The organism is Companilactobacillus halodurans (genome assembly GCF_009600995.1).
GTDB classification, from domain to species: domain Bacteria; phylum Bacillota; class Bacilli; order Lactobacillales; family Lactobacillaceae; genus Companilactobacillus; species Companilactobacillus halodurans.
On record NZ_VDFO01000013.1, the window covers coordinates 1 to 57671 of the forward strand.

Annotated in this window: 56 protein-coding genes and 1 riboswitch; of the genes, 47 read left to right on the top strand and 9 right to left on the bottom strand. The window is 36.4% G+C overall.

The window, feature by feature from the left end:
- Positions 1-130: 130 nt before the first annotated feature.
- The 3 genes from FHL05_RS04570 to FHL05_RS04580 all read right to left on the bottom strand — a co-directional run bounded on the left by FHL05_RS04570 (position 131) and on the right by FHL05_RS04580 (position 2265).
- Positions 131-604: a universal stress protein gene (locus FHL05_RS04570; protein WP_153384384.1), complete on the bottom strand. Its 474-nt coding sequence runs from the start codon at positions 602-604 to the stop codon at positions 131-133.
- An 88-nt stretch (positions 605-692) separates the two neighbouring features.
- Positions 693-971, bottom strand: coding sequence for a hypothetical protein (locus tag FHL05_RS04575; RefSeq protein ID WP_153384383.1), 279 nt, complete (start codon positions 969-971; stop codon positions 693-695).
- Complete coding sequence (locus FHL05_RS04580; protein WP_153522164.1) at positions 961-2265, bottom strand: replication-associated recombination protein A; 1305 nt, start codon at positions 2263-2265, stop codon at positions 961-963. The genes FHL05_RS04575 and FHL05_RS04580 overlap by 11 nt, the downstream gene beginning before the upstream one ends.
- A 51-nt stretch (positions 2266-2316) precedes the next feature.
- On the opposite strand from FHL05_RS04580, the gene FHL05_RS04585 reads away from it, so the two are divergent.
- A complete protein-coding gene (locus FHL05_RS04585) occupies positions 2317-2919 on the top strand; it encodes a DUF1054 family protein (RefSeq protein WP_153522165.1) in 603 nt (200 codons plus the stop codon).
- A 61-nt stretch (positions 2920-2980) separates the two neighbouring features.
- Here FHL05_RS04585 and rpsD read toward each other — a convergent pair whose 3' ends face one another.
- Positions 2981-3592 (bottom strand): 30S ribosomal protein S4, encoded by a 612-nt coding sequence (gene rpsD / locus FHL05_RS04590; RefSeq protein WP_153384380.1) that lies wholly within the window; start codon positions 3590-3592, stop codon positions 2981-2983.
- A 340-nt stretch (positions 3593-3932) separates the two neighbouring features.
- Between rpsD and FHL05_RS04595 the strand changes: the two genes are divergently transcribed.
- The 12 genes from FHL05_RS04595 to thiT all read left to right on the top strand — a co-directional run bounded on the left by FHL05_RS04595 (position 3933) and on the right by thiT (position 18049).
- Positions 3933-5621, top strand: a complete 1689-nt coding sequence (locus tag FHL05_RS04595) for a septation ring formation regulator EzrA (RefSeq protein WP_162000212.1) — start codon at positions 3933-3935, stop codon at positions 5619-5621.
- Between the two features lie 74 nt (positions 5622-5695).
- Entirely contained in the window at positions 5696-6841 is a 1146-nt protein-coding gene (locus FHL05_RS04600) for a cysteine desulfurase family protein (RefSeq protein WP_153384379.1), read from the top strand.
- Positions 6842-6850: 9 nt separating this feature from the next.
- Entirely contained in the window at positions 6851-8068 is a 1218-nt protein-coding gene (gene thiI / locus FHL05_RS04605) for a tRNA uracil 4-sulfurtransferase ThiI (RefSeq protein WP_153384378.1), read from the top strand.
- Positions 8069-8648: 580 nt separating this feature from the next.
- Positions 8649-11297, top strand: coding sequence for a valine--tRNA ligase (locus FHL05_RS04610; protein ID WP_153384377.1), 2649 nt, complete (start codon positions 8649-8651; stop codon positions 11295-11297).
- A 71-nt stretch (positions 11298-11368) separates the two neighbouring features.
- Positions 11369-12634 carry a bifunctional folylpolyglutamate synthase/dihydrofolate synthase gene (locus FHL05_RS04615; protein WP_153384376.1) on the top strand — a complete coding sequence of 422 codons (1266 nt, stop codon included), beginning with the start codon at positions 11369-11371 and terminating at the stop codon, positions 12632-12634.
- Positions 12635-12642: 8 nt separating this feature from the next.
- The gene (gene radC, locus FHL05_RS04620; protein WP_153522166.1) at positions 12643-13281 is read left to right on the top strand and encodes a RadC family protein; all 639 of its coding nucleotides are present in this window, start codon (positions 12643-12645) and stop codon (positions 13279-13281) included.
- Between the two features lie 92 nt (positions 13282-13373).
- Positions 13374-14375 carry a rod shape-determining protein gene (locus tag FHL05_RS04625; protein WP_153384374.1) on the top strand — a complete coding sequence of 334 codons (1002 nt, stop codon included), beginning with the start codon at positions 13374-13376 and terminating at the stop codon, positions 14373-14375.
- A 45-nt stretch (positions 14376-14420) separates the two neighbouring features.
- The gene (gene mreC / locus FHL05_RS04630) at positions 14421-15284 is read left to right on the top strand and encodes a rod shape-determining protein MreC (protein ID WP_153384373.1); all 864 of its coding nucleotides are present in this window, start codon (positions 14421-14423) and stop codon (positions 15282-15284) included.
- Entirely contained in the window at positions 15284-15826 is a 543-nt protein-coding gene (gene mreD / locus FHL05_RS04635) for a rod shape-determining protein MreD (protein ID WP_153384372.1), read from the top strand. Before mreC ends, mreD begins: the two co-directional genes overlap by 1 nt.
- Positions 15823-16488: a septum site-determining protein MinC gene (locus tag FHL05_RS04640; RefSeq protein ID WP_153384371.1), complete on the top strand. Its 666-nt coding sequence runs from the start codon at positions 15823-15825 to the stop codon at positions 16486-16488. The genes mreD and FHL05_RS04640 overlap by 4 nt, the downstream gene beginning before the upstream one ends.
- A 2-nt stretch (positions 16489-16490) precedes the next feature.
- Positions 16491-17288, top strand: coding sequence for a septum site-determining protein MinD (gene minD / locus FHL05_RS04645; RefSeq protein ID WP_153384370.1), 798 nt, complete (start codon positions 16491-16493; stop codon positions 17286-17288).
- A gap of 32 nt (positions 17289-17320) precedes the next feature.
- A riboswitch (TPP riboswitch) is annotated at positions 17321-17421 on the top strand.
- A 115-nt stretch (positions 17422-17536) separates the two neighbouring features.
- Positions 17537-18049, top strand: coding sequence for an energy-coupled thiamine transporter ThiT (gene thiT, locus FHL05_RS04650; RefSeq protein WP_153384446.1), 513 nt, complete (start codon positions 17537-17539; stop codon positions 18047-18049).
- A 322-nt stretch (positions 18050-18371) separates the two neighbouring features.
- Here the strand turns inward: thiT and FHL05_RS04655 are convergent, their stop codons facing one another.
- Complete coding sequence (locus FHL05_RS04655) at positions 18372-18488, bottom strand: DUF4044 domain-containing protein (protein ID WP_153384369.1); 117 nt, start codon at positions 18486-18488, stop codon at positions 18372-18374.
- Between the two features lie 226 nt (positions 18489-18714).
- On the opposite strand from FHL05_RS04655, the gene mraZ reads away from it, so the two are divergent.
- The 26 genes from mraZ (at position 18715) to recD2 (ending at position 44546) form a co-directional block, all read left to right on the top strand.
- Complete coding sequence (gene mraZ, locus FHL05_RS04660; protein ID WP_153384368.1) at positions 18715-19146, top strand: division/cell wall cluster transcriptional repressor MraZ; 432 nt, start codon at positions 18715-18717, stop codon at positions 19144-19146.
- Positions 19136-20086 carry a 16S rRNA (cytosine(1402)-N(4))-methyltransferase RsmH gene (gene rsmH / locus FHL05_RS04665; protein ID WP_153384367.1) on the top strand — a complete coding sequence of 317 codons (951 nt, stop codon included), beginning with the start codon at positions 19136-19138 and terminating at the stop codon, positions 20084-20086. The genes mraZ and rsmH overlap by 11 nt, the downstream gene beginning before the upstream one ends.
- A gap of 15 nt (positions 20087-20101) precedes the next feature.
- Positions 20102-20467, top strand: coding sequence for a cell division protein FtsL (gene ftsL, locus FHL05_RS04670; RefSeq protein ID WP_153384366.1), 366 nt, complete (start codon positions 20102-20104; stop codon positions 20465-20467).
- On the top strand, positions 20464-22632 hold the full coding sequence (locus FHL05_RS04675) for a penicillin-binding transpeptidase domain-containing protein (protein ID WP_153384365.1): 2169 nt from the start codon (positions 20464-20466) through the stop codon (positions 22630-22632). Before ftsL ends, FHL05_RS04675 begins: the two co-directional genes overlap by 4 nt.
- A gap of 14 nt (positions 22633-22646) precedes the next feature.
- On the top strand, positions 22647-23612 hold the full coding sequence (gene mraY / locus FHL05_RS04680) for a phospho-N-acetylmuramoyl-pentapeptide-transferase (protein WP_153522168.1): 966 nt from the start codon (positions 22647-22649) through the stop codon (positions 23610-23612).
- Positions 23613-23628: 16 nt separating this feature from the next.
- Entirely contained in the window at positions 23629-25005 is a 1377-nt protein-coding gene (murD, locus tag FHL05_RS04685) for a UDP-N-acetylmuramoyl-L-alanine--D-glutamate ligase (RefSeq protein ID WP_153384363.1), read from the top strand.
- A gap of 5 nt (positions 25006-25010) precedes the next feature.
- Positions 25011-26111: an undecaprenyldiphospho-muramoylpentapeptide beta-N-acetylglucosaminyltransferase gene (gene murG / locus FHL05_RS04690; RefSeq protein WP_153384445.1), complete on the top strand. Its 1101-nt coding sequence runs from the start codon at positions 25011-25013 to the stop codon at positions 26109-26111.
- A 20-nt stretch (positions 26112-26131) separates the two neighbouring features.
- The gene (locus FHL05_RS04695; RefSeq protein ID WP_153384362.1) at positions 26132-26830 is read left to right on the top strand and encodes a cell division protein FtsQ/DivIB; all 699 of its coding nucleotides are present in this window, start codon (positions 26132-26134) and stop codon (positions 26828-26830) included.
- A 76-nt stretch (positions 26831-26906) separates the two neighbouring features.
- Complete coding sequence (gene ftsA / locus FHL05_RS04700) at positions 26907-28250, top strand: cell division protein FtsA (protein WP_153522170.1); 1344 nt, start codon at positions 26907-26909, stop codon at positions 28248-28250.
- A gap of 43 nt (positions 28251-28293) precedes the next feature.
- Positions 28294-29529, top strand: coding sequence for a cell division protein FtsZ (ftsZ, locus tag FHL05_RS04705; protein WP_153384360.1), 1236 nt, complete (start codon positions 28294-28296; stop codon positions 29527-29529).
- Positions 29530-29544: 15 nt separating this feature from the next.
- The gene (locus FHL05_RS04710) at positions 29545-29955 is read left to right on the top strand and encodes a cell division protein SepF (protein ID WP_153384359.1); all 411 of its coding nucleotides are present in this window, start codon (positions 29545-29547) and stop codon (positions 29953-29955) included.
- 14 nt (positions 29956-29969) lie between these two features.
- Complete coding sequence (locus FHL05_RS04715; RefSeq protein WP_153384358.1) at positions 29970-30236, top strand: YggT family protein; 267 nt, start codon at positions 29970-29972, stop codon at positions 30234-30236.
- Positions 30237-30238: 2 nt separating this feature from the next.
- On the top strand, positions 30239-31033 hold the full coding sequence (locus FHL05_RS04720) for a YlmH family RNA-binding protein (RefSeq protein ID WP_153384357.1): 795 nt from the start codon (positions 30239-30241) through the stop codon (positions 31031-31033).
- Positions 31034-31048: 15 nt separating this feature from the next.
- The gene (locus FHL05_RS04725) at positions 31049-31786 is read left to right on the top strand and encodes a DivIVA domain-containing protein (protein ID WP_153384356.1); all 738 of its coding nucleotides are present in this window, start codon (positions 31049-31051) and stop codon (positions 31784-31786) included.
- A 176-nt stretch (positions 31787-31962) separates the two neighbouring features.
- Positions 31963-34743 (top strand): isoleucine--tRNA ligase, encoded by a 2781-nt coding sequence (gene ileS, locus FHL05_RS04730; protein ID WP_153384355.1) that lies wholly within the window; start codon positions 31963-31965, stop codon positions 34741-34743.
- Between the two features lie 12 nt (positions 34744-34755).
- Positions 34756-34971: a cold-shock protein gene (locus FHL05_RS04735; RefSeq protein ID WP_153384354.1), complete on the top strand. Its 216-nt coding sequence runs from the start codon at positions 34756-34758 to the stop codon at positions 34969-34971.
- Between the two features lie 39 nt (positions 34972-35010).
- Complete coding sequence (locus tag FHL05_RS04740; RefSeq protein ID WP_153522172.1) at positions 35011-36432, top strand: MFS transporter; 1422 nt, start codon at positions 35011-35013, stop codon at positions 36430-36432.
- A complete protein-coding gene (locus FHL05_RS04745) occupies positions 36425-36994 on the top strand; it encodes an NUDIX hydrolase (protein WP_153384352.1) in 570 nt (189 codons plus the stop codon). The genes FHL05_RS04740 and FHL05_RS04745 overlap by 8 nt, the downstream gene beginning before the upstream one ends.
- Positions 36995-37282: a hypothetical protein gene (locus FHL05_RS04750; RefSeq protein WP_153384351.1), complete on the top strand. Its 288-nt coding sequence runs from the start codon at positions 36995-36997 to the stop codon at positions 37280-37282.
- A 12-nt stretch (positions 37283-37294) separates the two neighbouring features.
- Positions 37295-37984, top strand: a complete 690-nt coding sequence (locus tag FHL05_RS04755) for a 5'-methylthioadenosine/adenosylhomocysteine nucleosidase (RefSeq protein WP_153384350.1) — start codon at positions 37295-37297, stop codon at positions 37982-37984.
- 12 nt (positions 37985-37996) lie between these two features.
- Positions 37997-39145, top strand: a complete 1149-nt coding sequence (locus FHL05_RS04760) for an aminotransferase class V-fold PLP-dependent enzyme (RefSeq protein ID WP_162000213.1) — start codon at positions 37997-37999, stop codon at positions 39143-39145.
- Positions 39146-39201: 56 nt separating this feature from the next.
- Entirely contained in the window at positions 39202-39537 is a 336-nt protein-coding gene (locus FHL05_RS04765; protein WP_153384349.1) for a hypothetical protein, read from the top strand.
- 15 nt (positions 39538-39552) lie between these two features.
- Entirely contained in the window at positions 39553-40671 is a 1119-nt protein-coding gene (gene mnmA, locus FHL05_RS04770) for a tRNA 2-thiouridine(34) synthase MnmA (RefSeq protein WP_153384348.1), read from the top strand.
- A 173-nt stretch (positions 40672-40844) separates the two neighbouring features.
- Positions 40845-41495, top strand: a complete 651-nt coding sequence (locus tag FHL05_RS04775; protein ID WP_153384347.1) for a histidine phosphatase family protein — start codon at positions 40845-40847, stop codon at positions 41493-41495.
- A gap of 8 nt (positions 41496-41503) precedes the next feature.
- Positions 41504-42172 carry a tetratricopeptide repeat protein gene (locus tag FHL05_RS04780; protein WP_153384346.1) on the top strand — a complete coding sequence of 223 codons (669 nt, stop codon included), beginning with the start codon at positions 41504-41506 and terminating at the stop codon, positions 42170-42172.
- The gene (gene recD2, locus FHL05_RS04785; protein WP_153384345.1) at positions 42159-44546 is read left to right on the top strand and encodes an SF1B family DNA helicase RecD2; all 2388 of its coding nucleotides are present in this window, start codon (positions 42159-42161) and stop codon (positions 44544-44546) included. Before FHL05_RS04780 ends, recD2 begins: the two co-directional genes overlap by 14 nt.
- Before the next feature lie 51 nt (positions 44547-44597).
- Here recD2 and FHL05_RS04790 read toward each other — a convergent pair whose 3' ends face one another.
- The 4 genes from FHL05_RS04790 to def all read right to left on the bottom strand — a co-directional run bounded on the left by FHL05_RS04790 (position 44598) and on the right by def (position 48220).
- Complete coding sequence (locus tag FHL05_RS04790; RefSeq protein ID WP_153384344.1) at positions 44598-45542, bottom strand: diacylglycerol/lipid kinase family protein; 945 nt, start codon at positions 45540-45542, stop codon at positions 44598-44600.
- 73 nt (positions 45543-45615) lie between these two features.
- Positions 45616-47307: a ribonuclease J1 gene (gene rnjA / locus FHL05_RS04795; protein ID WP_153384343.1), complete on the bottom strand. Its 1692-nt coding sequence runs from the start codon at positions 47305-47307 to the stop codon at positions 45616-45618.
- A gap of 3 nt (positions 47308-47310) precedes the next feature.
- The gene (locus tag FHL05_RS04800; protein WP_153384342.1) at positions 47311-47523 is read right to left on the bottom strand and encodes a DNA-directed RNA polymerase subunit epsilon; all 213 of its coding nucleotides are present in this window, start codon (positions 47521-47523) and stop codon (positions 47311-47313) included.
- A 136-nt stretch (positions 47524-47659) separates the two neighbouring features.
- Positions 47660-48220, bottom strand: a complete 561-nt coding sequence (gene def / locus FHL05_RS04805; RefSeq protein WP_153384341.1) for a peptide deformylase — start codon at positions 48218-48220, stop codon at positions 47660-47662.
- A gap of 247 nt (positions 48221-48467) precedes the next feature.
- Between def and FHL05_RS04810 the strand changes: the two genes are divergently transcribed.
- From FHL05_RS04810 to typA, 8 genes are all read left to right on the top strand, one after another.
- On the top strand, positions 48468-49466 hold the full coding sequence (locus FHL05_RS04810; RefSeq protein WP_153384443.1) for a D-2-hydroxyacid dehydrogenase: 999 nt from the start codon (positions 48468-48470) through the stop codon (positions 49464-49466).
- A gap of 151 nt (positions 49467-49617) precedes the next feature.
- Positions 49618-50721 carry a thiamine pyrophosphate-dependent dehydrogenase E1 component subunit alpha gene (locus tag FHL05_RS04815; protein ID WP_153384340.1) on the top strand — a complete coding sequence of 368 codons (1104 nt, stop codon included), beginning with the start codon at positions 49618-49620 and terminating at the stop codon, positions 50719-50721.
- A gap of 2 nt (positions 50722-50723) precedes the next feature.
- Positions 50724-51701, top strand: coding sequence for an alpha-ketoacid dehydrogenase subunit beta (locus FHL05_RS04820; protein ID WP_153384339.1), 978 nt, complete (start codon positions 50724-50726; stop codon positions 51699-51701).
- A 28-nt stretch (positions 51702-51729) separates the two neighbouring features.
- Entirely contained in the window at positions 51730-53025 is a 1296-nt protein-coding gene (locus FHL05_RS04825) for a 2-oxo acid dehydrogenase subunit E2 (RefSeq protein ID WP_153384338.1), read from the top strand.
- A gap of 6 nt (positions 53026-53031) precedes the next feature.
- Positions 53032-54459, top strand: a complete 1428-nt coding sequence (gene lpdA / locus FHL05_RS04830; RefSeq protein ID WP_153522174.1) for a dihydrolipoyl dehydrogenase — start codon at positions 53032-53034, stop codon at positions 54457-54459.
- A 126-nt stretch (positions 54460-54585) separates the two neighbouring features.
- Positions 54586-54876, top strand: a complete 291-nt coding sequence (locus FHL05_RS04835; protein WP_153384336.1) for a UPF0223 family protein — start codon at positions 54586-54588, stop codon at positions 54874-54876.
- Positions 54863-55642: an inositol monophosphatase family protein gene (locus FHL05_RS04840; RefSeq protein ID WP_153384335.1), complete on the top strand. Its 780-nt coding sequence runs from the start codon at positions 54863-54865 to the stop codon at positions 55640-55642. Before FHL05_RS04835 ends, FHL05_RS04840 begins: the two co-directional genes overlap by 14 nt.
- Positions 55643-55716: 74 nt before the next feature.
- Positions 55717-57552, top strand: coding sequence for a translational GTPase TypA (typA, locus tag FHL05_RS04845; protein WP_238706873.1), 1836 nt, complete (start codon positions 55717-55719; stop codon positions 57550-57552).
- Positions 57553-57671: the final 119 nt, after the last annotated feature.

Consider the following 57671-nt stretch of genomic DNA (forward strand, 5'->3'; position numbering starts at 1 on the left):
ATTAAGCGTATCAATCTTCAAATTTTTTGGCTCCGAGCAAGCTCGTCAGCCAAATAAAAAACAGCTAGACCAATTATGATCTAACTGCTTATGTAAACTGCCATCAACTTAATTTGACGAACAGCCATTATTATTTCTTTTGTTTCTTAATAGTTTTGTTATCCAAATCAGTTCTAACGACCAAAACATCGCAAGCCGCTGTTCTAGTTACATATTCAGTAACTGATCCAATTAACAATCTTTCCATTGCATTAAGACCAGTGGCCCCAATCATAATCAAATCGACCCCTAATTTCTTAGGAAAGTCAGTAGCAATGATTGCTTTAGGAGCACCATATTCAATGCTGTAGTCAATTTCATCGAGACCATCGTCTTTAGCTGTTTTAACATAACTTTTAACTGTTTCTTTAGCTTTTTCAGTAATTTGTTCGACCATTGTTGAATCGAAACTAGAAACATTTTGGAAAGCTCTAGTATCAATAACGTGAACTAAGTGAATAGCGGCATTATTTCTTTTGGCAACTTCAACCGCTTTCTTGAATGCTAGTTCAGCTTCAAATGAACCATCGATTGGTACGAGAATGTTTTTATATTGTTGTAACATAAGTAATCACCCCGTTAATGTATTATTACTGCTTTTATATCTTTATTTTAGTTTATTTAGGAAAATAAATACAGTCATCAGTTAAGATTTAGCGAATATTTGCTAAATAAATTGAGAATCCGGCAGCAATCAAACTGCCTAAAAGAAGCGTGATAAAGTTCGTTTCCTTAGTCCCGACAAACATGATTACAATACCAAGTATCGCTACAAGCACCAGTAAACCAGCGGTAAATCGCATAACCTTTTTCAAAGTAAGATTTTCATCTGGTGAATAAATTAAGAATTTACCGCTGCTGTGTGACCAAAGCGTGTAAGCTAAGGCTAACAAAAATATTATAAACAATATCATTAAAATTTTAATTATCATAATTATTCCGACTCCGTTTTGAATTCTTTTTCCATTCTTGAATTTGCTGTATCCGTAAATTTAGGGCTTGTTCATATTTACCAGTATTATTTGGTTGATAATATTTTCGATTGACCAAGTTATTTGGTAAATATTGTTGGCTGACCCAAGAGTTAGGATAATCATGTGGATATTTATAACCAACGCCATGGCCGAGTTTCTTTGCGCCTGAGTAGTGAGCATCCTTGAGATCATCAGGGATTGAGTTTGCTTTACCATTTTTGACATCATCTAAAGCTGAATCGATAGCGTTCATACCGGAGTTTGACTTTGGACATAAGCATAAGTCGATTACAGCATCTGCTAGAGGGATGCGAGCTTCTGGGAGTCCCACCATTTGGGCGACTTGAGCAGCTTGAACGGCTCTTGCACATGCTTGAGGATTGGCTAAACCGACATCCTCATAAGCACAGACCATCAGTCGTCTAATGGCAGAAGTTAATTCACCAGCTTCTAAAAGGCGAGCTAAGTACAAGAGGGCAGCATCTGGGTCGCTGCCGCGAATCGATTTTTGAAATGCTGAAATGACATCATAATGACTGTCACCGTTTTTGTCAGCAGAAATGGCCTTTTTTTGAACCGACTCTTCAATCGACTTCAAATCAATGTGAATGACATCATCTGAATTTTTTTCAGTTGAAAGAACTGATAATTCCAGTCCATTTAAAATACTTCTGAGATCACCATTGGTTGAACTGACCAGGAGATCCAAAGCATTGTCGTCTAATTTGACGTTGTATTTGCCCAGTCCATTCTTATCGTCTTTTAAAGCACGTCTAACAGCTTTTTTAAGGTCATCACTGTTGAGTGGCTTCAATTCAAATATTTGGACTCTAGAACGAATAGCAGGGCTTATATTGATATATGGATTTTCAGTAGTTGCACCGATTAAAATAATTGAGCCACTTTCTAGGAGAGGCAATAGAAAATCCTGTTTGGTTTTATCAAGTCGATGGATTTCATCGAGCAATAAAACGACGGTACCACTCATTTTGGCTTCTTCAGCGACGATTTGAAGATCTTTTTTGCTATCAGTCGCAGCATTCAACATTCTGAATGCATACTTGGTACTTCCGGCAATCGCACTAGCAATACTAGTTTTACCGATCCCAGGAGGACCATAAAGTATCATTGAAGATAGCATTTTTGCTTCCACCATTCGACGAATTATTTTGTGAGGACCAACTAAATGCTGTTGACCGACAACTTCATCGATATTAGTAGGGCGCATTCGATATGCTAATGGTTTTTGCATAGTTCCTCCTATATAATTGATATGTATATTCTACAACAAAGGATTGAGAACATGTTTGATAAAAATGATTTTAAAGTTTTTGACGATATGACCCTTAAAGGACGCCTAGATTTAATTAAAACAAATTTAGATCCAAAATTCGAAATTTTCGGTTCCAATTTGCAAAAGCGACTTGAAGAAGAATATCAACAAGAGTTCTTTATGAAAATTGCTAAGCATCAACGACGGACTAAAAATCCACCTCCCGATACTTGGTTAGCCATTAATCAAGATAAGAAGGGTTATAAGAAGACGCCCCATTTAGAATTTGGTCTTTGGCCGGATCGATATTTCATAACATTCAGTTTATTGGCAGATATTCGCCAAAGGCCAAATTATTATCCGATTTTAAGAAAACCCCAGTCCCAAATCACCCAAGAAAATTGGCAAGTATCTAATAATCATACTGCTAGCGAGATGTTTAATGCTACAACTGATTTTGAAAAAGTCATTGCCAGATATGAAAAAGTTAAATCGAGTGATTTAGTAATTGGTTTTGAATTAAAAAAAGATGCCGAAATAGTTCAAAAGGGAAATTATGATCGATTGTTACAGGATAAGTTTCTCCAATTGAGCAAATATCTAGTCTGGTTCAATCAAGAAGTCGCCAAATAGGCGTCTTTTTTTGCGTAAAAAAAATACATCCACCAATAAGTGAATGTATTTTTGACAAATATTAAAGAACTTGGTTGTAGTATTCAACGATTAGAGATTCATCAATATTTGGTTCTAGTTCGTCACGTTCTGGGTTACGTACTAGTGAACCTGTCATTGTGTTTTCGTCGTAGTTAACAAAACCAGGACGACCAACAACGTTTTCAAGGTTATCTTTAACGATTGCAAGATCCTTTGACTTTTCACGAAGGCTGATCTTTTGACCAATTTGAACTTCGTATGAAGGGATATCAACACGTTTGCCATCAACTGTGATGTGACCGTGGTTTACAAGTTGACGAGCTTGTGGACGTGAACTTGCAAGACCTAAACGATAAACCATGTTATCCAATCTTGTTTCAAGAAGGATCATCAAGTTAATACCGTGGATACCATCCATTTTACCGGCACGGTTGAACAAGTTACGGAATTGACGTTCGTTAACATCATACATGAAACGTAACTTTTGCTTTTCAGTTAATTGTTGACCATATTCTGAAACCTTACGACGGCCACCGTTTGGTCCATGTTGACCAGGGGCATAGTTTCTACGGGCAATTTCCTTACCTGTACCTGAAAGTGAGATTCCTAAACGACGTGATAATTTCCAACGTGGTCCTGTATATCTAGACATAAATAAATTCCTCCAAAATGTTTGTCTGGAGTAAAATAATTAACCGGAGTTTAGCATTCGTGCAGTTATCGTTACAATTTTCACCTTGTGCAGCCACGGTTACTAATTGAACTAAATCGTCGAGAACTGTTGACGTTCTTGCCACTCCTTGCTGCATATTTTACACGAAGGCTAGTATACCGTGATTAATGTTCAATGTCAAAACTATTTTCATATACTGACTGTTAAATGATTCAATAGTTTAAAACTTTATTATGAAACGTCAATACTGATAATAAAGACAATAATATTTGGTATAATTTCTTAAAGATAAGACTGAATCGTCATTAGGGGTGTAAAAGTGTTTGCAATTATTATAGGAATAATTTTAGTTATCTTGATCCTTCTATGGTATATGTGGTTTTTGCAGAGAAAAAATGCATCAACTTTGAATGATTATAAGGATCGGACCGATGAATTAAAGAAAGCTCAATTAGATGATAAAATTGAGAAACTAGAGAAAATGAAATTGTCTGGTGCAAGTGATGTTCGATTCAAGCAATTGAAATCCGAATACCAAAAGCAAACTGATGACATTTTTTCCGATATCTTAACTCAGATCAGACGAGCTGAATATAAAAATACTGAATTCAAAGTTTTTGGTGCGGCTAGCGATTTAAAGAAGTTAAACACTGAAATGAATGACTTCGCAAGTAAAATCGGTGAGGTTTCACAAGGCTTTGAAAAGTTGTTGAATAGTAATGAATTGAATGCGACTCACAGTGAGCAGCTACAACAGCAATATCAAGAAATCCGTAAACAAGTCGTGACGCAATCATTTACTTATGGTCCAGCAACTGATCAATTAGAGAACGAATTGACTGAAGTAGCTAATTTGTTAGATCAAGAAAAAGAATTGACGACTAAAGGGGATCACATCGAAGCCAGTCAATGTCTTGATGAAGTTAAAATCAAATTAGGCTTGATCAATGATCAGTTAAAGGTGATTAAGCCTTTGTATCATGATTTGAATGAAGTCTTTCCAAGTCAAATTGATGAAATTAAGTCTGTCTATCAAAAATTGGATAAACAACATTACCAATTTAATGATGATATTGTGCAATTGCTTTCTGATGTTCAGCATGAAATTGATGAATCTAATGACAAATTAAAGGAATTAAATTTTGATGCCGTCAACACTAATAATGAAGATATTAAACAACGAATCGATAATTTATATGAAGTTTTGACACTTGAAATCGATAGCAAACAAGAAGTTCTAAAAAATCAAAAACCAGTTTTAGATTATATCAACCATGCGGTCTTCCAACATAATCGTTTGGATAACCGAATCCAAAAGCTGGAAGAATCATATATTTTAACTGATAATAATTTGAAGACATTTAGGGAAAATTTTGACACTTTAAAAGACGTTCGTCGCGAGTATGATGCTGATGTTCAAAATATGGCTGATAAAAAAGCAATTTATTCTGAAGTTAAGTCCAATTTCAAACAAATCGTTAAAAAGATGGATGAAATTGAGACCAGTGAGAAATCAATCAATGACGATTTGAATCAGATGATATCAAGTGAACAAATTGCTCGAAATAGTGTAGAAGAATATGCTAAACGTCTTGAAATGCAGAAGAAAATGATGGAACAGTTGAATCTGAAAGGATTGCCTGATGACTATCTAGACTACTTCTACATGGTCTACGATGAAATCAATAAGCTCTATGATGAATTAGATGCTGATAAGATTAATATGGAAGATATCAGCAAGCAAGTCATCGTGACTCAAGAAGATTTAGACAATTTAGTAGAAAAAACAACCAAATTGAAATATAATGTCCAATTGGCAGAAAAATTATTACAATATGCGAACCGCTATGCTAATAAGAATCCTGAATTTACCGACGAATTGATTCGTGCAAGAGCATTGTTTGATGATGATTACAATTATGATGAATCAGTTGAAGTGATTTCTAAAGCACTTGAAAATGTAGAAACAGGATCAGTTGATCGAATAAAAGAAACAATTAATTCATGATTCAGTAAAAATGTGTTAAGTTATAATAGATTAAAATTTAGGCCGTGAGGCCTTTTTATTTTGGTGAGGCAGAAATGATATATTTTGATAATAGTGCAACAACTAAGATTAATGATTCAGTTCTAAAAACTTACAACCTTGCTAGTACGGAATATTTCGGTAATCCTTCTAGTTTGCATAAGTTAGGATTGAAAGCATATGAACTACTAGAAACTTCTCGAAAACAGATTGCTAACTTGATGCATGTCAAACAAGACGAGATTGTCTTTACCAGTGGTGGTACCGAGGGGAACAACTGGGTCATCAAGGGCACAGCTTTTAAGAAGCGTGAATTCGGTAAACATATTATCACTACCGAAATTGAACATGCGTCGGTTCTAAATGTGATGCATCAACTTGAAGAATTAGGCTTTGAAGTAACCTATTTACCAGTTGATAAATCAGGACATATCAGTGCTGATGATTTGAAAAAAGCTATTCGTAAGGATACAATTCTAGTTTCAACAATGGCTGTTAATAATGAAATTGGAGCAGTTCAACCAATTCATGAAATTGCTGAAGTTTTAAAGGATTATCCAAGCATCAGTTATCATGTCGATGCAATTCAAGCTATCGGCAAAGGTCTAGAATCACAAATAATCGATCCTCGAGTCGATTTCTATACTTTCTCAGGTCATAAATTCCATGCACCTCGTGGTACTGGCTTTATTTATATGAAGGAAGGCAAACAATTAGAACCTTTGATGGCTGGTGGCGGTCAAGAATCTAATTTGCGTAGTGGAACCGAAAATACTCCTGGAATTGCAGCTATGGCTAAAGCTCTTCGTTTGTTGAAAGATGACGAAGCTGGTAAGGCTAAGAAGATGGAACAATTAAAGGATAAATTGATTAAGCATTTGCAGACTTTAGATAACGTTCACGTCTTTTCAAAAGTGGCAGATAATTTTGCTCCACACATTATTTGTTTTACGATTGATGGCGTTCGTGGTGAAACGATCGTTCACACATTTGAGGAACGTGATATTTATATTTCAACAACTAGCGCTTGTTCATCTAAAAAGGGTCTTGAAGCTGGAACATTAAAGGCAATGAATGTTCAAGAAAATATTGCGACAAGTGCAGTTCGTGTCAGTTTGGATGAAAGCAATACTGAAAAAGAAATGGACGAATTTATCAAAAATCTTGATGAAATCCATGACCATTTCCAAATTTTGAATTAGGAGAATTACATGGAATATACTGAAATTATGGTTCGTTATGGCGAACTATCAACAAAGGGGAAAAATCGTAAGAGCTTTATCGACCGCTTGCATGGCAATGTTGCTAAAGTTTTGAAAGATTATCCAGATTTAAGAATGAAGCCACATCGTGACCGTTTACATATTCAATTAAATGGTACCGATGCTAAGCCCGTTATGGAAAAGCTAAAGAATGTTTTCGGGATTCAAACTTTTTCATTAAGTGTTAAGGTTTCACGTGATTTTGAAGACGTTAAGAAAAAAGCAGTTGAAATGATGCATGAGGCTTATAAACCAGGCATGAGCTTCAAAGTGGGAACTAAACGTGCAGATCACACTTACGAATTAGATACTAATCAAATCAATTTACAACTTGGGGATGCAATTTGCGAAGAGTTCCCAGGAATTGATGTTGAAATGAAAAAACCTGATATTAAAATTTCTGTGGAAGTTAGACAAGATGGAATCTATCTATCATATCTAACTGTTAAAGGATCAGGTGGTTTGCCAGTTGGTACTGCCGGAAAAGCTATGTTGATGCTTTCAGGTGGAATCGATTCACCAGTTGCAGGTTATTTGGCAATGAAGCGTGGAGTGGATATTGAAATGGTTCACTTCTTTAGTCCTCCTTATACATCTGAACAAGCTTTGAATAAAGCCAAGGAATTAACCTCTAAATTGACTGCCTTTGGTGGCAATATCAGATTTATTGAAGTTCCTTTTGCTGAAATTCAAGAAACAATCAAAGCAGGAGTTCCTGAAGAATACTTGATGACGATTCAACGTCGTTTCATGTTGAGATTGACTGATTTGATTCGTGAAAAAGAAAATGGCTTGGCAATCTTTAATGGAGAAGCCGTTGGTCAAGTAGCTTCCCAAACACTAGAAAGCATGGCTGCAATCAACGATGTTACAACGACACCAATCTTGCGTCCAGTTGCAACAATGGATAAAACAGAAATCATTCGCTTGGCTGAAAAAATTGATACCTTCAATTTATCAATCCAACCATTTGAAGACTGTTGTACAGTCTTTGCGCCACCAGCACCAAAAACACGTCCAAGTATCGAAAAGACTAGAAAATTTGAAAGTTCACTCGATATTGATGGCTTGATTCAAAGAGCCATGGACGGAATTAAAATCACAACCATCGAACATGGCGACAAGTTCATGGAAAGTGACCAAGAAAACATCAGTAGTTTACTATAAAATCAATTGACGTTTTTTAATTTATGATTTATTATCAATCTATCAGCTTTGAAGAGGAGGGTTGATTAGTCAGGCTTACAGAGAAGACATGTTGTTGAGAATTGTCAAACCGAGCTAATTAATTGTTACCTGTGAGCTATCATGAGAAAAATGATCGGGCCACCGTTATCTGTTGTTTGAGTGAAGAGTCAATTGGCTCTTAATTTAGGTGGTACCGCGAAGTCTTCGTCCTATTTTTGGGATGAAGGCTTCTTTTTTTACAGTTTCTTAGTGGCGAAGCCACTTAGAAACTGTTATGGGGACGTCTTGGACGTCCGTATACCATGATTTTAAGAGAACGGAGAGTGGCCACCTAGACTTCGAGCATTTGCCTAACTTCACCAATTGCTTGTGTAACAAGTGATTCGTGAAGTGTAGCAAAGCACAGGAGTCTGCCACTCGCAGTTCGTTTTAGCTATAAAGCAGGAAAGAAAAATAACAAAAAGTTTTGAGAATAAGTTATTTAAACTCTTATTCGAAATTCAAAGTAACACCCTAATCTTTAACACAATAAGCACTATTAAATCTGGAGGAAAAACACATGAGAGAAATCGACATGGATACTAAATATAATCCCAAAGAAGTCGAAAATGGCCGTTACCAAACTTGGTTAGACGACGATGACTTCAAACCATCGGGCGACAAGAAAGCAAAACCTTATTCAATCGTTATCCCACCACCAAATGTCACAGGTAAGTTGCACTTGGGTCACGCTTGGGACACTACGATTCAAGATACTTTGATTCGTTATAAGAGAATGCAGGGCTTTGATACGCTTTACCTTCCAGGTATGGATCACGCCGGAATTGCTACTCAAGCTAAAGTTGAAGCCAAACTACGCGAACAAGGCATCAGCCGTTATGATCTTGGCCGTGAAAAGTTCGTCGATGAAGTTTGGAAATGGAAAGATGAATTTGCTTCTATCATCAAATCGCAATGGGGTAAATTAGGTTTATCACTTGATTACTCACGTGAGCGTTTCACCCTCGATGAAGGATTGTCAAAGGCAGTTAGAAAAGTTTTCGTTAAACTATACAATGAGGGCTTGATCTATCGTGGCGAATATATCATCAACTGGGATCCACAACTACAAACAGCTTTGTCAGATATTGAAGTTATCCACAAGGATGACCAAGGTGCTTTCTACCATGTCAAATATCCATATGCTGATGGTTCAGGATATATCGAAATTGCTACGACTCGTCCAGAAACTATGTTTGGTGATGTTGCCGTAGCCGTTGCTCCCGATGATGAACGCTACAAGGATATTGTTGGTAAGGAAGTTATCGTACCTCTAGTAAACCGCAAGATTCCTATTATTACTGACCACTATGTTGATAAAGAATTTGGAACTGGTATGGTTAAAATTACTCCAGCTCATGATCCTAACGACTTTGCTGTCGGTAATCGTCATGATTTGAAGAGAATCAATACCATGAATCCTGATGGAAAAATGAACGAAAATGCTGGCAAGTATAATGGCATGGACCGTTTCGATGCTCGTAAGGCCATGGTCAAAGACTTGCAAGATAACGGCGATATGATAAATATCGAACCATATGTTCACAGCGTTGGACACTCCGAACGTTCCGGCGTTCAAGTTGAACCAAGGCTTTCTACACAATGGTTCGTGAAGATGAAGCCATTAGCAGAAATGGCTTTGAAGAATCAAAAGACTGATAATAAAGTAAACTTCGTTCCTGATCGTTTTGAAGATACCTTTACACGATGGATGGAAAATGTTCATGATTGGGTAATTTCTCGTCAATTATGGTGGGGTCACCAAATTCCAGCTTGGTATAACAAGAAGACTGGTGAAACTTATGTTGGTGAAGAAGCACCAAAGGATATCGAAAACTGGGATCAAGAGTCAGATGTTTTGGATACATGGTTCTCAAGTGCTCTTTGGCCATTTTCAACTATGGGCTGGCCTGATACTGATGCTGATGACTTTAAACGTTATTTCCCAACTAATACCTTAGTTACTGGCTATGATATTATTTTCTTCTGGGTTTCAAGAATGATTTTCCAAAGTTTGAAGTTCACTGGTAAGAAACCATTTGATCACGTTGTTATTCACGGACTTATTCGTGATGAGCAAGGTCGTAAGATGAGCAAGTCATTGGGTAACGGAATTGATCCAATGGATGTTATCAAAAAGTACGGTGCTGATGCTTTACGTTGGTTCTTGATGAATGGATCAACTCCAGGACAAGATACTAGATTTAGTTATGACAAGATGGATTCAGCTTGGAACTTCATCAATAAAATTTGGAATGCTTCGCGTTACGTTATTATGAATCTCGACGATGACACTCCTGCAATGGATGATCTTTCAGCTGTTACAACATACGATTTGTCTGATAAGTGGATTTTAGCCAAATTGAATCATACTATTAAAGAAATTACACGTTTAATGGATAATTTTGAATTTGGTGAAGTTGGAAGAACGCTTTATAACTTTATCTGGAATGACTTCTGTGATTGGTATATTGAAATGAGTAAGGCAACTCTTACAGGGGATGACGAAGCTGCTAAGAAGCAAAAGAAGATGCTTTTGACTTATGTACTTGATCAAACGTTGCGCTTAATGCACCCAATCATGCCATTTGTAACTGAAAAGATTTGGTTGACGATGCCTCATAATGGAAATACCATCATGCATGCTAAGTATCCAGAATATCAAGAATCACTTGATAATGATGATGCAATGAGTCAAATGGATGTCTTGATTGAATTGATCAAGTCACTTAGAAAGATTCGTTTGGAAGTCAATGCACCAATGTCTAAAGCTGTTGATATTATGATTAAGCCTCAAGATGATAAAGTTAAAGCTGTTATTTTGAATAATAAGGAATATATCGACCGTTTCATGCATCCAAAGGATTTGCAAGTGGCAACTGACTTAACGGCACCTGCTTTAGCTATGACATCAGTAACTAATTCAGCTGAGTTGTACGTTCCATTAGCCGAACTAATTGATATTGATGAAGAAATTTCTCGCCAAAATGAAGAAATCGCAAAATTGGATAAAGAAATCACGCGTTTAGATAAGAAATTATCAAATGAAAACTTTGTTAAAAAAGCTCCTGAAAAGGTTGTTAACGAGCAGAAAGAAAAATTAGCTGATTATCAATCACGTCAAGAAAAAGTTCAACAAAGAATTCAACAATTAAAGAACAACAAGTAAATTTGAGTATATAATGATAAGGGTTGGCAAACGTCAGCCCTTTTTGTTTAATAAAAATTGGAGCGTTAAATTTGTTAGAAGATTATCAAGCAGCAATTAAATATATTCATTCGTTGCCAAAATTTCATCGGACTAATAATTTGGACAATATCAAACAAGCGTTGCATCGTTTGGGTGATCCACAAAATAGTTATGAGACGATTCATATTACTGGAACGAATGGTAAAGGAACTACTACTAATTTTTTGGCTAATTTATTGGAGAGCACTGGACAACGTGTTGGAATGTTCACTTCTCCGTTTATAAAAGAATTTAATGAAAGAATTCAAATTAATCATAAATATATTTCTAATGCTGATTTAGTGGATGAGGTCAACCTTATCAAGGAAAAAGTTGGCGATATTCCTCTTGCAGAATTTGAATTTGTAACCATTTTGGGTTATTTTTATTTCCGTGGACGTGTCGATGTTGCTGTAATTGAAGCTGGAATCGGAGCTAAGCATGATAAAACAAATGTGATTGTACCGACTGTTTCAGTTATTACATCAATTGATTTGGATCACGAAAAGTTGATTGGACCGACGATTCAAGATATTGCCAGGGAAAAAGCTGGTATTATTAAAGAAAAAAAGCCTATAGTAACTGGTGATTTGCACAGTAGCGTTTCTAATATTGTCGAAAAAGCAGCTCAACAAAAAGAAAGTCAACTCTTTAGACTAGGAACTGATTTTTTGGTTAAAGATTTTAAAACAAATAACTTTGAATTGAGCTTTACTTATTCCGATAGTGAAATTACTATAACTGATATTCTTTGTCAGGGGTTTGAAAAAACTACAGCAATGAATGCAAGTATTGCTATTAAGGCTTATGAACTTTATCAAAAAGCCCATCACCAAGAAGTTTTGTCACAATCCGTGAAACAAGGATTGGATAGTCATAAACTTCCTGGAAGGGCACAAATTGTACAAAAAAATCCATTGATTTTAATGGATGGTGCACATAATATTTCAGCAATTTACAATTTAATTAATTCTTTATCAAAAACTTATGAAAATAAGGATATAATTGTTTTGTATGCTGGAATGAAAGATAAAGATCGTCATGAGATTCTTGAAGAATTGGCCCCAAAAGCAAAACAGATTTATATTACAAAACTTAATATGATGCGTTCTGCTACGGCAAGCGATTATAACTTGTCTGAGTATAAAAACGTTTCTTTTATTGAAAATTATCATAAGCAATTACAGAAAATTATTAACGATTTAACTGCAGATCAGATTCTTTTGATTACTGGTTCGTTTTATTTGGTTTCAGAATTAGAAAACTACTTTTCGTAATTTCATATATGATGATAAATTTAAGAGAAAAAATAATAGCGTATGGTGTCAGCACCTTAAAAAATGAAGAATTACTAGCCGTAATCATCGGCAGCGGAACAAAAGAATTTCCAGTATCTGATTTGGCCAAGACGATTATTTGCAATTCTGAAAGTTTAAATTTGAGTTTAGAGCAATTAATGTCGTTTAATGGTATAGGAGTGGCGCAAGCTTGTAAAATTTTAGCCGCTATCGAATTAGGAACTAGGAAAATTCAGTCTGATACGTTGTCAGAAAAAGTTGTTTCTGTTGATGATATTGGTCGGCATCTAATAAATAAAATTGGAAGTGCACCACAGGAAAAATTGATAGCCATTTATTTGAATAATAGCTATCACATAATTGACGAAAGAGTTATTTTTATTGGCACAGTTGATCAAGCCACCGTGCATCCACGAGATATTTTAAGAGAAGCTATCAAGATTTCAGCAACACAGATTGTGATTGCTCATAACCATCCTAATGGTTCGTTGATGTTTTCGAAAAATGATCAAGAGTTCACTTTGAGATTGAAAAAGTGTTGCCATTTAATAGGAATAAATTTATTAGATCATTTAATTATTACCAAAAAAACTTATTCTCGGATGAAGAGCTTAAATTTAATTTAGGATATGATTTTGTCCTACTTTAAATCGGCGTTTTCTATGATATAATTTTGTTTAGCGTAAAATGTGGTGTGTACTTAAAGGAGAGAAATAAATTGTTTGGTATTGGATCAAAAAAGCTCGGTATAGACTTGGGAACAGCAAATACTTTAGTTTATGCTGAAGGCAAAGGTATAGTTTTAAATGAACCCTCAGTTGTTGCAAAGAACAACAACACTGGAGAAATAGTTGCAGTCGGTTCAGATGCACGTGAAATGATAGGTCGTACACCGGGTAGTATTTCTGCAATTCGTCCAATGCGTGACGGTGTTATTGCTGACTACGATACGACAGCTGCAATGATGAAATATTTCATTGAAAAATCAGCTAATAATTCAAAACCTTCAGTAATGGTCTGTGTACCAAGCGGCGTTACTGAAGTTGAAAAGAGAGCCGTTATTGAAGCTACTCAACACGCTGGTGCTAGAGAAGCTTATGTAATTGAAGAACCATTTGCCGCAGCTATTGGTGCCGGACTTCCAGTTATGGATCCAACAGGTAACATGGTTGTTGATATTGGTGGTGGAACGACTGATGTTGCAACAATTTCCTTGGGTGGTATTGTTTCATCACGTTCAATTAGAATTGCTGGAGATAAGTTTGATGATTCTATTTCTGCATATATCAAATCAAACTTCAATCTACAAATCGGTGAAAGAACCGCTGAAGATGTAAAAATTCAAGTTGGTTCGGCTTCCATTGAAAAAGCAAAAGAAATTGACCCTATGCAAATTCGTGGTAGAGATTTAGTTACTGGTTTACCAAAGACGGTTCAGTTAACTGGTGAAGATATTGCTACTGCTATTCACGAGAATGTTGAAGAAATAATTGAAACTATTAAGGAAACTCTTGAAGAAACATCTCCAGAAATTGCTGCCGATGTTATCGATCATGGAATTGTCCTTACTGGTGGCGGTGCTTTGTTGCACCATTTACCAGAAGTTATTTCTGAAGCAACTGGCGTTCCCGTATTCATTGCTCAAGACCCATTAGATTGTGTGGCCATCGGTACTGGAGAATCACTTAAAAATATCGATGTAATGCGTCGCCAAAAATAAGCGGGTTAATCCCGTTTTTTTTATTTGATCTACTAGGAGGAAGCAATGAAAAGATTTTTTTCAAATAAAAAATTAATTATTTTAATGATACTCATTATTGTGACTTTTGGTCTTTTGGCGCTTACTGTTAACATTCGTAATAAAAAAAATACGCCACCTGTAGTCCAACAAGTTGGTAATGATGTCGTCAGTTTAGTTGGAGGTGTATTTGCGTACCCAACTAATGCTGTAAAAAATGCTACCTCAGAATTTTCTGATTTGTATAATACGTATTCCGAAAACAAGCGTCTTAAAGCCAAAATCGGTGAATTAGCACAGAATCAGGCTAAATTAGGAGTAGTTCAAGATGAGAATAAGAAATTAAAGCAAGAATTGAAGTTGAATAGTACTTTGACAGACTATTCAACTATCAATGCTTCAGTCTTATCTCGTTCTCCAAGCAGTTGGCAAAATTATTTAACGATTAACCGTGGCCAAACTAGTGGCATTAAAAAGAATATGCCCGTTATGTCAGGTAAAGGTTTGATTGGACGAATCATTGAAGTTGATAAGGTAAGTTCAAAAGTTGAATTGATTTCAACTGATAATGAATTAAATGATAAGTTTGCTGCAGAAATTTCTGGAAGCAATGGTAAGGCCGTTACTGGAGTTGTCAGTCGTTATGACAGTTCGACTGGTGATCTGGTAATGGAGAATGTAAATTCAACTAAGAATATTAAAAAAGGCCAAAGCGTCATCACTTCAGGTTTAGGTGGGTTAACTCCACGTGGGCTCTACATTGGTAAAGTTTATGGAATCAAGAAGGATAATTATGGTATGACGAACTCTGTTTACATCACACCAGCTGCTGAATTACGTAACTTTACTGTTGTTACAGTCATTAAATCATCTGTTAGTGGTGAAAAGTAATGAATATAAAAAATCGCAAAATCTTTGGTCAAGTATTATTCATTTTGATTGCATTTTACCTTGATGGTTTAATGAAATGGGCCTTTTTGAATAATATGAACCATGTGACAGTTAACGTTTTGCCACAATTAATGTTGATGGTAATCATTATGTTGACAATGAGAATTGATAATCGTCGGCAATTGTTGACTTATGGAATTATTTTTGGTTTGATCTATGATTCGTATTATTATGGAATCATTGGATTATATACTGTCTTGTTACCATTGATAATGGTTGGAATTGACCATTTCAAATTTCTATTGATTAAAAATAATATGGGATATGACTTATCAATCTACTTTTTGTCGTTGACATTTTTACAATCAGGGATTTACCTTTTGGAAAGTTTGTTGCAACAAACAAGTACGAGTGTGTTTGATTTCATCACTTATACGCTTGGGCCAACATTGTTATGGAATGTAGTGGTTTTCTTTATTCTGTACGTTCCATTGAACAATTTATCTCAGTGGTTGATGAAATATCGGAGGGATAGTAAATGAATGACATCATTTTAAAGGGTGATAAAAATGGCTTTTCAGTAATTATTGATGCAAAAGCTAATTATATTGATGCGTTTAAGGAACTCAAAGAGCTAATTACGCAACAAAATATAAAATCAACTGAAGATGATGATGTCATTAAATTTACGATTAAGACTGGCAATCGATTACTCGATGAGAAGCAAAAGGGTGAAATTAGAGAGTTCTTTGATAAATTTCCACAGTTAGAATTGAACGATATTGAATCAGATGTCGAATCAAAGACAGTCGTAAAAGAAATCCTTGATAAAAACAAAGTGAATGTTGAATCAGGAATTGTTAGAAGCGGTCAAAAATTAACTTACCAAGGTGATTTAATATTTTTAGGAACTTTGCATCGGGATGCACAAATTTGTGCATCTGGTTCAATTTATGTTTTGGGCGAGGTCAATGGTATCGTTCAAGCGGGATTTCCTGATAATACTAACGCTTATATTTTTGGCAATTTAAAGAATGTCGATCAATTACGGATTGCCGATGTAGTTGAAATTGTGACCGACGATAATCAAGATCAATTTCAAAATAGTCGCTTTGCTTATATTGATGATTTGCACTCAATTAATGTTGATGAGTTAACGAACTATAAAAATCGCTTAAATGATTTAGGAAAAAGGACAGGTTAGCTATGGGAATATCGATAGTCGTAACTTCAGGAAAAGGTGGAGTTGGTAAAACTACTACTACTGCTAATGTTAGTACTGTCTTAGCAAGTCTTGGTAAAAAGGTTTGTATGGTCGATTTAGATATTGGCTTAAGAAATCTGGATGCTGTTATGGGACTAACTAATCGAATCGTTTATGATATTGTGGATGTTGCGCAACATCGAGTAGTTGTTTCACAGGCACTAGTCCGTGATCCAAGGTTTGAAGACAATTTATATTTGCTAGCTGCTTCACAGTTTGCTGATAAATATGTTTTGGATAAAGAATCAGTGGGTTCAATTATCAATGAATTAAAGCAACGTTTTGATTTTGTTATGATTGATTGTCCAGCTGGAATTGAATATGGTTTTCAAAATGCCGTTTCTATCGCAGATGGTGCATTGGTCGTAACGAATCCTGAAGTTGCTTCAGTTAGCGATGCTGATCGAGTGGTAGGTATTTTAGAGAGTATGAAAATGCCGATTACGCCGCATTTGATTATTAATCGAATTCGTAAGAACATGATTAATGATGGAACCTCAATGAGGATTGACGATATTGTTAATCATTTGGGAATTCCGCTTTTAGGAATCGTAATTGATGAAGATAAAGTGATTTCCGCTTCAAATGCCGGTCAAACAGTTGTGTTTGATAAAGAAAGCGATGCTGGTCACAGTTACCGAAATATTGCTCGTCGCATGCTGGGTGAACAGATTCCACTTGATTTATCTACTCATACAAAAAAAGTTGGTTTTTGGGGTAGAGTGTTTGGAAGAAAGTAAGCACTATGGTACAATCTTTTTGTAATTAAATAAGTCAACACAGGGGGAGCCTTCTGGCTGAGAGTGAACTAAGTTCAGACCCTTTAAACCTGTTATGTTAATGCATGCGTAGGGATAGTGTTGTTCAAGCGAATGCTCGAACTCTCTTGTGATGACTAAATCAGAAGGGAGTTCTTTTTTTGACTAATGTAGGAAATAGAAACAACTTGATTGTTTTGACCGAGGGAGCCATAATCACTGCTTTGGCCATGGTCTTGTCATTTATACCACATTCTACTGGTGTTTCATCAATAGAGTTCGTTTATGGGCTGATTCCCATGGCAATCTTCGCTCTAAGAAGAGGTGTAGGTGCTGGTTTAACAGCTGGTTTAGTATGGGGAATCTTGGATCTTTTGTTGAGAGGTTTTAGTACCGGTGGATTTTTGAATCCATTGCAAGGATTTGTTGAGTATCCTTTAGCATTTGGCGTGGTCGGCTTGATTGGTCTAGGTAGCGGTCAAGTGAAACGAGCACTTGAACAAGGGAAAAATGCCGTTGGTTTAATAATTTTTTATTCTGCTATTGGTTTTTTCGCTAAATATTTCTTCCACTTCATTGCTGGTGTCGTTTATTGGGGATCATATGCACCAAAGTCAATGAACCCATGGATCTATTCGTTAGTAATTAACGGTGGTAGCTTTATTGCTAATATGATAATGCTGATTGTCTTATCATTCTTGCTGAGCCGAATCTTCAAGCGATTGATTCTAGTAAATAATTAGTTTTTTATGAAAAGAGTTATTGAATTTTTCAATTAAAGTAAAGTGCTTAATAACTGTTAGATTTCTTGTCAAACAGTTATTAAGCACTTTTTTTATGGTCGAATATAAAACCCGAGTCGTCGGTTAGTACCTTCAAAGTGAAATTAATACCAGTCTTCTTTCACTCATTTAAAACAGAATGTCTTAATGGATTCCCACAAAGATATGGAAGAATTTAAAGAAAATTCAAGGGAAAACAAAAGGCATGGCTCTCTGCGAATACAGAGAGCCATGCCTTAACAGTTTAAAAGTATTCAATTTTGTCTAACTTTTGTGTTTTTATTTAGATAAAGCTCGTTACTGCGGTGAGAGCTACACCAACAAGGGTAACGATAATCATTAACCAAACGAAACCTTGTGTAATTTTAGTTAATGTGCTTTTAGGCTTTTTATCATTCAAAACTTTCACCACCTAATTCATATATATAACAAAATATTACTTCACAAGTCTAATTTATGCAATATTTGAAACCGATTAATCTAAAATTTATTAAAATCCACCACCTCTAGAACCACACAATTAGTAACTGCTTTCACATTTATTAGAAGTTTGTTAAATATCGTGTGGTTAAAAGTGGGGATTTGTGGTAAATTAGGAAGTGTTAAGGAATCGAGGTGGGCTAACCATGTTCATGGGTGAATTTCATCATACGCTTGATAACAAAGGTAGAATGATTATTCCTGCCAAATTTAGAAAGTTGCTTGGTGAAAGTTTTGTTGTCACACGTGGCATGGATGGTTGCCTATTTGGGTATCCGCTCGAACAATGGAACAAGTTAGAGGCACAGCTTGATAAATTGCCTTTGACAAAAAAAGATGCAAGAGCGTTCACTCGATTCTTTTACTCAGCTGCTGCAGAAGTAGAATTTGATAAACAGGGAAGGATTAATCTTTCAACGCCGTTAATAAATTTTGCTAAATTAGATAAGAATTGTGTAGTAGTAGGCGTATCCGACCGAATTGAGATTTGGGATGAGGAACGTTGGAATAAATTTAGCCAAGAGGCTGAAGATAATTTTGAAGAAATATCGGAGAAAATGACAGACTTTGACTTCTAATGTATATAAACATAAAACAGTACTTTTAAAAGAAACCATTGATGAAGTAAATCCCCACGATAATGGCATCTACGTTGATGCAACTTTCGGAAGAGGTGGACACAGCAAAGAATTGCTGAGTCGAGTTCACCACAGTCATCTTTATGTTTTTGATCGTGATGAGGCTGCTATTGAGGTCGGTGAAAGTATTCAAAATAATGCTGATATAATTGGCGATAATTCGCTTACTTTAATTCGTGATAATTTTGAGAATATGCAGGCACGTTTAAATGAACTTGGAGTAGAGAAGGTTGATGGAATCGTTTATGATTTGGGAGTTTCTTCTCCCCAATTTGATGATGCTGTCAGAGGCTTTAGCTATAAGAAACAAGCTCGTCTTGATATGAGGATGGATCAAAGACAAGATCTCGATGCTGAAAAAATTGTTAATGATTGGTCGTACAATGAATTAGTAAGTATTTTTTATAAGTATAGTGATGAAAAATTTGCTAAACAAATTGCTCGTGCAATTGAACGCATCAGAGAAGACCATCGTATTACTTCGACATTGGAATTAGCAGATATTATTAAAAATGCTATTCCAGCTGCTGCTAGAAGAACTGGTGGTCATCCAGCAAAACGAGTATTTCAAGCAATCAGAATTGCAGTTAATGATGAATTGGGTTCTTTAGAAAGATCCCTTGAACAGGCAATTGATTTGCTTGCTCCACATGGCAGAATAAGCGTTATAACTTTTCAATCCAAAGAAGACCGAATTGTCAAACATATTTTTAAAGATAATTCACATGTTGATGTACCAAGAGGGCTACCGGTTATTCCTGATAATTTAAAACCGATTTTAAAACAGGTCACTAGAAAGCCTATTTTACCTAATCCGGAAGAATTGACTGAAAATAATCGAGCTCATAGTGCAAAGTTGCGTGTTGTTGAAAAGATATAATGGAGAATTATAAATATGAGAGAAGAAAATACTGCTAGAAATTTACAAGACTATCAAGTTGCACAAGAACCAGAAGTTCAGGTTCAAGCGACACCCAAAAAACATAGTGTTTCTCTGTCGAAGTTTGAGGCTTTCTCAATTGTAGGTCTCGCTCTTTTAACGTTGGCGCTGATGGTGACTTTAGTAAGTATGAAAGTTTCTATGACTTCTTCTCAAAATAAGTTAGATAGTCTAACGACACAAATTTCAAAAACTAATACAAGTAACGTTAATTTAAGACAAGAAATTTCTGAGTTGACCAGTTTTGATCGTTTTTCTTCTTTTGCGAAGAAACATAATTTAAAAATGAGTGACAACAATGTAAGGAATATTTCAAAATGAGTAAGTTCAGAAAATTATTTAAAAATAAGGCAAGACGCAATCATTATATTGTTGGTATGGTAATTTTGATTGCGACTGCCTTTTCTTTTATCCTTTTTATTCAAAAGTTCGCCTATATTTCTGTTGGGAAACAGTATGATGGCGTTAATTTAGTACAAAGAACCAAACAAAAGTATGAGCACGTTAAGCAAGTTAATGCAAAACGTGGTGATATCCTAGATTCTGATGGCAATATGATTGCTGGAGATTCCACAATTTATAATATTTATGCAATCGTTTCTCATAAATCTAAAACTAGTTCTGGTAAAGCTGATTATGTGACCAATAAAGATAAAACGGCCAGAGTTTTAAGCAAATATTTACCGTTATCTGAAAAGCAAATCCGTAAATACCTAACTCCCAAAAACAAGAAACAGTATCAAGTAGAGTTTGGTCAAGCGGGACGAGGCCTTTCAATTGAAATAAAACGGAAGATCAATGCTAAGAATCTTCCCGGAATTCATTTTGAAGAATTACCTTCACGTGCTTATCCAAATGGTGTTTTTGCAACTAACTTAGTTGGAATAACGAAAGCCGATAATGATAATGACAAAACTAGCAATATTAGTGGCGTTATGGGTATTGAAAAATACTTCAATAAAATTTTGGCTGGCCATAACGGTAAAAAAGTTACCAAAGTGGATAGCAGCGGCAATGAATTGCCAAATTCACAGGTTGTTGAGAAGAACTCGGCTGATGGATCAAATGTTTATCTGACCTTGAACAGTCGAATTCAGCAGTATTCAGAGATTTTGGCTCAAAACGTTCAAGAGAAATATGAGCCTAAAGGGCTGCAAATTTTAGTTATGAATGCTAAAACAGGTGCGATTGAAGCGGCGACACAAAGACCGACATTTAATCCTACAACCGGAAAGGGCCTAAGCGATAGTTGGCGCGATACTTTAGTTGAAGATCAGTTTGAACCCGGTTCCGTTATGAAAATTTTGACTTTATCCGCATCTATTGATTCTGGCAATTACAATCCTGATCAATTGTACAAATCGGGAACGGTTGAAGTTGGCGGACGAACGATAGGTGATTGGAATACGGCCGGATGGGGTTATATTCCTTTGTCCCAAGCCTTCACTAGATCATCTAACGTTGGGATGGTCAAATTGGAAGAAGAAATGGGTTCTAAAACTTGGTTGAAATACTTGCATCGTTTTAATATCGGTGAAAAAACAGGCGTTGATTTGCCGGGTGAAGTCTCTGGAGGTATTTCATTTGAACACGCTAGCGACCGTGCGATGACGTCATTTGGTCAAAGTGTCAACGTTAATACCATGCAGATGTTGCAGGCTTTTTCAGCGATTGCTAATGGTGGGAAAATGATTAAACCACAAATCGTTAAAAAAGTGGTCAACCCTAATACGGGTAAGACTACAAGCAAATTTAAACGACAAGTCGTTAGTCAGCCGATCAAAGCTAGTACAGCTAAGAAAGTTCAAAAAGCGATGCGTCAAGTTGTAACGAAGAGTTATGGTACCGGGGTCGTTTATAACGTTCCTGGAGTTAAGGTTGGTGTTAAAACTGGGACCGCTCAAATTGCTTCACCAAGTGGAGGTTATTTGACGGGCTCAAATAATTACATATTCTCTGTTGCAGGGATGATTCCATATAATAATCCTAAATATATCGTCTATGTAACGCTGAAGCAGCCACAAAAAATGACTGAATCTGCTGAAAAAATTCTTTCAGAAGTTTTCAATCCACTTGTTAAACGATTAGTCAATCAAGGAAGTTCCACAACTGAGACTACCGAGGCTGGTAGTCAATATGTGAAAATCCCAAGTTTCTTAGACAAATCAACTAATGATGCTCTAAAAGAAATTAAGAAGCTTGATTTGCAATCTGGCGTTATCGGAACAGGTGATAAAATCGTTCAGCAATTGCCAGCTAGTGGTCAAAAGGTCATGCCGGGACAAAGAATCGTTTTATTGACTAATGGAGCAATGACGATGCCTGATCTTTCTGGATGGTCGAAAAACGATGTTTTGAAGTTTGCTGAAATTACTGGTAAACAAGTCACGACAAAAGGTGATGGATATGTCACGAAACAGTCTGTTGAGGCTGGTCATGTGATAAATGAGAGTGGTAAAATTATAGTTACATTGAAGAATAAATAATTAAGGGGATTTCCATGGAATTAAGTCATATTGTTTTTGATGTTGTAAGTTCATTTGCAATCGTAGCCATTTTTATGCCATTTTTAATTGGTTATTTAGTTGCACATAAAGAGGGACAATCTATCAGAGAAGAAGGTCCTAAATGGCATGAAAAAAAATCTGGTACGCCCACAATGGGTGGCTTGTTAATAATTATTGCCATGTTAATCACCAACATTTGGGTCGGCGCTTGGCAAGGACAATTAACGCATTCACTTTTGATTACGACTTTTGTAATCGTCTTGTATGGTTGTATCGGATTTATTGATGACTTTATCAAAGTCTTTAAAAAACGTAATTTAGGTTTACGTGCTTATCAAAAAGCACTTTTGCAAATTGTAGTTGGTATTATTTTTCTATACGTCTACAATGGCGATCAATTGCCAATGAATTTTACGATTCCTGGTTTGGTTTCAATTGATTCGGTGATTATCTTCGTGCTTTTCACATTATTCTGGTTAGTTGGCTTTTCTAATGCAACTAACTTAACTGATGGATTAGATGGTTTATTAGGTGGTTTAGGAGCAATTTCTTATGCAACCTATGGAATCATTTCGATAAATGAAAATCGATTCGATTTAGCTATCGTCTGTTTTTCAGTTGTCGGTGCGTTGTTAGCATTTCTAATTTATAATCACAAACCGGCCAAAATTTTTATGGGAGACGTTGGTTCACTGGCACTCGGTGCCGGTTTGGCAGCTATTTCAATCCTACTTGGCCGTTACTGGTCATTATTATTGATTGGTTTGGTTTATGTAATTGAGACATTGAGCGTTATGTTACAAGTATTCTCGTTCAAAGTGTTCCACCGCCGTATCTTCAAAATGACGCCAATTCATCATCATTTTGAAATGATGGGCTGGACTGAATGGAAGATTGATGGCGTCTTTTGGATTGTTGGTCTAATTTGTTCAACAATTTATTTAATTTTATTCGTATAGGAAGTAATTAAGGGCAATGAAAACAAAGAGTAGATATTCAAACAAAAAGATATTAGTTTTAGGCTTAGCCAAAAGTGGTTTTGCAGTAGCTAAGCTATTAAAGGACATGGGATCAACAGTAACTGTCGTCGACTCCAATCCTTTGGAAAAAAATACTGAAGCTAAGGAATTGATTGCTGATGGTTTTAAAGTAATCACGGGAAGCAATGATGCTAGTCTCATCGATGATTCTTATGATTATTTGGTTAAGAACCCTGGAATCTTTTATTCCAATGATTTGGTTCAACAAGCTGAGAAATTAAACATTCCAGTTATTACTGAACCAGAAATAGCTTATAGTTATTCTGATGCTACGATGGTTGGCGTTACCGGAACAAATGGTAAAACAACTGTTACAACTTTAATTCAATTGATGTTGAAGCATTCTCCTGAGTTCAAAAACTCTTATTATGCTGGAAATATTGGAATTCCTATTTCAGACGTTATTAGAAAAGCTACTAAAGATGATGTTGTCGTTACTGAGTTATCTAGTTTTCAACTTCAAGGAACGATTGATCTTCATCCACATGTAGCAGTTTTGAATAATATTTATTCTACTCATTTAGATTTTCATAAGACACGTGCTAACTATATCAAAGCAAAAATGCATATTACGAAGAACCAAACTGCTGATGATTATTTTATCGTCAATTGGAACACGGCTGAATGGCGTGATTTGGCTAAGCAATCAAACGCAACAATCATTCCTTTCTCAGATAACCAAGAATTAAAAAAGGGTGCTTATGTAAAAGATGGCGTCTTGTATTGTAACGACAAGAAAGTTATGGACGCTAAAGATATTCAAATCCCCGGCGAACATAACGTTCAAAACGCTTTAGCAGCAATCTCTGTAGCTAAGCTATATGATGTAAGCGATGAAGATATCATTGAAGTCTTGTCATCATTTAGAGGCGTTAAACATCGAATCCAATACGTTGACACATTTGGTGGTCATAAATTCTACAATGATTCTAAGGCCACTAATGTTGAAGCTACGATTGTTGCTCTAACAGCATTCAAAACTCCAATTACTTTGATTGCCGGTGGCTTGGATCGTGGAAATGGTTTTGATGAATTGATTCCATCGTTAAAGGGTAAAGTTAAAAATTTGGTCGTTTATGGGCAAACAGCTGACAAAGTTATTGAATCAGCTGAAAAAGCTGATGTCGGGAATATTGTGAAAGTCGATAACCTAACAGAGGCTGTACCTGAAGCTTATAAACAAAGCGACCCTGAAGATGTTATCTTATTGTCGCCTGCAGCTGCTAGCTGGGACCAATTCCATACCTTCGAAGAACGTGGCGATCAATTCATTGAAGAGGTTGAAACCTTAAAGGGAGAAGTTAACAAATGACAAAAATGCGCATAATTGTTTCCGGTGGTGGTACCGGTGGACATATCTATCCCGCAATGGCCTTAATTAAGCGTTTAAAGGAACGAGACCTAATTGATGATGTTCTTTATGTGGGAACCGAAAAAGGCTTAGAAAGCAAAATAGTGCAGAATGCAGGGATTGATTTTAAGACGATTGAAATCCGTGGCTTCAAACGAAAACTAACTTTGGAAAATGTCAAAGTAGTTGAAATGTTTCTTTCTAGTATTCGTAAGTCCAAAAAAATCATCAAAGAGTTTCAACCTGATATTGTAGTTGGTACGGGCGGTTATGTTTCTAGTGCGGTCGTCTATGCTGCACACGCAATGCATATTCCGACGGTAATCCACGAACAAAATACTATCGCTGGTATAACTAACAAATTCTTAGCGCATTTTGTCGATAAGATTGCGATTGCTTTTACTGAAGCAACAGATCAATTCAGTGAAAAAAGAAAAATTGTTTTCACTGGTAATCCTCGAGCTCAAGAAGTAGTCAATATTAAAAAGAATGATCGTTTGAAAGAGTTTGATTTGGACCCAGATAAAGATACAGTTATGATTTTTGGCGGTTCTCGTGGAGCTAAGCCAATCAATCTAGCCACAATCAAAACAATGGAAAAATTTGTTGAGGCAGATTACCAAGTTTTGTTTGTAACGGGTCGCGTTCACTATGACAATGTTGTTAAATTGATTGATCAAAAATATTTAAAGAGTGCAAATATTTCAGTATTGCCATATATTGATAATATGCCAGAGATTTTACCTGACATTAAGTTGATTGTTGGACGTAGCGGTGCAACTAGTATTGCAGAAATTACCGCTTTAGGAATCCCGGCAATCTTTATCCCTAGTCCTTATGTGACCCACGATCACCAAACTAAAAATGCTATGTCAGTTTCAAAAGTTGGTGCAGCTGAAATTATTACCGAGTCTCAATTGACTTCAGAATCGTTATTTATGGAAATAAATAATATTATGAATAATCAAGAGCTCCAAGAGAAAATGTCTGCTGAATCGAAAAAAATTGGTGTCGCTGATGCCAGCGATCGATTAATCAAAGTTTTGACTGGTTTAGTAAATAAGTAAATGTATGAGGATTAAAGGCATTGAAAAAAAGAAGGATTAAAGTAAGTAAAAATAGCTTAATTTTTTTGATAGTTTTTATCATAGTGTTAATTGCTTATTTTGGTTCATCCTTGAGTAAAGTTAGGAACATCAACGTTAAAGGCGTTAATGATCTTGGTGCTCAACAGGTTATCGATGCTACTAAAGTTGATGATAATTCGATTTTATTGAACGTTTTGTTGCATCATAAGTCGATTTCACAAACTGCTGAAAAAAAACTACCATCCATCCAATCATTGAGTTTTAAAACTCGCAATCTACGAGATTTGACGATCAGTGTTAAAGAGCACCCAACATTAGGTCTCATCGCTAAAAATGGCGGTTATTATCGGATTATAAAAAATGGTCAGGTGATAAACCAAAAAATGAATGCTCCAATCGGCAATTATCCAATTTATAGTAATTTTTCTGGGAAACGTTTAAATAAAATGTCGAACATTTATTCAAAATTACCGAATAATGTTCAGACAAACATTTCTGAAATTTATAACGCTCCTACGAAATTAAATCCTTATCGAATTAAGATCGATATGAATGATGGAAATAAGGTAGTTGCAGATATGAGAACGGTTAAATCCAAACTAAAATATTATCCAGGAATGGCTGCTCAAATGAAGCAAAAGGGCGTTATAGATTTAGAGATTGGAGCCTACTCTTATCCATTTAATGATAAGAAATAGGTTTATTATAATCATATTTGTGTTAAAATTTTTTAATGAATAGATTTTTTCTAGGTAAGGGAGGCTGCCACGATTAATGGATAATTCTGAATTTTTTGTAGGTCTGGATATTGGCACGAATTCGATCAAAGTAGTGGTTGCTGAATCGTCTGACGATCGTTTAAGTATCGTTGGCGTAGGAAGCGAGAGATCAGAAGGAGTAAGCCGTGGCGTTATAGTAGATATAGATAAAGCATCTAATGCCATCAGGCGAGCCATCAAGAAGGCCGAAACACAAGCGAATATTTCAATTCATGATGTTGTAGTCGGTATATCGGCTAATATGTTACAGATTGAAAAATGTCAAGGTATGATAGCTGTTGGTTCACAATCAAAAGAAATCAACGAAAATGATGTCAGACAAGTTATGTTGGCTGCCATGGTTCAAAACTTACCTAGTGAAAGAGAAGTAGTTTCTCTAATACCTAAACAATTTTCCGTTGATGGATTCACAAATATTCGTGATCCTAGAGGAATGATCGGTGTACGTTTGGAAATGTCAGGAATCATCTACACTGCTCCAAAGACAATCGTACATAATACTAAGAAGGCTATTCAAAAAGCCGGTCTAAATATAATCCATAAAGTTATATCTCCAATGGCATTGAGCCAAGTAGTTCTAAATGATGGCGAAAGTTCATTTGGTGCCGTAATTATTGATATGGGTGCAGGTCAGACTACGGCCTCTGTAGTTCATGATCACAATTTGAAGCTTTCAACAGTTGATTTTGAAGGTGGAGACTATCTCACGCATGATATTTCAGTTGTTTTAAATACGACGGTCGATAATGCTAATCAATTGAAACTTTATTATGGAAATGCATCTTCAGCTAAGTCGGAAACAAGTGATAATATCAGTGTAGAAGTAGTTGGTAAAAATGAACCGTCGATGATTTCAGAAGAATATTTATCCGAAATCATTGAGGCTCGTTTGAATCAAATCTTCACAAGACTTCAAGCACCGCTTGAAGATGCAGGAGCCTTATCTTTGCCAGGTGGAATTGTTTTGACTGGTGGAGTTGCGGCAACGCCTAATATCGAAGATTTAGCTCGAGATATTTTTGATGTTAAAGTTAGAAGTTATGTTCCAACCCAAATGGGAATGCGGTCACCATCGTATTCATTAGGTTTAGGATTGGTAACTTATGCTTCAAGATTAAACGATATAGGTATTATTGCTGATAACGTGGTCAACGGTGCGACCGTCCGCGCTGACTCACATCCTCAGCAACAACCTGTTGCTTCAAAAGAACCTGAAGAAAAGCAAGTGCAACAACCTGCTTCTGATCAGGTTGATCAACCCGCACAAAAAACTGAAGAACCTGAAAAAGGTAAGAAAATTTCGAAATTCAAAGATTTTTGGAGTCGATTTTTTGATTAATTAATAATAAATAAATTAGATTTTAAACAGGAGGAACTCCTTAATGGAATATACTTTAGACTCAACCCAAAATAAAGGAGCGGTTATCAAAGTCATTGGTGTCGGTGGCGCCGGTGGCAATGCTGTTAACCGAATGGTAGAAGCAGGAATCAAAGGTGTACAATTCATTACTGCTAATACCGATGTTCAAGCTTTGGAAAGCTCAAATGCTGAAACAAAAATTCAATTAGGACCTAAATTGACACGTGGATTAGGTGCCGGTTCAAATCCTGAGGTTGGACAAAAAGCTGCTCAAGAAAGTGAAGAAGCCATTAAAGAGGCTCTGGAAGGCGCTGATATGATTTTTGTCACTGCCGGAATGGGCGGTGGTACTGGTACAGGTGCTGCCCCTATCGTTGCTAATATTGCAAAGGAAAGCGGTGCTTTGACAGTTGGCGTCGTGACACGTCCATTTGCTTTTGAAGGTGCAAAACGTTCACGCTTTGCTGCCGATGGTATTACTGAACTTAAAAAAGATGTTGATACTTTAGTTATTATTTCTAATAGTAAATTGCTTGAAATTGTTGATAAGAAGACACCAATGGGTGAAGCATTCAGTATTGCTGATGATGTTTTACGTCAAGGCGTTCAAAGTATTTCTGACCTTATCACATCACCTGGTTTTGTTAACTTGGACTTTGCCGATGTTAAGACAGTTATGTCAGATCAAGGCTCTGCTTTGATGGGTATCGGTACAGCTAATGGTGAGAACAGAATTACTGAAGCTACTAAGAAAGCTATTTCTTCACCATTATTGGAAGTTTCTATCGATGGTGCTAAGCAAGTATTGCTTAATATTACTGGTGGACCAGACTTGTCATTGTTTGAAGCTCAAGATGCAGCGCAAATTGTTTCCGAACAAGCTACTTCAGATGTTAATATAATCTTTGGTACTTCAATCGATGACACACTTGGTGATCAAGTTAAAGTTACAGTTATTGCTACAGGCGTTGAAAGTGAAGACAAGAAGAGAGAACCTCTCAAGCGTCCATTAAACAACCCAAGAGCAATGTTAAATAACAATAAAAAGTCAGATAAAGATGATTCAAAAGCACAAAAGCCACAATCATCTGATGACCCATTAGCAGATTGGGATATTAACCGTGATGCTTCTAAACAAAAGAACGTTCCTGGTGAAAAAGGCGATTTTGAAATTTTCCAAAAGCCAGAAACTATCGATTTAAGTGATGATGATGACGATTCAACTCCTCCAATCTTTAAACGTCGCAATAAAAAGTAAAAGGGAGATTTTCTTATGGCATTTGAAAAATTAGGAAGCTTTTTTGGTATTAATGATGACGATGATTTAGATGAACCTCAAGTTGAAAATAATACTAAACAACCTAAAGGAAATTATTCAAATAATGAAAAGGTCGTATCTATGAGTACAGCTAGTGATCGAACTAAAGCTAATAGTAAAATTGCAATTTATCAGCCTAGGGTCTACTCAGATGCAAAAGTTATTGCCAAGCAACTCTTGAATAATAAAGCAGTGATTGTTAATTTTGCTAATGTCAATGATGAACAATCAAAGAGAATCGTAGACTTTTTAACTGGTAGTATTTTTGCTTTAAATGGCGAAATAAAGCGTGTTGGAGAAAAAATCTTTCTTTGTACACCACCAAAATTTGAAATCGATGGAAGCATACCAGACATAAACGAATAAAGTCGAGGAAAGATATGGATCGAATCTTAAGTGGGTTGCCACTTGCTATAAGCAGTTTATTTGAATTGTATGAATTCATTATATTTATTTACTGTATAATGTCGTTTATACCGGCGTTGGCTAATTCAGCCTTTGGAAGGATAATTGCTTCGGCGGTAAATCCATTTTTAAATCTAATCAGAAGGTTTATACCAACTAGTATTGGCTTTCTTGATTTTTCTCCAATAGTTGCACTTATTTTAATTCGACTATTGCAGAAAGTGGTATTTTTGATAATCTAATTATGGATGATAAAAAAACAATTATGGGTGGAGGATTCTTTCGTAAGGAAGAAAAGCCCTTCATTGATAAAATGAGCGATATCTTGTTAAAAGCTCAAAATATGTATGTTCCCCAACTCACTGAGTTTTTGAATTTGCGTGAACAGACGATTTTAAATAATCTAATCAACAAATATGATGATCTTTATGTGCATTATTTTGGTGGATTCAGCGGTGCTGAAAGAGTCAGAGGAATAATTGCCCCTAGTTATTTCACGCCCGTTGAAGCAGATTATGAAATTACAATGTATGAAATTAGGCATCCGGAGAAATTTGCTAATTTGCACCATGGTCAAATATTGGGCTCCCTAACTGGATCAGGTGTTGAACGTGATCGTTTCGGTGACATTATTACTGATGGAGAAAATTGGCAATTTTTTGTCTTTAAGTCACTTGATACTTTTGTTGAAGAACAAGTTAAAAAGATTGGACCCTATAAAATACATTTGATTAAAAAAGGTTTTAATGAATTACTTTTGCCTAAGGATGAATCAGTTGACGATACGATCAGTGTCAAATCCTTGAGATTGGACACAATTGTGGCAACAGTTTATGATTTATCTCGACAGACTGCTAAAACCTTAGTTGATCATGGAAAAGTCCAGATTAACTGGGTCGTCAATAAAAATGCTAGTTCATTTGTTACCATGACTGATACTTTAAGCGTTCGAGGTTATGGTAGGATTAGAGTCAATGATATTATGGGAAAATCAAAGAATAATAAATATATTCTTTCAGTTAACATTATTAAGAAATAATAGGGGCGTGAAGTTATGGTATTATCACCAGTAGAAATACATGATAAAGAATTTGATAGTAAATTTCGAGGCTATGACCGCGACCAAGTTAACAGTTTTTTGAAGCAAGCAGCGCAAGATTATAATTTAGCTTTGCAAAAAAACACCCAATTGGAAAAAGAATTGAAAGATACTTCGGAACAACTGAAGTACTTTACCGATATGAAAGATGCTTTGAATCAGTCAATTTTGGTAGCTCAAGAGGCTGCTGAAAAAGTTAAGACTGAATCTGAAAAGGAAGCTCAAATTATCGTTGAAGAGTCACAAAAAAAGGCTCGAGACTTGCTTAATCAATCAACTGAAAAGTCTAATCAGATATTGCAAGATGCTTCTGACCGGGCTCGACAGGTAACGATTGAAACTGATAATTTGAAACGCAGCGTCAATTCATTCCGTCAAGGACTCCAAGGGATGTTGAAGCAACAGTTAGATATGGTTGATAATCCTGAATGGTCGAAACTTAACGACAGTACATCTACTGACAAACTTAAAAAAGAAGTTGGCGATTCTTCAGGTGATTCAGCTGAAAATTATCAAGATGATTCACAAGATTATGAAAATAATCAAGATACAGTTTTCAATTCTGATAAAATGAACTATAATAACAATATTCAGGATGACCAACCAGACGAATCGTACACGATTAATCATCAACAAAATGAACCAACGTTCAATTTTAAAGATGATTCTGGCGAGGATCCTAAAAAAAATTAAGAGAATAAGTGCTTTTGAGATATCTTTTCAGCGAGCTAACGAATGGTGTGAGGTTAGTAAAAATTATCTTAAGTATATCAGCTCTTAGACAATTTATTTGATTTACCAATAGGTGGTATAGCGAGAACTCGTCCTAAATTGGATGAGCTCTTTTTATTTTCAGAAGGGGTGAAAAGATGCGAGTAAAAGATACTTTAAATTTAGGTAAAACTAAATTCCCTATGCGTGGAAATTTGCCAAACAAAGAAGCAGAATGGCAAAAAGCATGGGAAGATAATAAAATTTATGAAAAGCGTCAAAAATTAAACGAAGGCAAACCAACTTTCGAACTACTAGATGGACCTCCATTTGCTAATGGTGATATCCACATGGGACATGCTTTGAACAAGATTTCAAAGGATATTATCGTTAGATATAAGTCCATGGACGGATACCGTGCACCTTATGTTCCTGGTTGGGATACTCACGGTCTACCAATTGAACAACAATTGGCTAAAAAGGGTGTTAAACGTAAGGAAATGAGCATGAACGAATATCGTAAGTTATGTTACGAATTCGCTCAAGGTGAAATCAAGAAACAAATGGCTGAATTCAAACGTCTTGGCGTTTCAGCTGATTGGGATCACCCATACATTACTTATCAACCAGAATTTGAAGAAGCCGAAGTTAAAGTTTTCGGTGAAATGGTCGACAAAGGTTATATTTACCGTGGTAAAAAACCTGTTTATTGGTCACCATCTTCAGAATCAACTCTTGCTGAAGCTGAAGTTGAATATAAGGATATCAAGTCCCCATCAATTTTTGTCGCTTTCAAAGTGCGTGATGGGAAAGGCTTAGTTGACAGTGATGCCTCATTTATCATTTGGACAACTACTCCTTGGACAATTCCTTCAAATATGGCTATCTGTGTAAATCCTAAATTTATTTATGCAGAGGTTAAGGCTGATGGTAAGAAATATGTCGTTGCTCAAGAAAGAATCAGTTTCGTTCAAGAACAATTAGGTTGGGAAAATGTTGAAATCTTGAAGACTTTCAAGGGTTCTGAACTTGAAGGCTTGACAGCAACACATCCATTCTATGATCGTGAATCTCAATTGATTCTTGGTTATCACGTTACCTTGGATGATGGTACTGGTTTAGTTCATACTGCTCCTGGATTTGGTGCTGATGACTTTGTTGTCGGTATGAAATACAAATTGCCTGTCTTTTCACCAATTGACGCACAAGGACGCTTTACTGACGAAGTACCTGAATATGAAGGTGTCTTCTACGATGATGCCAATAAAATGATTACGCAAAGAATGAAGGACAATGGTTCACTCTTGAAACTTAGTTTCTTCACTCACAGTTATCCACATGATTGGCGTACTAAGAAACCAGTTATTTTCCGTGCTACACCACAATGGTTTGCTTCAATTGACAAATTCAGACAACAAATTCTTGATGAAATTGAAAAAATCGACTTTATCCCTGACTGGGGTAAGACTCGTCTTTACAATATGATTCGCGATCGTGGCGATTGGGTCATCTCAAGACAACGTTCATGGGGAGTTCCACTTCCAATTTTCTATGCTGAAAATGGCGATCCTATCATGACTAAAGAAACTGTTGACCACGTAGCTGAATTATTTGGCAAATATGGTTCAAACATTTGGTTCGAAAAAGATGCTAAGGATCTTCTTCCCGATGGATATACTAATCCAGCCAGTCCAAATGGTAAGTTCACTAAAGAAACAGATATTATGGATGTTTGGTTCGACTCTGGGACAGCCCATGCTGGTGTAGCCCAAGCTCGTGAGAACTTGACTTTCCCAGCTGACTTGATTCTTGAAGGTTCTGACCAATACCGTGGTTGGTTCAACTCAATGTTAGTTACTTCAGTAGCTGCCTTTGGCGTTGCTCCTTATAAAGCCGTTCTTTCACAAGGATTCACCCTTGATAAGAAGGGCGTTAAGATGAGTAAATCATTAGGTAACGTTATTGATCCTGCTGATATTGAAAGACAATTCGGTGCTGAAATCATCCGTCTATGGGTTGCTTCTGTTGACTCAAGTTCTGATGTTTCGGTTTCTGTTGACTCATTCAAACAAGTATCAGAAACATATCGTAAGATTCGTAACACAATCAGATTTATGTTAGCTAATACAACTGACTTTGATCCTAAGGAAAATGGCGTTTCTTATGATGACCTTCGTCCAGAAGACAAGTACATTACTGTTAAGTTAAATGATTTAGTCAAAGAAGTTTTAGCTGACTACGATAAATATGATTTCGCTGATGTAGCCAAGTCAATCGTTAGCTTCATCGTTAATGAGATGTCAACTTTCTACTTAGACTTTGCTAAAGACGTTGTTTACATTGATGCTGAAGATGCTCATTCTCGTCGTTCAATGCAAACCGTTATCTACAATGTTGCGGTTAAATTAGCCAAGTTATTGACACCAATTTTGCCTCATACAATGGAACAAGTTTGGACTTTCTTGAAAGAACCTGAAGAATATGTTCAATTAGCTAATATGCCAGAGGTTGAAGAAATTTCTGACCAAGCTGAAATTGAAAAAGATTGGTCAACTTTCATGGACTTTAGAGATAATGTCTTGAAATCACTTGAAGTTGCTCGTGGCGACAAATTGATTGGTAAATCACTTGAAGCTAAAGTTACTGTTTATCCAAGCGCTGAATTAAAGGCTGTCTTTGACAAAATTGATAGTAATTTTGGTCAGTTATTGATTGTTTCTCAATTTGAAATTTCTGATGAAGCTGCACCAGAAAATGCTGATAAATATGAATTGGCTAGTGTTCTGGTTGAAAAAGCCCAAGGAGACGTTTGTCAAAGATGTCGTATGATTAAGACTGATGTGGGCAGCGACTCAAATTACCCAACTTTCTGTGCTAGATGTGCTAAGATTGTATCTGAAGAATATCCAGAAACAAAGACTGAGGGCTTTGATGATTAGGAATGGTGACTAATGTTCACAGGAAAAATAGTTAGGTTTAATAAAAACCGCGGCTTCGGCTTTATAAATAATGGTGAAGAAGATATTTTCTTTTTTGCGGATTCAATTCTTAATCGAGAGGACTTTTATATTAAAGAAGGACTTGAGACGACGTTTGAATTAGCACCAGGTTATAAGGGTCCACAAGCAGTTAATATTAATATTAAAGATGAGGAAAGTGCTGAATAGTGCTTTCTTTTTTCTTTGATAAGAGAAAATGGTGAAAAAATGAATGAGCAAGTAAATCCAAAAAGATGGATGGTTTTAATTTCGGTCGGTATTTTTACCTTGATGTCGACTCTTGATGGGTCAATCGTAAATATTGCTCTGCCAGTTATTAGTAAAGATTTGAATATTCAAATGAATATGGCCGAATGGGTCGTATCAATTTACTTAGTTACTATTTGTATCTTTTTATTGATGTTTGGAAAAATTGCCGATTCAATCGGGAAAATAAAAGTTTTTAAATGCGGTTCCATATTATTTATCATTGGTTCAGTTATTTGTGGACTAAGTATTAATTTATGGATGTTATTGCTTGGTCGTGTTATTCAGGCAATGGGTGCTTCAATGGCTATGGCAACTAATAATGGGATTATCACTCAGACATTCCCATCACACGAACGAGGTTACGCTTTAGGATATATTGGTTCATTTGTCTCGATTGGGGCGATTGCTGGTCCTGGTATTGGTGGTTTAGTTTTAGGTCAGCTGCACTGGAGCTATATTTTTTGGATCAATATTCCAATTGGCTTAGTGGCTTTAACTTTGGGTTATTTCAATTTGCCTAAAAAAGAAGTTACCAATCCGACAAAATTTGATGTTGCAGGCTTTTTGCTTTATTTTGTAACTTTAGTTTTATTGTTCTGTGCTATCTTTATCGGTCAGGCAGTTGGATTCAGTAATATTTATATTATTGCAACCTTTATTGTTTCAGCAATTTTCTTAGGGATTTTCCTCAAAATTGAAAAGACCGTTGCACAACCTATGATTGAATTGCGGATTTTTAAGAATCATGATTTCACTTTAGGATTAGTTGCAGGTTTCTTTATTTTTGTAACCAATTTCTTTTTCAATGTGATTTCGCCATTTTATTTGGAGAATGCGCTTGGCATAGCAGCTTCTAGCGCTGGTTATATCTTGATGGCATTTCCACTGGTGCAGGTTGTAGTTGCGCCGATTTCTGGTAAACTATCAGCAAAGGTCAATCCAATAATTTTGACAATTGTCGGTTTAGCTGTAATTGAAATTGCACAATTAGGATATTTATTCTTTAATATAAATACAGGCATTTGGTTCATTTTATTGTGCATTGGTTTGAATGGTTTAGGAAATGGACTCTTCCAGGCACCTAACAATACGATGATTATGAGTTCAGTTAAAAGTCGCGACTTAGGAATAGCCGGTGGTTTGAATGCCTTATCTCGTAATTTAGGTATGATAATTGGAGTTTCCTTATCAACAACGATTTTATTCTTATCAATGAGTAAGTTTTATGGAAAATCTGTGACAACTTATATCAATGGTCGTCCAGATATTTTCATTGAAGGAATGCATGCCACAATGACGTTTGCAGTTGTTATCTGTTTGATTGCAATCGTTATGTCCGTTATTAGATTAATAAAGTCAAGAGGGTCAAAGAATGAGTGAAGAAGATTCAAGATATTATGAGGAAGTAATTGCTAAAAAAAGAATGTTTGGCGGTAAAATTTTTAATGTCGATGTCGAACAAGTCGTTTTGCCCAATGGAGCATCTGATATTCGTGAAATTGTTCAACACCATGGTGCCGTAGGAATTATGCCATTTACAGACGATGGCAAGATGATTTTTGTCAGACAATGGCGTTCACCGCTTGAACAGGAAACTTTAGAGATTCCGGCCGGAAAAATCGATTCAGATGAAGGTAGCGATTTAAAAGAAGTTGCTCTACGTGAAATGAATGAGGAATTAGGTTTGACGACTGATAGTTTGGAAAAGGTCACGGCATTTTTTGCTAGTCCCGGTTATTCCAATGAGAAATTGACAATGTTTAAAGCAACCAATTTAAAAAAGGTTGAAAATAAACGTCCACTTGATCCTGATGAATTTTTAGATGTGGAAAAATTGAGCTTGGATGAAGCTAAAGCTCAAGTTAAAAAGGGTGCAATTTGTGATTCAAAGACAATCTATGCTCTTACTTATTGGGAATTGTTACAAGCAAAGGAAAAATAAATGTTTTCAAAAATTAAAAACTTTTATAATTCAAAAGTAAAAAAATCAAATCAACCACAAGCGGTCGTTCGAGCTGATCAAGTGGAAGCTCAGCAACAAAGAATTCGTGAACAGGAAAGACAACGTTCTGAAAATGAATATCGTCAAGAACATCCTGAGCAAACTATTCAAGAAAATATTCAATCTTTTGAAATTAAGACAAATAGATTGAAAAAAAAGCTAAATATTGCCATCATTACAGTATTCGGCTTAATTATTTTGGTATTTTTAATATTATTTTTTATTTAGAGGAGTTAAAGTATGAAAATTGGCGTTATCGTACCTATGGAAGAAGAAATCCAAATGATGAAGGAATCACTGACTGATATCAAAAAAGATTCAGTTGCTGGTGTTGAATTCACAATTGGAAAATATAAAAATCATGATGTCTTTTTGGCTCAAAGCGGTATTGGTAAAGTTCAAGCTGGTATGACAGCAACTTTGATCAATGATCGTTATCAACCTGACCTTGTGGTAAATACTGGATCAGCTGGCGGTATTGGCGAAGGCCTTCACATTGGAGATGTCATTATTTCTGATAAGATGGCTTACCATGATGTCGATGCAACTGGTTTTGGCTATAAAGTGGGACAACTTCCTCAAAAAGATCTCTATTTCCAAGCAGATCCTAACTATGTCAAGAAGATTGCTGCTGCTGCAGAACGAACTGGCTTGACTGAAAAAGTTGGTTTAATTGTCACTGGAGACCAATTTGTTGACGGAAAAGAAAAAATTGCTACAATAAAAAGGTCGTTCCCAGATGCTTTGGCATCTGAAATGGAAGGTGCAGCTGTGGCTCAAGTCTGTACTGAATTTAAAACACCATTCGTTGTTATTCGTTCAATGAGTGATGTTGGCGACGAAAATGCTAGCGTAAACTTTGACGAATTTGTTTTACAAGCCGGACGCAAATCAGTAACAATGTTGCTGAACTTTTTAGACCAAGAATAGAGGGGATTTATTGTGGCATATATTTATTTAGATAATGCTGCCACCACACCAATGGCTACATCTGTAGTCGACGTGATGCACGATCAAATGGCGAATAATTTTGGTAATGCATCAGCTACCAATTATTTTGGACGCCAAGCTCGAAAAGTTTTAGATGAAAGTCGTCACACGATTGCTCAAAGTATCAATGCTAAAGACTCAGAAATCGTCTTTACTAGTGGCGGTACTGAAAGCGATAATACGGCTGTCGTTGAAACAGCGTTATCTAGACAAAAACTAGGAAAACATATCATTACAACAGCCATTGAACATGAAGCGATTTTGAAACCAATGGCATATCTCGAATCATTAGGATTTGAAATAACTTATTTGAAACCTAATGAACGCGGTGAAGTTACAGCTCAACAAGTTAAAGAGGCCTTACGTGACGATACTATTCTCGTGTCGATTATGTATGGAAACAATGAAGTTGGCTCAATGAACCCAATTAAAGAAATTGGTGAAGTTGTCAAAGACTCCAATGCCTTTTTCCACACCGATGCTGTTCAAGCATTTGGAATGGAAGACATTGATGTTAAAGCTGAACATATTGATATGTTATCAACTTCCGCCCATAAGATTAATGGTCCTAAATTTATCGGCTTCCTTTACATAAATGACAAGATTCATATTCCTTCATTTATTAAAGGTGGAGACCAAGAGACAAAACGGCGTGCGGGAACAGAAAATGTCCCTGCTATTGCTGGTTTTGCTCAAGCTGTAAAATTGATTATTCCAGAAGTTAAACGAGAACGTCAAGCACGTTATTTTGGTTTTAAACAAAAAATTCAAGAAGTTTTAACTCAAGAAAAAATTGAATTTGGCGTTAATGGACCAAATGATAGTAAAGCTTTGAACCATGTGATGAATTTGTATTTACCAGGAATTGATCGTGGCGTCTTGTTGACAAGACTAGACTTAGAAGGCTTTGCTATTTCGGGTGGTTCAGCATGTACAGCTGGAAGCCTTGAACCATCGCATGTTTTAATCGCCATGTTTGGTGAAGACAGTCCAAAAATTCAAGATTCAGTGCGAATCAGTTTTGGTAAAGACAACACTGAAGAAGATGTTGTCAAACTCGCCAAAAAGATAGCTGAAATCGTTCGCGACTTGACTAATTAGTTGATTTTATTCAAACTTGTAATTAATAGATAATTAATTTATAAGGGATGATTGAAATGGATAAACGACAAGCTCAAGTACAAGGGGATCAGGAAGTTTATGAATTGAACCCTGATTTGAAAAAATATTCACTTTTAGACAGTGGATTTATTGAAACAAATAAAGGAAGCTTCCGTTTGGAACATCCTATTAATGGATCGTCTCCATACGCAGCTAGATATTATTTGCGTGCTACTGTAAATAAGGATTTAGATGATTTAAAATTGTCGATCACAGATAAAAGCGGGATGCACAATATAAATATGTTCAAGGTTAAAGACACTGATAAAGAGGTCAGTGACTATCGATACTTAATGAACTTTTTAAAAGAAAAAAACGTATTAGTTAAATAAAATGAGGTTTTTAAAATGGATAATAAGAAGAAGCGTGTAGTAGTTGGAATGAGTGGTGGCGTTGACTCGTCAGTAAGTGCACTTCTTTTGAAACAACAAGGCTATGACGTTATCGGTGTCTTCATGAAGAATTGGGATGATTCTGATGACTCTGGCGTATGTACTGCCACAGAAGACTATGAGGATGTAGCTAAGGTTGCTAATAAGATTGGTATTCCTTACTATTCAGTTAATTTTGAGAAGGAGTACTGGGACCGTGTTTTCGAGTATTTCTTAGATGAATATCGTAAGGGTAGAACTCCAAACCCTGACGTTATGTGTAACAAAGAGGTTAAGTTCAAGGCATTCCTTGATTATGCAAACAAGTTGAATGCTGATTACATCGCTATGGGTCACTATGCACAATCATTCCGTGACGATAACGGTGTGGTTCACCTATTACGTGGTGGCGATGCTAACAAGGACCAAACATACTTCTTGAGTACTGTTCAACAAGACCAGCTTCAAAAGGCTATTTTCCCAATTGGTGGAATGCAAAAGTCAGAAGTTCGTCGTATTGCTGAGGAAGCTGGACTCGCTACTGCTAAGAAGAAGGACTCAACTGGTGTATGTTTCATCGGTGAGAGAAACTTCCGTAAGTTCTTGGGTGAGTTCTTGCCTGCCCAAGCTGGTACTATGATGACACCTGATGGCGTTGTTAAGGGTAAGCATGCTGGTTTGATGTACTACACGATCGGTCAAAGATCAGGTCTTGGAATCGGTGGAAATGGTAAGTCAAACGAGCCTTGGTTCGTTGTTGGTAAGGACATGAGCAAGAATATTCTCTATGTCGACCAAGGATATGACAATCCTGCACTTTACGCTGACCACTTGGATGCATCAGATCTTTCATTCATCACTGGCTTAGATTATGGTGATACTTTCCATGCCACAGCTAAGTTTAGATATCGTCAACAAGATACTGGCGTTACTGTTCACGTTTTAGGTGGCGGCAAGGTCAATGTTGAGTTCGATAACCCAGTTCGTGCTATCACGCCTGGGCAAGAGGTTGTCTTCTATGATGGCGAGGAGTGCTTGGGTGGAGCAACTATCGATGCTGCTTACATGGCAGAAAAGAAGTTGCAATACATTTAATGAAATAAAATAACTAAACTAAATTCAACAGGGACTTTAAGTAAGGATTACTTACTTAAAGTCTTTTTTAGTATCTGAAGGTTTAATTTTCTGTAAAGATGAGTCAAAGGTTGAAAAAATAAGACAAAAAACTCATAATTATAAGTAATTAACTTTGTAAGGTGAGAGAAAAAATGGAATTGTATTTTATCAGACATGGAAAGACCCAATGGAATCTTGAGGGCAAGTATCAAGGAGGACATGGCGATTCGCCTTTGTTGTCAGAAAGTATGAATGATATCAGTTTATTAGCTAAACGTTTGCAAGAAACGAAAATCGATCACATGTACGCCAGTCCATTGCCTCGTGCAAAAGTAACAGCAGAAACTTTAATCGAAGATATGAATCGCCAAATTCCGTTGTCAATTGTTGATGACTTGCGTGAATTCGATTTAGGTATCATGGAAGGTCGAAAATTTTCCGAATTAGAAAATGAAATTCCCGGAGTCATCTATGCCTTCAGAAATCAACCTTGTGATTATGATTCTGATTTAATTCGCGGAGAATCATTTGAGGAAGTTGCTAAAAGAACTACTGGAGCTGTCAAAAGAATTGTTGACGAAAATCAGGCTTCAGGAAGCGTCGTAATCGTCAGTCACGGAGCTGCTTTGGTAACTTTGATTCAATCGTTATTAGGGACAGATATTGCCGATATTAGAAAAGATGGCGGTCTTTCAAATACTAGTTTGACTCATTTACAATATAATGATGGTAAGTTTAAATTAATAAAATGGAATGAAACAGGTTATCTGAATAAGAAGTTGGACAGTTCAGATACAATTTGAGGTATTACATGAACAAACAAGCAGAACAATTATTTAAGCAGGGCGAAAAGGAAAAAGCCGTCCACTTATTAGTGAGCGACCTGAATAAAAATCCGAAGCAGTTGCCAGAAATCTTGCAATTATCGACTTATTTAGTTCAGTCTGGTGACTTAGAGCAAGCTGAAGAACTATTAGCGCGTTCGTTAGAAATGTTTAAGGATAATCAAGACTTGCTCTACAATTTGGGAAATGTTTATTATCTTGCCGATAAATATGATAAAGCTAACCAAATTTTTCAAAAATTAGTCGATGATAATTATGCCTTTGAGGCTTACTTTATGATGGCCAAAACTTTAGATCAGCAGGGAAAACGGCAATTAGCGATTATGTATGCTTTAACGGCTACTGAAAAAGCGCCCAAGGATTTGCCAGCTAATGAGTTATTAGCCGATTTATTGCTTGCTAACGGCAATTTTGAAGAATCAAAGCGATTCTACCAACAAGCTAATAAAATTAAGCCACAGGCCAAACACTACTTCAATATGGCTTTGTGTGCCATGAACCTTAAAGAAGATTACCAGGATTACTTAAATCAAGCTAAAGATTTAGACAAGGATTATTATTTGAAGAACGAAAAGAAATTAGCTGATTTGCAAGAATTTATTAAACAACAAGGAGATAGCGATGACGGAAAGTAACGAGAAACCTTATTTCTTGGGCACTGTCAAAGCCATTTTTTTTGAAAATCCAGAAAATCTCTATAAAATTTTTACGATTAAAATCAAAAAGACCAATACTGATTGGGATGCCAAAGATATTGTTGTAACAGGTAGTTTTGGCGAAATCTCTGAAGAAGAAGAATATCGATTCGAGGGTAAAATCGTTGATCATCCTAAGTATGGGAAACAATTTCAAGCAACGACTTATAAGAGAAGTCGTCCCAGTGGTCGTAAAGAATTGATCAATTTTTTTTCAAGTGATGAATTTCCAGGAATTGGGAAGAAAAAAGCTGAAAAAATCGTTGATGAATTAGGCGAAAATGCTATCGATAAAATTATCAAAGATCCTCATGCTTTGGATTTTTTGAAATTAGGTGAAGATAAGACTCAACAAATTGTTGAACAGATATCAAGTAACCATCAAACTGAACAGGCTCTTTACCAATTGAATAATTTTGGCTTTGGTCCAACCTTAAGTGCACGAATCTATCAAAAATATGGCGTTCAAACGATGGAGAAAATCAATGACGATCCTTACCAATTAGTCATAGACGTTAAGGGAGTCGGGTTCAAACGAGCTGACGAATTGGCCAAACGTTTGGGAATCACCGGCGATGATCCTCGCAGAATCAAGGGAGCTATGATTCAGATGGTCAGTTCTTTAATCAATGAAACTGGCGATACTTACGTCGATGGAAATGAATTGATTCGTCGCGTTAGTGGCGTGTTAAGGACTAGTTCAACGCCAGATTTAGATAAGAAATTAGTCGATGGCTTGAAAAACTTGGTTAAAGATGGAGTCCTATTAGTCGAAGATGGCAATGTTTATCAAAAAGATTTGTCCGACAGTGAATGGTCAATTTCTCAATCGCTCAAGATGATTACCGATACTTTCAAAGGCGTTTCGTGGACGAAACATGCTTTAAAAAAAGAATTAAAGAAAATTGAAAAAGACTTTGACGTTGAATATGACGCTTCACAACAAAAAGCCATTGAACAATCATTGACCCATCCGATTTTTCTATTAACTGGTGGTCCGGGAACCGGGAAAACAACGATTATCAATGCCATTGTGGCTGCCTATGGAAAATTAAATGATGAAACTTTAGATCCAGCTTCAGATGATTATGCAATTGCTCTAGCAGCTCCTACAGGACGTGCAGCAAAACATATGGGTGAATCTACCGGATTGCCCGCAAAAACGATTCACAGGCTTCTAGGATTGACTGGAACTGAAGATGATGAGTTTGCTGAACCTAGTTTGGATTGCAAGTTGCTGATAATCGATGAAATGTCGATGGTCGATACGAAATTGTTTAAATTATTGATTGAAGCCGTTCAACCAGGAACGCAAGTCGTTTTAGTAGGGGATCAAGATCAGTTGCCATCAGTTGGTCCAGGTCAAGTCTTTTCCGATTTGATCAACAGCCAAGCTTTTCCAACGACGATTTTAAAAAATATTCATCGTCAAGATGAAGATTCGACCATTATTCAGTTGGCCCATGATATCAATGAAGGCGTGATTGTCGATGGTATTTTTGAAAATAGATCTGATCGAAGTTTTATTGGCTGTACCAGTCGAGATGTTCCCAATGTTTTGTCACAAATAATCAGTAAATCAAATGAACGTGGCTTTGATATTGAAGATGTCCAAGTGTTAGCTCCGATGTATCGTGGGCAAGCAGGAATCGACAATTTGAATTTTGTCATTCAAAACGTGCTTAATCCGATGAAACCTAAACGTAAAGAGGTTTCGATGGGTAATACCAAATATCGTATCAACGATAAAGTCGTTTATTTAGTCAATTCGCCGGAAGATAATGTTTTTAATGGTGAAATTGGCAAGATTATTGGGATTTTGTTAGCTAAGGAAAATACTGATAAAGTGGATAAGCTGATTATTGATTTTGATGGCAATGAAGTCACTTTGGATCGTAAAGATTGGATCAATATTACTTTGGCTTATTGTACTTCGATACATAAATCTCAAGGTTCAGAATTTGAAATGGTTATCCTGCCATTAGTTAATGAAGAGTCACGCATGCTGCGTCGGAATTTACTTTATACCGCCGTTACAAGAGCAAAACGACTCTTGATTATGGTAGGAGACAGAAGTGCTTTTGAACGTTCGATTAGAGATCAATCAAGCGATCGGAAAACGACTCTTAAGGAAAGAATCTTTGTAACATTTAAGATTAAGCAACCAAAATCAAAAGAAGCACAGGTTGAGGAAGAAACAAAGCCCAAGGATTATCGCCTGACGCTTGATATGGTCATGAATAATTCAATTGATCCTATGATTGGCATGGGAGATACTAAACCAAGCGATTTTTTAACAATTCAAAATAAGTAAAAAAAGAGATAGGATTTCCAGAAATTGGAATTCTATCTCTTTTTGGTGTCTTTAATTTTTTACAGGTAGCCAGAATTGATGTTGATTGATGGAAAAGTCAAAATCAAAGTCATGTTGACCTAATTCTTCACCATCCATTTGTCCATGCTGTTGAGGATGATTTTGTAAGCGAAAATTAGTTGATTCAATATGCCAAACATTTTTATCTTGCAAATGTGAGCCATTCGTTAGCAATTTAGTAAATAATTTTACAAATGTCATGCCGGTAATTTTTTTAACAACGACTAAGTTTAGTTTGTGATTAAAAGGCGTGGCACTAGGATCGATGGCAAAGCCACCGCCAAAATAGGGATGATTGGTAGCAACAACAATATAAGCATTGTCAAAATGCTTTTTTTGTTGTTCATCGACATCTAATTTAAAAGCTTTTTGTCTCTTGATTACTTTTAAAAGATTCGTGAAGTATGACAAAGTTCCCAGATGCAAGCTATTGAGAAATTCTTTACGCTCGGAGTGATTGGTGTAATAGACTGTACTGGCATCAAAACCAATGCCGATATTATTGATGAAGTAATGAGTTCCCATTTCATTAACTGCTTTTCCAACATCGATCATCCGTGGCTGTTTCATGGAAAGAATTGCTTGAATCAGTATAACGGGATTTTTGATTTTTAATTGAATACCACGACAGAAGTCATTTCCAGAACCTCCAGGAATATAACCTAAAGGCGTATTAGGATAATCTGATGATTTAACGCCATTAAGGGCTTGATTCAGCGTGCCATCGCCACCGATAACGACTAATTTTGTCCTTTTGAGATTTAAATTGGCTATTTCTTTAGCAATCCGAATTGCATCGCCATCTTTTTTTGTCGCGTGAATCTCATAAGGGATTTTATTTTTGGCTAAAAAATTTGTCACCTTATCACTGGCTTTTTGAGCAAGACCATTGCCGGCATAATGATTTAAAATTATCTCGATTTTTTCTTTTTCCATTTGCTTGCTACCCTTTAAATAAAAAAAGTAGATCAATTGATCTACTTTAGATTGAATTTCTATAAATTACTTTTTAAATTGAAGTTCCAATTAGCATTGGTAAAATCACAGGGTTTCTAGCTGTACGTTTGTACAAGAATTCTTGCAATCCTTCAATAATGACACGTTTTAAGACGGCTTCAGTGACTTTTGTATCTTCGTCATCAAAAGCATTCTTGATTAAGTGGAAGACACGTTTTTGAGCATGATTGATCAATTCACCTGATTCACGCATATAGACGAAACCACGAGAAAGGATATCAGGACCGGCTAAAACGATGTGTTTTTGATAATCAATTGTTGCAACAACGACGACCATTCCTTCTTCTGAAAGAACTTGGCGATCGTGGATAACAACATTCCCAATATCACCAACACCCTTACCATCGACGTAAACATCTCCAGCAGGGAAGTGACCAGCAACATGCGCGCTATCCTTTGTTAGTGCCAAGACATCACCGTTTTCCAAAAGGAAAGAGTGGTCTTGAGGTACATCGCAAAGCTCTGCTAATTCAGTATGAATCTTTAACATTCTGTATTCACCGTGAATTGGCATGAAGAACTTAGGTTTCATCAAACGAAGCATCAATTCTTGTTCCTCTTGACCACCATGTCCAGAAGCGTGGATGTTATTAACTTTACCGTGAATAACTTCAGCTCCAGCTTCTGAAAGTTGGTTGATCAAGTGGTTAACACTGATCGTGTTACCAGGAATAGGGTTACTTGAGAAAATAACGGTATCTCCTGGTTGAATTGTGATTTGTCTGTGAGTTCCGTTAGCAATTCGACTCAAGGCAGCTAAGGGTTCACCTTGTGAACCAGTACAAAGAATCAAAGTTTCGCTTGCGGGCGTCTTATTCAAAGCATGAGGATCAATCAACATATCATCAGTGATATTCAAATAGCCTAGTTCACGACCATTTTCAATTGCTTGTTCCATGCTTCGACCAAAGACAGCAATTTTACGACCTTGTTGAATTGCTGCATCAACAGCTTGCGAAATACGATAAATATTTGAAGCGAAAGTAGCAAAAATGATTCTGCCGCTAATAGTTTCAAATATTTGGTGAATCGTTAAACCAACTGAACGTTCTGATTTAGAAAAAGTTGGAATTTCCGCATTTGTACTATCAGATAGTAAACATAAAACACCTTTTTGACCTAAGGCAGCCATTTTTTGAAGGTTAGGTGATGGCAAACCTGCAACAGGAGTCAAATCGAATTTGAAATCTCCTGTTTCAACGATGATTCCTTGAGGAGTGTGAACTGCAATTCCCAAAGTATCAGGAATTGAGTGAGTAGTTCTAAAGAATGAAACACTTGTCTTAGGGAACTTAATCACATCGTCTTCATGTAGAACATGTAATTCAGTAGTTCTTAGTAAACCATGTTCTTCCAATTTACCTTTAATTAATGCACAAGCTAATGGACCGGCATAGACAGGTATATTTGGAAGCTGTTTTAGAAGATAAGGAATACCACCAATGTGATCTTCGTGACCATGGGTAATGAACAATCCCTTGATCTTATCTTTGTTTTCTACTAAGTAGCTATAATCAGAAATGACGTAGTCAATTCCGAGGAGTTCATCTTCAGGAAACTTAATTCCGGCATCGATGACAATTAGTTCATCTTGATATTGAACTCCATACATATTTTTACCGATTTCGCCAAGGCCCCCGATGGCGAAAACGGCAACTTCATTATTTTTTACTTTAAAGGACATTAATTAAAACTCCGTCAATTTAAAGTCAGGATTCTTTTTTTCGTACTCGAGATGTTTTTCGTCGAGCTCCTGAATGAATTCAATTTCGTAGTCGGTGTTATCCTCGACTGCTTGACGAACTTCGATGCTTGAAGCTGCGTCCATATAGAGTGAATGTGTAAATTCACGACGGGGGTTATCTATTTCACTTGTTTGATATAAAACTTTATAAATCAATATAATTTCTCCTTTAATCGAATTAAATGAAACAGGTCAGTTTCATTTGACGTTTTTTTCCAGTCCATTTGTGCGTTAATCAATAGATAGCACAATTCTACCATAATAGAAATGGTAAGTATACTTAGGGACTTAATTAAGAAATAACGACGGTACTTGGGTCTAGTTCAAATGGTTCTTTCTTATCGATCTTATCGTAGTATAAGTGGCCATTTAAGTGGTCGATTTCGTGTTGGCAAACGATAGCGGGGTAGCCCTTAACGCGAAGCGTTTGTGAGTTTCCTTCAAAATCATCATATTTAATAGTAATACGGTCAGCTCTGGGAACGAATCCAGGAACATCTTTATCAACTGATAAACAGCCTTCACCTTCAGACAAAGCAGCACGTTGAACTGAATTTCTAACGATTACTGGATTGATCAAAGTGATTTTTAGGAGTGGCTTGTCAGGTTCGTCATCGTTTGGTACGAGAACAGAAGCCATCATTTCGGAAACTCCAACTTGAGGTGCAGCTAAACCGACGCCAGCTCTTAATTGATGTTTTTCAGCATATTCTTCATCTTGACTCTTAACGAGATACTCCATCATATTGGCAGCTAAATTCTTGTCGTCTTCACTTAGTGGAAATTTAACTTTGGTTCCAACTTTTCTTAAAACAGGATCGCCATCACGGACGATATCTTTCATAAAATACATAGTTTCCTCCAAATGTTTAATTGTACAAAATACCTTAGTATATTCATTATAGATTATTTTTCTCTAAAAATAGAAGTAATTGAAAAACTTTTTACCATTTTAATTAAAGAAAACGTTACCATTCATTTCGATGAGATTATCGACAGATATCCTTGGGATATTAAACTTGAGAATGATAAAATATTAGTTGTATATGTTACCGATTTCAATAGGGTTACATAAAATATAACAGCGGAGGTCTTTTATGATGAAGTTAATTGATTATGGCGTTCGGTCAGATGAGAAGCCATATATTGAAGAATGGTCTAAAGAAAATGGAATTGAGGTCAAGATTGTGACAGATCTTTTGACCCCAGAAACAGTTCAAATGGCCAAAGGTTTTGATGGAATCGTAGCTTATCAACAACTACCTTATGATGAAAAAATCTTTGACACGATGAATGAGTTCGGGATTCATGTACTTTCACTTCGAAATGTCGGTGTCGATAATGTTCCTTTTGAAGCTCTAAAGAAGAATCAAATTCGTTTAACTAATGTACCAAGTTATTCACCAGAGGCAATAGCTGAATATTCAGTAACTGGTTTGATGGCTCTTTTACGCAATTTAAAGCATATGATTAGAAAAGTCGATGATCACGACTTTACATGGGCACCTGATATCGGTCGCGAATTGAATCAATTGACAGTTGGTGTAGCAGGAACTGGTCGTATCGGTCGTGCAGCCATGAAAATTTATCAAGGATTTGGTGCAAAAATCATTGCTTATGACAAATTTCACAATCCTGAAATTGAAAAACAAGGCTTGTATGTGGACAGTCTAGATGAACTTCTCAAGAAATCAGATGTCGTAACATTGCATATTCCAAGCCTTGGTAAGGGTCACACTTTGATTAACAAAGACTCAATTTCGGAAATGAAAGATAATGCGATTGTGGTTAATACTGCTCGTGGAGATTTGATCAATACTGAAGATTTGTACGATGCCGTTGTTGATGGAAAGCTTTATGGTGCCGTTTTAGATGTCTATGAAAACGAAGTTGGAGTCTTCAACAATGATTTAAATGGTCAAGAATTAGATGATAAATTACTTGAAAAAGTAGTTAAAAGTCCAAAATTCATTTTGACACCACATATTGCTTTTTACACAACGAAAGCGGTTAAGAATATGGCTACTATTTCATTGAATTCGATGGTTGATGAAATTAAAAATGGCAAATCTGAAAATGAAATTAATTTAGAGAAATAGTTATATTTTTCACAATATTTAGACTAAAAAAAGTTGTTTCCGAAAAGCCGGAACCTCTTGTTTTTTGTTGGATCAATGTTAAACTAAAAATATATGAAAGCCCTTACAAGTTTCACAAGGGATTGAGTTTTTTATGAAAGGACTGTGGAGAATGGCAAGTAAACCAATTGTTGATTTTGAGGCAATTAAAAATAATTTATCAAATGTTTCAAAACCCATTCAAGTTTTAAATGAAAATGCTGAAATTACAGATCAAGAAGTCTTTGATTCTTTTTCTGATGATGATTTAGTTGAATTTATGAAAAAGATGGTATGGGAACGTGCACTACATGAACAGACAATGAACTTCTCACGTCAAGGTCGCATGGGATTTTATGCTCCGACTGAAGGTGAAGAAGCTTCCGAGATGGGAACTGTTCTAGCAATGAAGAAGCAAGATTATTTATTACCAGCTTATCGTGATGTCCCACAATTGATTCAACATGGAGCAACTGTTACTGAAGCTTATCTTTGGTCACGTGGTCATGTGCTTGGAAATGAATTTAAGGCACGTTCAATGATGCCTCAAATTATTATCGGTGCTGCATACGTTGAAGCTGCTGGTGTTGGACTTGGAATTAAGAAGAATAAAGAAGAAGATACGATTGCATTCACTTATACAGGTGATGGTGGTACTTCTCAAGGTGATAGTTATGAAGGTATGAACTTTGCCGGAGCTTATCAAGCACCAGTTCTCTTTATCGTTCAAGATAATGGCTTTGCCATTTCAACTCCTCGTGCTAAGCAAACTGCTGCTCCTACATTAGCCCAAAAGGCTGTAGCTGCAGGAATTCCTAGTATTCAAGTAGACGGAATGGATATTTTAGCTTGTTATTCTGTTGCTAAAGCTGCTCGTGATTATATGGTAGCTGGCAATGGACCAGTTTTGATTGAAACTTTAACATATCGTTTTGGTGCTCACTCAAGTGCGGGTGATGATCCTAAACGTTACAGAACTAAGGAAGAAGAACAACCTTGGTTCGACAAAGATCCATTGATTCGTTTGAGAAAAGTTCTTGAAGATAAAGGACTTTGGTCAGAGGATCAAGAAGATAAATTAGTCGATGAATATAAAGCATCATTTAAAGAAGCAATTAAAGAAGCAGATGCCGCTCCTGCTGATAAAGTTTCTGATATGTTGAAACGTACTTTTGAAATTCCAACTCCAGAAATGAAGAAAGAAATCGATAAATTTGAAGCAAAGGAGTCGAAGTAAAAATGGCTAAGAAAACTTATATTCAAGCAATTACAGACGCCTTAGACATTGTTCTTGAAGATGATCCAAAAACATTGATCTTCGGTGAAGATGTTGGTAAAAATGGTGGTGTTTTCAGAACTACACAAGGCCTTCAAGAAAAATACGGTGAAGACCGTGTCTTCGATACTCCATTAGCTGAATCTGGTATTTTAGGACTTGCAACTGGTTTAGGTTTAACTGGTTGGCGTCCTCTTCCAGAAATCCAATTTATGGGCTTCTCTTTTGAAGCTGTCGACCAAATTGCTGGCCAATTATCACGGATGCGCTTTAGATTCAATGGCCTAAAGAATGCACCGGTAACGATTCGGACTCCTTATGGTGGTGGTACTCACACTGCTGAAATGCACGCTGATAACTTGGAAAACTTTTTCACAGGCGTTCCAGGATTAAGAGTTGTTATGCCAAGTAATCCATATGATGCTAAGGGATTGTTGATTTCATCTGTTGAAAATAATGATCCTGTACTATTTTTGGAAAACTTAAAATTATATCGTTCCATGAAAGATGACATTCCTGATGGGAAATATACGGTTCCTTTAGATAAAGCTAATGTTTCTCGTGAAGGAAATGATATTACAATCGTAGCTTACGGTGCCGAAGTCAATGAAGCATTAAAAGTTGCTGACACATTGGCTGAAAAGAATATTTCAGCTGAAGTTATCGATCTTAGAACAGTTTCACCAATTGATACAGATACGATCTTTAAATCTATTCAAAAGACTCACAAAGTTGTAATTGTTCAAGAAGCACAAAAAATGGCTGGTGTTGGAGCACAAGTTGCCTCAGCTATTGCCGAAGATGCTATTCTTTCTCTCGATGCACCAATTGGTAGAGTTGCCGCTCCAAATAGTGTTTATCCATTTGCATTGGGTGAAGATATTTGGATTCCACGTGCTAAAGAAATTGAAGAAAAAGTAAATGAAATTCTTAACTACTAGTAAGTAATCGAAGGAAGGGAAAACAACTATGGCATACAAATTTAAACTACCTGAACTTGGCGAAGGTATGGCTGAAGGTGAAGTTTCTAGCTGGTTAGTAAAAGAAGGAGACACCGTTAAAGAAGATGACTCTTTAGTAGAAATTCAAAATGATAAATCTGTTGAAGAGTTGCCTTCTCCTGTTGCCGGTACTGTTAAGCAAATTGTTGCTCAAGAGGGAGACACAGTTGAAGTTGGCGATACTTTGATCGTCATTGATGATGGTTCGCCAGATACTGGAGATGATGAGGCTCCAAAGAAAGAAGACAAATCTGAAGATAAGTCAGAAGATAAAAAGGCTGATGAATCTAAAGAAAAAGCACCTGCTTCGAGTGCACCGGCAACAGGCTCAGCTAATAGCGATTACTTAGCAATGCCTTCTGTTCGTCAGTATGCTCGTGACCAAAATGTTGATTTATCTCAAGTAACTCCAAGTGGTAAACATGGTCAAATCACGAAGACTGATGTTGATAGCTTCAAGAGTGGAAATCCTGCAAGTGCAACACAACCAGGAAAGGCACAAGCACAAACTAGTGCACCTGCTGCTCAACCAATCACGCCTTACAAGTCAGCAACGCCTGAACTTGAAACACGTGAAAAGATGTCTATGACTAGAAAAGCAATTGCAAAAGCAATGCTCAATAGTAAACACACAGCTCCACATGTAACGAGTTTTGATGACGTTGAAGTAAGCGCTTTGATGGCAAACCGTAAGAAGTATAAGGCTTTAGCTGCAGATAAAGGAATTCACTTGACCTTCTTGCCTTATATCGCAAAAGCATTGGTAGCGGTTATGAAAGAATATCCAGAATTGAATGCCTCAATTGATGATTCAACTGATGAAATCGTTTATAAGCATTACTACAATATTGGAATTGCGACAAACACTGAGCATGGATTGTACGTTCCAAATGTTAAGAATGTTGATTCCAAGGGAATGTTTGAAATTGCCAAGGAAATCAGTGAAAATTCACAAGCTGCTTATGATAATAAAGTTAGTGCCGATAAAATGTCTGGTGGTTCAATTACTATCAGTAACGTTGGTTCAATTGGTGGTGGCTGGTTTACACCAGTTATCAACTATCCAGAAGTTGCAATTCTAGGTGTTGGTAAGATTGCTAAAGAACCTTATGTTGACGATGATGGCAATATTCAAGTAGGAAGAATGTTGAAACTTTCATTAAGTTACGATCACAGATTAATTGATGGAGCTTTGGCACAAAATGCATTGAACCTCTTGAAGAAATTGTTGCATGATCCAGATATGTTATTAATGGAGGGCTAATTTAAAATGGCAGAAAATGTAATTGAAAAAGAAACTGTTATCATCGGTTCTGGCCCTGGTGGTTATGTTGCAGCAATCAGAGCTTCAGAATTAGGACAAGATGTAACGGTTATTGAAAAAGAAGATACAGTTGGAGGAGTTTGCTTGAATGTTGGCTGTGTGCCATCAAAAGCACTGATTACTGCAGGACACAGACTTCAACAAGCTAAGGATTCAACGACTTACGGAATCACGACAAGCGATGCCAAAATTGATTTTACAAAGACGCAAGCTTGGAAAGATGAAAAAGTTGTTGCCAGAATGACCAGTGGTGTTCAAATGCTTTTAAAGAAGCATCATGTAGAAATTATTCATGGTGAAGCATATTTAGACAGTGACACGCAATTACGAGTTATGCCTAGTGGACCTAGACAATTTATGGATAATGGCGGCGGTCAAACTATCAAATTCAAGAATTTGATTTTAGCAACCGGAAGTCGTCCCATTGAAATTAGAGGATTTAAATTCAATGATCGAGTAATTGATTCGACTGGTGGATTAAATCTTAAGGAAGTTCCTAAAGAATTCGTCATTATTGGTGGTGGATATGTCGGGACTGAATTAGCTGGTGCATACGCTGATCTTGGTTCACATGTCACTATTTTGGAAGGCTCGCCAAATATTATTCCAAACTTTGAAAAAGATATTGTTTCAATCGTCAAAAAGAAGCTTGAGAAAAAGGGCGTTACGATTATTACTAATGCCATGGCTAAAAAGAGTGAAAATAAAGGCGATAGTGTTGAAGTAACTTATGAACTTGATGGTAAACCAACTACTATCACTGCAGATTATTGTATGGTGACCGTTGGTCGTCGTCCTAACACTGATAACTTTGGTCTTGAGATGACAAACGTCAAGTTGTCTGATCGTGGTTTAGTCGAAGTTGACCAACAAGGCAAGACATCAGTTGATAACATCTATGCTATTGGTGATATCACTGCAGGCCCTGCATTGGCTCATAAAGCATTCTTTGAAGCTAAGACGGCTGCTGGAGCAATTTCTGGTAAAAACACTGCTAACGACTATTTAGGCGTGCCTGCAGTCTGCTTTACTGACCCAGAACTTGCTAGCGTCGGTTTAACTGAAAAAGATGCCAAGGATAAGAATATCGACGTCAAAGTTGGTAAATTCCCATTTGCTGGTAATGCTCGTGCAGTTTCACTTGATGATGCCGAAGGATTCGTTAAATTGATTGCTAACAAAGAAACAGGAACTCTCTTAGGTGGTCAAATTGTTGGACCAGGTGCCAGCGACCTTATTTCAGAATTAAGCGTTGCTGTCAACTGTCAACTAAATGCTGAGGATATTGCTTTAACGATTCACCCACACCCAACATTAGGTGAACCAATTCAAGAAGCTGCCGATATTTTGATTGGCTATCCAACACATATTTAAGGATGATTGCGTTTAGAAACCGGAATAAAGTTATTTCGTATACTAAATAAATGAATTCGATAAAAAGCGATGCATTTGTATCGCTTTTTTTGTATAGTAGAATAAAGATGAAAAGGGGTTATTTCTATGCGAAGCAATTACAGTTATCCACTCGATTCGAGTTGGAGCCAAGAAGAAATCGTAACCGTGATCGATTTATATAATGCTGTAGAAAAGGCCTATGAATCTGGAATAGCGAAAGACGAATTCTTACAGAAGTATCGTTTATTTCAGCAAGTTGTTCCAATGAAAATGGATCAAAAAAATTTAGACAAAGAATTTGAAGTTCAATCAGGCTATTCAATTTATCAAGTTTTTAAAGCGAGTCGACGAGTTAAGAATGATGGGAAAGTCAGGGTTTCAAATGAAAATAGATAGTAAAGAAATCGATAATTTTTTAGTTGGCCTCTTAAAACACGTTGGTGAAAGTTTACGTGAAGATTCAATTAAAAAAATGTCGGTTGCTACTAAAAAAAACCGCAATGATTTAGTAACGAATTTTGATAAAAAAACTGAAAAGTTTATCAATAGTGAAATCAAAAAAGCATATCCTGAGGCTACAATCGTTAGCGAAGAAGGGTATGGAGATTCAGTAAAAGATATGTCAGGATTGGTATTTTTCGTCGATCCAATCGATGGAACAATGAACTTTGTTAAGCGTGGGGATGATTTTGCATCAATGATTGGCGCTTACATTGACGGTCGCCCACTAATTGGTGCTATCATAGACGTTATTGGCGAGAAAATTTATCATGGCGGAAAAGAGATTGGACTTTTTGTCAATGATGAAAAGATTGATAATCCAAAGGATTTACCGCTAGTAGAAGGGTTAGTTGATGTTTCGGCACCAATGGCTCTTGCAAATAAATTTAATGTGCAAAGTGTGATTAAAAAAAGCAGTGGTTTCAGGGTTTACGGCAGTGCTGGGATAATATTTGGACATCTATTGACTGGAAAAGAAGTCATGTATATGTCATACTTAGCTCCTTGGGATTTAGCCGCTGGACGTGTTATGTGTGAGGCTTCGGGGATGAGTGTCGTAAGTATTGACGATAGCCCAATTAATATGTTAGAATCACAAGTCGTAATAGTTGGTACCCAGAAAGTTGTTTCTGAGGCACTAAAGACACTTAAAGCGCGTTAATGAACTGTGACAGTCATTCACAGTTTTTTTATTGCAAGTAATGTAAACACGTATTTATGGAAGGAAGAACTAATTTGACTAAGAGAAGAGAAGATATTAGAAATATTGCGATCATCGCTCACGTTGACCACGGTAAAACTACATTAGTTAACGAAATGCTAAAACAATCAGACACACTAGGGAAACACTACGAACTCCAAGATCGTGCCCTTGATTCAAATGCTATTGAAAGAGAACGTGGTATCACAATCCTTTCAAAAAATACAGCTGTTGATTACGATGGCAAGAAAATTAACATTTTGGATACACCAGGACACGCTGACTTCGGTGGTGAAGTTGAACGTATCATGAAGATGGTTGATGGTGTTTTGTTGGTTGTTGATGCTTATGAAGGTACAATGCCACAAACACGTTTTGTTTTGAAGAAAGCTTTGGAACAACACTTAACACCAATCGTTGTTATTAACAAGATTGATAGACCAGGTGCTCGTCCTGCTGAAGTTGTTGACGAAGTCCTTGAATTGTTCATCGAATTAGGTGCTGACGATTCACAACTTGACTTCCCAGTTATTTATGCTTCAGCTATTAACGGAACTTCAAGTTACTCAGATAAGGTTGAAGATCAAGAACACACAATGAAGCCATTGTTTGACACAATCTTAAAGACTATTCCAGCTCCAATTGATAACTCAGATGAACCATTGCAATTCCAAGTTGCTTTGCTAGATTATAACGATTACGTTGGTCGTATCGGTATTGGTCGTATCTTTAGAGGTAAGATCAAAGTCGGCGATAACGTTACTGTTATGAAATTGGATGGTTCAACAAAGAACTTCCGTGTAACTAAATTATTTGGTTTCATGGGCTTGAAACGTGTTGAAATCAACGAAGCTAAAGCTGGAGACTTAATCGCTGTTTCTGGTATGGAAGATATTTATGTTGGTGAAACTGTTACACCAGTTGACCACCAAGAAGCACTTCCTTTGCTACGTATTGATGAACCAACATTGAAGATGATGTTCTTACAAAATAACTCACCATTTGCTGGTCGTGAAGGTACAGAAGTTACTGCTAGAAAGATTGAAGACCGTTTGAAGAAACAATTGCACACTGATGTTTCACTACGTGTCGATGATACTGACCAAGCTGGTGCTTGGATGGTTTCTGGTCGTGGTGAACTTCACTTGTCAATTCTTGTTGAAGAGATGCGTCGTGAAGGTTTCGAATTACAACTATCACGTCCAGAAGTTATCTACAAGACAATTGATAACAAGAAATGTGAACCTTTTGAAGAGGTAACAATCGATACACCTGATGAGTATGTTGGTGCTGTTATTGACTCAATGGCTCAAAGAAAAGGTGACATGCAAAACATGGAAAGTACAGGAAATGGTCAAACAAGACTTATTTTCTCAACTCCATCACGTGGTTTGATTGGTTATTCAACAGAATTCCTTTCAATGACAGGTGGTTATGGTATTTTGAACAACACATTCTCAGAATACAAACCAGTTGTTAAGAACTGGAATCCAGGTAGAAGAACTGGTGCTTTGGTTTCAATCAACCAAGGCCCATCAACTACATACAGTCTTGAATCAGTTGAAGATCGTGGTACATTGTTCATTGGTGCCGGTGTTGATGTATACGAAGGTATGATCGTTGGTGAAAGTAGCCGTGACCAAGATATCGCTGTTACTGTTACTAAAGGTAAGAACCTTACAAATACTCGTGCCGCTGGTAAGGATCACGCTTCTGCTATCAGAACTCCTAAGGATATGTCACTTGAACAATCTATCGAATTCCTAAACGAAGACGAACTTTGTGAAGTAACACCTAAGAATGTTAGATTGCGTAAGAAGATCTTGAACACAAACGAACGTAAGAAGTTCGATAAATCAAAGAAGAACTAATATATTTGATAAATCAAAAAAAGAAATTTAATTAATCATTAAATTTAAATGGCTCTTTGTCAAATCGTATTGATGAATGATTTTTGAGCTTATTAAGTACCCTCATTGAGGGTACTTTT

Coding starts and splice junctions, on each gene's coding strand:
- FHL05_RS04570 (WP_153384384.1), bottom strand. CDS start 604: ATGTTACAACAATATAAAAACATTCTCGTACCAATCGATGGTTCATTT.
- FHL05_RS04575 (WP_153384383.1), bottom strand. CDS start 971: ATGATAATTAAAATTTTAATGATATTGTTTATAATATTTTTGTTAGCC.
- FHL05_RS04580 (WP_153522164.1), bottom strand. CDS start 2,265: ATGCAAAAACCATTAGCATATCGAATGCGCCCTACTAATATCGATGAA.
- FHL05_RS04585 (WP_153522165.1), top strand. CDS start 2,317: ATGTTTGATAAAAATGATTTTAAAGTTTTTGACGATATGACCCTTAAA.
- rpsD (WP_153384380.1), bottom strand. CDS start 3,592: ATGTCTAGATATACAGGACCACGTTGGAAATTATCACGTCGTTTAGGA.
- FHL05_RS04600 (WP_153384379.1), top strand. CDS start 5,696: ATGATATATTTTGATAATAGTGCAACAACTAAGATTAATGATTCAGTT.
- thiI (WP_153384378.1), top strand. CDS start 6,851: ATGGAATATACTGAAATTATGGTTCGTTATGGCGAACTATCAACAAAG.
- FHL05_RS04610 (WP_153384377.1), top strand. CDS start 8,649: ATGAGAGAAATCGACATGGATACTAAATATAATCCCAAAGAAGTCGAA.
- radC (WP_153522166.1), top strand. CDS start 12,643: ATGATGATAAATTTAAGAGAAAAAATAATAGCGTATGGTGTCAGCACC.
- mreC (WP_153384373.1), top strand. CDS start 14,421: ATGAAAAGATTTTTTTCAAATAAAAAATTAATTATTTTAATGATACTC.
- mreD (WP_153384372.1), top strand. CDS start 15,284: ATGAATATAAAAAATCGCAAAATCTTTGGTCAAGTATTATTCATTTTG.
- FHL05_RS04640 (WP_153384371.1), top strand. CDS start 15,823: ATGAATGACATCATTTTAAAGGGTGATAAAAATGGCTTTTCAGTAATT.
- minD (WP_153384370.1), top strand. CDS start 16,491: ATGGGAATATCGATAGTCGTAACTTCAGGAAAAGGTGGAGTTGGTAAA.
- thiT (WP_153384446.1), top strand. CDS start 17,537: ATGGTCTTGTCATTTATACCACATTCTACTGGTGTTTCATCAATAGAG.
- mraZ (WP_153384368.1), top strand. CDS start 18,715: ATGTTCATGGGTGAATTTCATCATACGCTTGATAACAAAGGTAGAATG.
- ftsL (WP_153384366.1), top strand. CDS start 20,102: ATGAGAGAAGAAAATACTGCTAGAAATTTACAAGACTATCAAGTTGCA.
- FHL05_RS04675 (WP_153384365.1), top strand. CDS start 20,464: ATGAGTAAGTTCAGAAAATTATTTAAAAATAAGGCAAGACGCAATCAT.
- mraY (WP_153522168.1), top strand. CDS start 22,647: ATGGAATTAAGTCATATTGTTTTTGATGTTGTAAGTTCATTTGCAATC.
- murD (WP_153384363.1), top strand. CDS start 23,629: ATGAAAACAAAGAGTAGATATTCAAACAAAAAGATATTAGTTTTAGGC.
- murG (WP_153384445.1), top strand. CDS start 25,011: ATGCGCATAATTGTTTCCGGTGGTGGTACCGGTGGACATATCTATCCC.
- ftsA (WP_153522170.1), top strand. CDS start 26,907: ATGGATAATTCTGAATTTTTTGTAGGTCTGGATATTGGCACGAATTCG.
- ftsZ (WP_153384360.1), top strand. CDS start 28,294: ATGGAATATACTTTAGACTCAACCCAAAATAAAGGAGCGGTTATCAAA.
- FHL05_RS04710 (WP_153384359.1), top strand. CDS start 29,545: ATGGCATTTGAAAAATTAGGAAGCTTTTTTGGTATTAATGATGACGAT.
- FHL05_RS04715 (WP_153384358.1), top strand. CDS start 29,970: ATGGATCGAATCTTAAGTGGGTTGCCACTTGCTATAAGCAGTTTATTT.
- FHL05_RS04720 (WP_153384357.1), top strand. CDS start 30,239: ATGGATGATAAAAAAACAATTATGGGTGGAGGATTCTTTCGTAAGGAA.
- FHL05_RS04725 (WP_153384356.1), top strand. CDS start 31,049: ATGGTATTATCACCAGTAGAAATACATGATAAAGAATTTGATAGTAAA.
- ileS (WP_153384355.1), top strand. CDS start 31,963: ATGCGAGTAAAAGATACTTTAAATTTAGGTAAAACTAAATTCCCTATG.
- FHL05_RS04735 (WP_153384354.1), top strand. CDS start 34,756: ATGTTCACAGGAAAAATAGTTAGGTTTAATAAAAACCGCGGCTTCGGC.
- FHL05_RS04740 (WP_153522172.1), top strand. CDS start 35,011: ATGAATGAGCAAGTAAATCCAAAAAGATGGATGGTTTTAATTTCGGTC.
- FHL05_RS04745 (WP_153384352.1), top strand. CDS start 36,425: ATGAGTGAAGAAGATTCAAGATATTATGAGGAAGTAATTGCTAAAAAA.
- FHL05_RS04750 (WP_153384351.1), top strand. CDS start 36,995: ATGTTTTCAAAAATTAAAAACTTTTATAATTCAAAAGTAAAAAAATCA.
- FHL05_RS04755 (WP_153384350.1), top strand. CDS start 37,295: ATGAAAATTGGCGTTATCGTACCTATGGAAGAAGAAATCCAAATGATG.
- FHL05_RS04765 (WP_153384349.1), top strand. CDS start 39,202: ATGGATAAACGACAAGCTCAAGTACAAGGGGATCAGGAAGTTTATGAA.
- mnmA (WP_153384348.1), top strand. CDS start 39,553: ATGGATAATAAGAAGAAGCGTGTAGTAGTTGGAATGAGTGGTGGCGTT.
- FHL05_RS04775 (WP_153384347.1), top strand. CDS start 40,845: ATGGAATTGTATTTTATCAGACATGGAAAGACCCAATGGAATCTTGAG.
- FHL05_RS04780 (WP_153384346.1), top strand. CDS start 41,504: ATGAACAAACAAGCAGAACAATTATTTAAGCAGGGCGAAAAGGAAAAA.
- recD2 (WP_153384345.1), top strand. CDS start 42,159: ATGACGGAAAGTAACGAGAAACCTTATTTCTTGGGCACTGTCAAAGCC.
- FHL05_RS04790 (WP_153384344.1), bottom strand. CDS start 45,542: ATGGAAAAAGAAAAAATCGAGATAATTTTAAATCATTATGCCGGCAAT.
- rnjA (WP_153384343.1), bottom strand. CDS start 47,307: ATGTCCTTTAAAGTAAAAAATAATGAAGTTGCCGTTTTCGCCATCGGG.
- def (WP_153384341.1), bottom strand. CDS start 48,220: ATGTATTTTATGAAAGATATCGTCCGTGATGGCGATCCTGTTTTAAGA.
- FHL05_RS04810 (WP_153384443.1), top strand. CDS start 48,468: ATGAAGTTAATTGATTATGGCGTTCGGTCAGATGAGAAGCCATATATT.
- FHL05_RS04815 (WP_153384340.1), top strand. CDS start 49,618: ATGGCAAGTAAACCAATTGTTGATTTTGAGGCAATTAAAAATAATTTA.
- FHL05_RS04820 (WP_153384339.1), top strand. CDS start 50,724: ATGGCTAAGAAAACTTATATTCAAGCAATTACAGACGCCTTAGACATT.
- FHL05_RS04825 (WP_153384338.1), top strand. CDS start 51,730: ATGGCATACAAATTTAAACTACCTGAACTTGGCGAAGGTATGGCTGAA.
- lpdA (WP_153522174.1), top strand. CDS start 53,032: ATGGCAGAAAATGTAATTGAAAAAGAAACTGTTATCATCGGTTCTGGC.
- FHL05_RS04835 (WP_153384336.1), top strand. CDS start 54,586: ATGCGAAGCAATTACAGTTATCCACTCGATTCGAGTTGGAGCCAAGAA.
- FHL05_RS04840 (WP_153384335.1), top strand. CDS start 54,863: ATGAAAATAGATAGTAAAGAAATCGATAATTTTTTAGTTGGCCTCTTA.